40 protein-coding genes, 10 tRNA genes and 6 rRNA genes (1 of these 56 only partly in view) are annotated in these 57,671 nt (G+C 44.6%); 1 reads left to right on the top strand and 55 read right to left on the bottom strand.

Annotation, left to right across the window (positions count from 1 at the left end):
* From MKX97_RS00565 to MKX97_RS00375, 39 genes are all read right to left on the bottom strand, one after another.
* Positions 1–117, bottom strand: partial view of a glycosyl hydrolase family 8 gene (locus tag MKX97_RS00565; protein WP_342536662.1) — the 5' portion only. The gene continues 957 nt to the left of window position 1, outside the view; 117 of the gene's 1,074 nt are visible here — the first part of the coding sequence; the start codon lies at positions 115–117; the stop codon falls past the left edge of the window.
* 24 nt (positions 118–141) lie between these two features.
* Positions 142–1,050 (bottom strand): sensor domain-containing diguanylate cyclase, encoded by a 909-nt coding sequence (locus MKX97_RS00560; RefSeq protein WP_342536661.1) that lies wholly within the window; start codon positions 1,048–1,050, stop codon positions 142–144.
* Between the two features lie 242 nt (positions 1,051–1,292).
* On the bottom strand, positions 1,293–6,800 hold the full coding sequence (locus MKX97_RS00555) for a collagen binding domain-containing protein (RefSeq protein WP_342536660.1): 5,508 nt from the start codon (positions 6,798–6,800) through the stop codon (positions 1,293–1,295).
* A 118-nt stretch (positions 6,801–6,918) separates the two neighbouring features.
* Positions 6,919–7,533 carry a class D sortase gene (locus MKX97_RS00550; RefSeq protein WP_342536658.1) on the bottom strand — a complete coding sequence of 205 codons (615 nt, stop codon included), beginning with the start codon at positions 7,531–7,533 and terminating at the stop codon, positions 6,919–6,921.
* 196 nt (positions 7,534–7,729) lie between these two features.
* The gene (locus MKX97_RS00545; RefSeq protein ID WP_342536657.1) at positions 7,730–8,392 is read right to left on the bottom strand and encodes a hypothetical protein; all 663 of its coding nucleotides are present in this window, start codon (positions 8,390–8,392) and stop codon (positions 7,730–7,732) included.
* Between the two features lie 174 nt (positions 8,393–8,566).
* Positions 8,567–8,968: a hypothetical protein gene (locus MKX97_RS00540; RefSeq protein ID WP_078817677.1), complete on the bottom strand. Its 402-nt coding sequence runs from the start codon at positions 8,966–8,968 to the stop codon at positions 8,567–8,569.
* Between the two features lie 74 nt (positions 8,969–9,042).
* A complete protein-coding gene (locus MKX97_RS00535; protein WP_078817678.1) occupies positions 9,043–10,422 on the bottom strand; it encodes a HAMP domain-containing sensor histidine kinase in 1,380 nt (459 codons plus the stop codon).
* On the bottom strand, positions 10,419–11,090 hold the full coding sequence (locus MKX97_RS00530) for a response regulator transcription factor (RefSeq protein ID WP_078817679.1): 672 nt from the start codon (positions 11,088–11,090) through the stop codon (positions 10,419–10,421). Before MKX97_RS00530 ends, MKX97_RS00535 begins: the two co-directional genes overlap by 4 nt.
* A complete protein-coding gene (locus MKX97_RS00525) occupies positions 11,087–11,893 on the bottom strand; it encodes a YihY/virulence factor BrkB family protein (protein WP_342536656.1) in 807 nt (268 codons plus the stop codon). Before MKX97_RS00525 ends, MKX97_RS00530 begins: the two co-directional genes overlap by 4 nt.
* A gap of 403 nt (positions 11,894–12,296) precedes the next feature.
* Positions 12,297–12,412, bottom strand: a 5S ribosomal RNA gene (rrf, locus tag MKX97_RS00520).
* Between the two features lie 71 nt (positions 12,413–12,483).
* A 23S ribosomal RNA gene (locus tag MKX97_RS00515) occupies positions 12,484–15,409 on the bottom strand.
* Between the two features lie 252 nt (positions 15,410–15,661).
* Positions 15,662–17,213: ribosomal RNA gene (locus tag MKX97_RS00510) — 16S ribosomal RNA — on the bottom strand.
* Between the two features lie 146 nt (positions 17,214–17,359).
* Positions 17,360–17,435, bottom strand: a tRNA-Ala gene (locus MKX97_RS00505).
* Positions 17,436–17,444: 9 nt separating this feature from the next.
* Positions 17,445–17,521: transfer RNA gene (locus MKX97_RS00500), tRNA-Pro, on the bottom strand.
* Positions 17,522–17,540: 19 nt separating this feature from the next.
* Positions 17,541–17,617: transfer RNA gene (locus MKX97_RS00495), tRNA-Arg, on the bottom strand.
* Positions 17,618–17,628: 11 nt separating this feature from the next.
* Positions 17,629–17,717 (bottom strand) — tRNA-Leu (locus MKX97_RS00490).
* An 11-nt stretch (positions 17,718–17,728) separates the two neighbouring features.
* Positions 17,729–17,800, bottom strand: a tRNA-Gly gene (locus MKX97_RS00485).
* A 7-nt stretch (positions 17,801–17,807) separates the two neighbouring features.
* Positions 17,808–17,889, bottom strand: a tRNA-Leu gene (locus tag MKX97_RS00480).
* 21 nt (positions 17,890–17,910) lie between these two features.
* Positions 17,911–17,986 (bottom strand) — tRNA-Lys (locus MKX97_RS00475).
* Between the two features lie 10 nt (positions 17,987–17,996).
* A tRNA-Thr gene (locus MKX97_RS00470) sits at positions 17,997–18,072 on the bottom strand.
* Between the two features lie 16 nt (positions 18,073–18,088).
* Positions 18,089–18,164 (bottom strand) — tRNA-Val (locus MKX97_RS00465).
* A gap of 103 nt (positions 18,165–18,267) precedes the next feature.
* A 5S ribosomal RNA gene (rrf, locus tag MKX97_RS00460) occupies positions 18,268–18,383 on the bottom strand.
* A gap of 130 nt (positions 18,384–18,513) precedes the next feature.
* Positions 18,514–21,439, bottom strand: a 23S ribosomal RNA gene (locus MKX97_RS00455).
* Between the two features lie 252 nt (positions 21,440–21,691).
* A 16S ribosomal RNA gene (locus MKX97_RS00450) occupies positions 21,692–23,243 on the bottom strand.
* The 16S, 23S and 5S rRNA genes sit together here with 9 tRNA genes alongside, the layout of an rRNA operon.
* A gap of 377 nt (positions 23,244–23,620) precedes the next feature.
* Positions 23,621–25,111: a lysine--tRNA ligase gene (gene lysS / locus MKX97_RS00445; RefSeq protein ID WP_342536655.1), complete on the bottom strand. Its 1,491-nt coding sequence runs from the start codon at positions 25,109–25,111 to the stop codon at positions 23,621–23,623.
* A 192-nt stretch (positions 25,112–25,303) separates the two neighbouring features.
* Positions 25,304–25,798: a 2-amino-4-hydroxy-6-hydroxymethyldihydropteridine diphosphokinase gene (gene folK / locus MKX97_RS00440; protein WP_009499454.1), complete on the bottom strand. Its 495-nt coding sequence runs from the start codon at positions 25,796–25,798 to the stop codon at positions 25,304–25,306.
* Between the two features lie 17 nt (positions 25,799–25,815).
* A complete protein-coding gene (folB, locus tag MKX97_RS00435; RefSeq protein WP_342536654.1) occupies positions 25,816–26,184 on the bottom strand; it encodes a dihydroneopterin aldolase in 369 nt (122 codons plus the stop codon).
* A gap of 21 nt (positions 26,185–26,205) precedes the next feature.
* Positions 26,206–27,057, bottom strand: coding sequence for a dihydropteroate synthase (gene folP, locus MKX97_RS00430; protein ID WP_078818821.1), 852 nt, complete (start codon positions 27,055–27,057; stop codon positions 26,206–26,208).
* Complete coding sequence (pabC, locus tag MKX97_RS00425; protein WP_078818849.1) at positions 27,057–27,911, bottom strand: aminodeoxychorismate lyase; 855 nt, start codon at positions 27,909–27,911, stop codon at positions 27,057–27,059. The genes folP and pabC overlap by 1 nt, the downstream gene beginning before the upstream one ends.
* Positions 27,908–29,338, bottom strand: coding sequence for an anthranilate synthase component I family protein (locus tag MKX97_RS00420; protein WP_342536653.1), 1,431 nt, complete (start codon positions 29,336–29,338; stop codon positions 27,908–27,910). Before MKX97_RS00420 ends, pabC begins: the two co-directional genes overlap by 4 nt.
* Before the next feature lie 30 nt (positions 29,339–29,368).
* On the bottom strand, positions 29,369–30,016 hold the full coding sequence (locus MKX97_RS00415) for a TlpA disulfide reductase family protein (RefSeq protein WP_009499449.1): 648 nt from the start codon (positions 30,014–30,016) through the stop codon (positions 29,369–29,371).
* A gap of 149 nt (positions 30,017–30,165) precedes the next feature.
* Positions 30,166–31,092 carry a cysteine synthase A gene (cysK, locus tag MKX97_RS00410; RefSeq protein WP_040760066.1) on the bottom strand — a complete coding sequence of 309 codons (927 nt, stop codon included), beginning with the start codon at positions 31,090–31,092 and terminating at the stop codon, positions 30,166–30,168.
* Between the two features lie 128 nt (positions 31,093–31,220).
* Positions 31,221–32,147 carry a peptidyl-prolyl cis-trans isomerase gene (locus MKX97_RS00405; protein WP_340757801.1) on the bottom strand — a complete coding sequence of 309 codons (927 nt, stop codon included), beginning with the start codon at positions 32,145–32,147 and terminating at the stop codon, positions 31,221–31,223.
* A complete protein-coding gene (hslO, locus tag MKX97_RS00400; RefSeq protein ID WP_009499446.1) occupies positions 32,125–33,015 on the bottom strand; it encodes an Hsp33 family molecular chaperone HslO in 891 nt (296 codons plus the stop codon). The genes MKX97_RS00405 and hslO overlap by 23 nt, the downstream gene beginning before the upstream one ends.
* Positions 33,016–33,029: 14 nt before the next feature.
* Positions 33,030–33,794: a type III pantothenate kinase gene (locus tag MKX97_RS00395; RefSeq protein WP_078818825.1), complete on the bottom strand. Its 765-nt coding sequence runs from the start codon at positions 33,792–33,794 to the stop codon at positions 33,030–33,032.
* Positions 33,795–34,020: 226 nt separating this feature from the next.
* On the bottom strand, positions 34,021–36,057 hold the full coding sequence (gene ftsH / locus MKX97_RS00390; RefSeq protein WP_040760064.1) for an ATP-dependent zinc metalloprotease FtsH: 2,037 nt from the start codon (positions 36,055–36,057) through the stop codon (positions 34,021–34,023).
* 142 nt (positions 36,058–36,199) lie between these two features.
* Positions 36,200–36,742, bottom strand: a complete 543-nt coding sequence (gene hpt / locus MKX97_RS00385) for a hypoxanthine phosphoribosyltransferase (RefSeq protein WP_009499443.1) — start codon at positions 36,740–36,742, stop codon at positions 36,200–36,202.
* Positions 36,743–36,760: 18 nt separating this feature from the next.
* On the bottom strand, positions 36,761–38,170 hold the full coding sequence (gene tilS / locus MKX97_RS00380) for a tRNA lysidine(34) synthetase TilS (protein WP_342536651.1): 1,410 nt from the start codon (positions 38,168–38,170) through the stop codon (positions 36,761–36,763).
* A 20-nt stretch (positions 38,171–38,190) separates the two neighbouring features.
* Positions 38,191–40,602, bottom strand: coding sequence for a SpoIIE family protein phosphatase (locus tag MKX97_RS00375; RefSeq protein WP_342536650.1), 2,412 nt, complete (start codon positions 40,600–40,602; stop codon positions 38,191–38,193).
* 213 nt (positions 40,603–40,815) lie between these two features.
* On the opposite strand from MKX97_RS00375, the gene MKX97_RS00370 reads away from it, so the two are divergent.
* Positions 40,816–40,889 (top strand) — tRNA-Met (locus tag MKX97_RS00370).
* Positions 40,890–41,025: 136 nt separating this feature from the next.
* Here the strand turns inward: MKX97_RS00370 and MKX97_RS00365 are convergent.
* From MKX97_RS00365 to glmU, 16 genes are all read right to left on the bottom strand, one after another.
* The gene (locus MKX97_RS00365; RefSeq protein ID WP_009499440.1) at positions 41,026–41,448 is read right to left on the bottom strand and encodes a S1 domain-containing RNA-binding protein; all 423 of its coding nucleotides are present in this window, start codon (positions 41,446–41,448) and stop codon (positions 41,026–41,028) included.
* 125 nt (positions 41,449–41,573) lie between these two features.
* A complete protein-coding gene (locus MKX97_RS00360; protein ID WP_078818829.1) occupies positions 41,574–41,987 on the bottom strand; it encodes a septum formation initiator family protein in 414 nt (137 codons plus the stop codon).
* Between the two features lie 32 nt (positions 41,988–42,019).
* Positions 42,020–42,502: a spore cortex biosynthesis protein YabQ gene (gene yabQ, locus MKX97_RS00355; RefSeq protein ID WP_221837373.1), complete on the bottom strand. Its 483-nt coding sequence runs from the start codon at positions 42,500–42,502 to the stop codon at positions 42,020–42,022.
* Positions 42,499–42,795: a sporulation protein YabP gene (gene yabP / locus MKX97_RS00350; RefSeq protein ID WP_009499437.1), complete on the bottom strand. Its 297-nt coding sequence runs from the start codon at positions 42,793–42,795 to the stop codon at positions 42,499–42,501. Before yabP ends, yabQ begins: the two co-directional genes overlap by 4 nt.
* Before the next feature lie 366 nt (positions 42,796–43,161).
* Positions 43,162–43,452 (bottom strand): RNA-binding S4 domain-containing protein, encoded by a 291-nt coding sequence (locus MKX97_RS00345; RefSeq protein ID WP_078818831.1) that lies wholly within the window; start codon positions 43,450–43,452, stop codon positions 43,162–43,164.
* Complete coding sequence (gene mazG, locus MKX97_RS00340) at positions 43,439–44,908, bottom strand: nucleoside triphosphate pyrophosphohydrolase (protein ID WP_342536648.1); 1,470 nt, start codon at positions 44,906–44,908, stop codon at positions 43,439–43,441. Before mazG ends, MKX97_RS00345 begins: the two co-directional genes overlap by 14 nt.
* A 5-nt stretch (positions 44,909–44,913) precedes the next feature.
* On the bottom strand, positions 44,914–46,506 hold the full coding sequence (locus MKX97_RS00335) for a polysaccharide biosynthesis protein (protein ID WP_342536647.1): 1,593 nt from the start codon (positions 46,504–46,506) through the stop codon (positions 44,914–44,916).
* A gap of 56 nt (positions 46,507–46,562) precedes the next feature.
* Positions 46,563–47,156, bottom strand: coding sequence for a sporulation membrane protein YtaF (ytaF, locus tag MKX97_RS00330; RefSeq protein WP_078818834.1), 594 nt, complete (start codon positions 47,154–47,156; stop codon positions 46,563–46,565).
* Between the two features lie 142 nt (positions 47,157–47,298).
* Positions 47,299–48,501: a malic enzyme-like NAD(P)-binding protein gene (locus MKX97_RS00325; protein WP_009499431.1), complete on the bottom strand. Its 1,203-nt coding sequence runs from the start codon at positions 48,499–48,501 to the stop codon at positions 47,299–47,301.
* Positions 48,502–49,139: 638 nt separating this feature from the next.
* Positions 49,140–49,676, bottom strand: coding sequence for a stage V sporulation protein T (spoVT, locus tag MKX97_RS00320; protein WP_009499430.1), 537 nt, complete (start codon positions 49,674–49,676; stop codon positions 49,140–49,142).
* 83 nt (positions 49,677–49,759) lie between these two features.
* Complete coding sequence (mfd, locus tag MKX97_RS00315) at positions 49,760–53,293, bottom strand: transcription-repair coupling factor (RefSeq protein ID WP_342536645.1); 3,534 nt, start codon at positions 53,291–53,293, stop codon at positions 49,760–49,762.
* A gap of 117 nt (positions 53,294–53,410) precedes the next feature.
* Positions 53,411–53,638 (bottom strand): anti-sigma-F factor Fin, encoded by a 228-nt coding sequence (locus MKX97_RS00310; RefSeq protein ID WP_009499428.1) that lies wholly within the window; start codon positions 53,636–53,638, stop codon positions 53,411–53,413.
* Between the two features lie 53 nt (positions 53,639–53,691).
* Positions 53,692–54,255: an aminoacyl-tRNA hydrolase gene (gene pth / locus MKX97_RS00305; protein ID WP_040760055.1), complete on the bottom strand. Its 564-nt coding sequence runs from the start codon at positions 54,253–54,255 to the stop codon at positions 53,692–53,694.
* Positions 54,256–54,337: 82 nt separating this feature from the next.
* Complete coding sequence (locus tag MKX97_RS00300; protein WP_040760054.1) at positions 54,338–54,967, bottom strand: 50S ribosomal protein L25/general stress protein Ctc; 630 nt, start codon at positions 54,965–54,967, stop codon at positions 54,338–54,340.
* Between the two features lie 81 nt (positions 54,968–55,048).
* The gene (locus tag MKX97_RS00295; protein ID WP_009499423.1) at positions 55,049–56,002 is read right to left on the bottom strand and encodes a ribose-phosphate diphosphokinase; all 954 of its coding nucleotides are present in this window, start codon (positions 56,000–56,002) and stop codon (positions 55,049–55,051) included.
* Positions 56,003–56,029: 27 nt separating this feature from the next.
* Positions 56,030–57,388 (bottom strand): bifunctional UDP-N-acetylglucosamine diphosphorylase/glucosamine-1-phosphate N-acetyltransferase GlmU, encoded by a 1,359-nt coding sequence (gene glmU, locus MKX97_RS00290; protein WP_009499422.1) that lies wholly within the window; start codon positions 57,386–57,388, stop codon positions 56,030–56,032.
* Between the last annotated feature and the right edge of the window lie 283 nt (positions 57,389–57,671).

Genomic DNA, 57,671 nt, shown 5'->3' with positions numbered 1-57,671 from the left:
TTCAGCTGCTAAATTTTCTTTAGGTTTACTACTATCCCTGCTCTCTACTGGAATCCATACACCATAGATCCCCAGGGATGCTACAATTATTACGATGAATAGTGTTCTTTTCTTCATATGCCATATCCTTTTCTTACTCATTTATGAGGTATACAATTTAAATGATGAACCTGATTGTTGTTTCGCCAAAAACATCGCTGAATCTGCGTACTCTAACAGCATGGATATGTCCGAGCTATGAGCCGGATAAACACTTGCGCCGATACTGAGATGAACTTGAATATTTCCCTTTTTTGTTTGAAACGGTTCCTCGCATACTGCTTGAACGGCTTCAATCTGGTCAGTACAGTCATCAAGATAATCTAGCAAGATAATAAACTCATCCCCACTAAAATGAAAAACCCTGTCTTGCATGATGGAAAGTTCCTTAAAACGTTGAGCCAACCCTTTTAACACCTCATCCCCCGTCATATGTCCGTACGTATCGTTGATGTGTTTAAACTGGTCTAGATCTACATAGAGAATAGCAAGTTTGGTTTTTAATTGATCCGCCTTCTGCAAATAAGAAGCAATGGTTAAATAGAAGGACCTCCTGTTCGGTAAATTGGTCAGGTCATGGCGGCATGCAATTTGTCTCCATGTGTCTCTTTCATCTCTCGAGGTTATATCATTAAAAATAATTAAAATACCTGTAACGGTGTCTGAAGCTTCAGTGAACGGAATAACAGTTGCTTGCAACCATAAAAATTCCTCACTTTTTGCCTGCAAGATTAATAAGCCATTCCATTCACCTTCATGGCTGGCTCTGTCCAACAATTCATTCCACGCAGCTTTTGTTGGAAGGTCCGATTCTAATACTTGGAAGTCAGATAGATGGAGCTCTGACGGTTCATATCCAAATATGTTCTGGAAGTTTTCATTTAGTTCTAAAATAGTCCCTTCCGAATCTGCCATAGCTAAGATAAAAGACGAATTCAACCTTTCTTTTATCATATTTATAAAATTTTTATCACTTACTTGAGAATTTTTAATAGGAAAAGGGCTAGGCATTTATTATTCCTCCTTCACGTAGTATCAATGTCATGTATTGGTATAAATAGTATATGAGATTGTTCTTACAGAACTCTTAAACTTATAAGTCCAATAAATCATTCCTTTCGCATAAATATCCTGCATATGGTGTTGATATTTGGTAATTATAAAAATTTGCAAAAAAAAGCAGCAGAAGAATATAGAAATATTCCTCGCTGCTTTCATTCAATATTTAAAATGCGCTATTCTTCAGTAATTCCTTATGCGTGCCTTTTTCTACGCATCATCCAAAATCCAGCAAGTATCAACACAAAGCCAGCAGCTAGTGAAACAATTGGATATGCCTCGCCTGTTTGTGGAAGATTATTTCCTCCCGCCACCTTAGCAACTTCTTTTTTGTCTGAAATGTTAGCAGAACCAATGTCAGACGGCTTTTTCGTATTGTCCGGCTTGTTCAAATTACCTGAGTTGCCTGGCGTGCTAGGCTTACTTGCGTTATTTGAATCATCTGGTTTGCCCGGTGTTCCTGGTTCACCCGGGTTGCTCGGATCTTCTGGATTACCTGGGGTGCCTGGTTGGCTCGGATTACTTGGATCTTCTGGTTTACCCGGCGTTCCTGGTTCATTCGGGTTACTCGGATCTTCTGGTTTACCCGGGGTACCTGGATTATCAGGTTCTTCTGGATCTGTTCCATCTACTGGTGATTTTTTTAGTTCAAGAACGGTTTCACATGTATTATCGACTATCACTACGCCAGCTTTCTTACCGTCTACGTAGGCATCATAACTGCCGTTTGGCAATTGACTTTTTACGAAAGTGATCTTACCATTTGCGTCCGTCTTGCCTGTGGTAATTTCCGTATCGCCAGACTTCAGAACAACTTCCTTGCCTGCCGCCACAGTCTTACCATTTTCCTTTACAGTTAGCTTGAAATCTTCACATACTTGCTTGGTCGGCAACGTGATAGTGTCTTGACAAGTATTTGTCACAACTACTTTACCAACCTTCTCACCGTCTACGTATACGACGTATTCACCGTTTGGTAATTGGTTTTTCGGAGTTGTTATGCTGCCGTTTGTGTCTGTTTTACCCATTACGATTTCCTTGTCGCCCGACTTCAGCGTTACTTCTTTGCCTGCACCTGCCTTATTACCGTTTTCATACACAGTAATCATGAAGTCTGTGCAAGTTGCTGGCGGTGGAGTACCACCTCCGCCTCCAGATTGCCGTGGTGCAACGACTGCGTCACAGCGATCTGTTACTGTGAATGAGTTGATAAAGTTTGCGCCCTCGTACACATTATACGTACCTGGCTGAATCGCTTTTTTAGGGAGTTCAACTTTACCATCTGTATCTGTTGTGAAAACTGTATTCCCGCTTGCGTCTTCAATTGCTTTGCCGCTTGCATCTTTCACCGTAATATCCACACCAGAACGTCCGTTACCGTTGCGGTCCTGTACAGTTAGTGTAAAGTCTGTACACGTAGGAGCGCCTTTCACTTCTGTCTCACACTTCACTAAATAACTTACATCAATTTCACCAATCAATAACTCGCCTTCAAATACATTGTATTTGCCTGCCGGTAAATCTTTCGATGGGATTGTAATTTTACCATTTCCATCTGTTGTTGCTGTTTTGATAGACTTCCCAGATTTGTCTTTCACCGTTACTGAGACGTTAGGACGTACTTGCTCGTTCTCGTCTTTCACAGTAAGTGTGAAGTCTGTACATACTGGAGCAGGTTGAACTTCTGATTCACAATCAATATTGACCGCAAATTCATCGAACGGGTCAGCTGAAGTACCTTCGTACACGTCATACTCGCCTGCCGGTAGTTTTTCTGTTGTTGTGATTTTACCGTCGGCATCTGTCATTAGACCGGATTCAATTACATTACCATCTTTATCTTTAATTGTAATTTCAACACCTGCTTCGCGAGGTTTTCCATCAACATCATTCACTGCTAATGTAAATGTCTCGCAAGTTGGAGCTTCAGTTACAGTAGCCGCACAAGGATTATTCTTATACGTAATCGATAAATCACCAAGATATTGTTTACCCTCATATACTTTATAATCGCCTGTTTTCGTAACGGATGAAGATAAAGTAAACTTACCATTTTCATCTGTTGTTGCTGTAATCTTTACTGTATCATCGTCTTTGTGCACCAATGTTACAGTCACATCCGGACGTGCAATATTATTTGTATCTTCTATTGTGATTGTGAATTCAGAGCATGACGGTGTTGGCACAACTTCACCTTTACAGTCGCCATCATACATTACAGTTACGTCACCAAATGTAACTTCCGTCCCTCTATCATCTATTGTGACTGTATATTTTCCTGCCTTAACATCAGCAGGAAGTAACGTAATTTCCCCGTTACCATTTGTCGTCGCAGTGTGTGTAATACCTGTTACATTGTTTGTTAATATAACTTTTGTATTTACTACTGGATTTCTATCAACGTCTTTAATTGTTAATGTATATTCAGCACAAGCATTGCTCATATCAACATTTTCAATGTTTTCAACAACAAATAGTTCGTTTCCATTTACGTTAGAGTCTGTGGATATGCCCATTATAATTTCTTTTCCTGCTACTGGAAGAGGAATATATTTATTTGGAGTACCGCTTTCTTTTAACAGATACTTACCATAACGAACTTCATCAAATGTAAGTCGTCCACCATTTTCTGTTGTAGCCTCTTGCAGCTTGATCGTTCCACTTTTATTCCACAGTTCGAATGTGATACCATCTAAATTCTTTGATTCACCTGTTAATGGATTCAAACCGATTTTATGAAGCTCTAGTTTTCCTTTAGTAGATATAATCGTACCACTTGAATCATTGAAATTAAATACTTTATCTTTTACCCCTGAGTCACTTTCTACTCCTGCTGTTCCTCCAGTATAGTTAATGGAGGCTTCGTTTGAGAATGTATCTCCTTCTCCACCTAAGAAGAATGTTTTGTATTCGATTTGATAACCTTTTTGATCTAGGTTTCCTAAATCCAGAGTGAAACTGTTATTTTCACTATTAATCGTCGGTGTGACGGAGTTCCAGCTTCCATAGCTAAGATTGCCGTCTTTATCCATTTTAATTTCACGCATTTTGAATTTGTCTGGTAAAATTAGTTGGTTAGCTGACATTTTATCAGTCAGTATAATGTCTCCTAATGCTGAGTGTGACTTGTTGACATCTACTGTCCATGTAATTGTTTCGTCAGCTGGATTTGTAACAGCTTTTTTATCAATTAACTCATTGGCATGTTTTACTGTTGTAGAAGCCGGCAATGTAAAAGAACCACTGTTTGGTGTTGTAAAGGTTGCTGTGTTTCCATAGCTATTGCCGTTTTCATGCCCAATAATGTCATCTGAATCTTTTGTCTGGTATGTGATGATATACGCTTCCGTAGTTGGTTCAGTAAACTTAATCGTAAATCCATCTTTTTCAGGGTTTTCTGATATCGTGTGTCCAGATTCTAATTCAGCGCCCGGCGTACCTTGTTCATCGTTCATACCTAAATTTAATTGATGTACTTTAATTGTTCCGATAACAAGTTCATGTCCCTCACCAATTACATCAACAAGTTCAGCACCATTAATGTCCTGCTTGTTAATGTTAACCGCCAAATTCCATTCAAACACTTGTTTCTCGTGATCAAATTTACCATTTTTGTATCCGTTGTTACCTGTTGGTGTGTTCCCAGTTTTATATTCTGCTGATTTAGTAATGGAATACTCTTTTCCATCAACAGCACCTGTCCAACTCCCTTTTGCAGTATTCTTATACTCTGGATAAGCTGTACCGTTTGGTAAAATATCATATTTTGTTTTGTAAGTAATAGTAAAACTATTTGTGACGTTACCAAATTCAAGGATGAATCCAGCATCTCCATTATCACCTTTTAGTGATGTTTCCGTAGGATTTACTCCATTGGATATAGTAAATGGATCCTGTGGGTTCACCAATTTCTGACGAGTCCCACCTTCTGTATATGATGTGAAATTATCTTCAATCACAAAATTATTCATGGCTTTCTCAGCATTTACTGTAATCGTCCATGTAATTTCTTTATTGACTTGGTCAATTGATCCTCGCGTTTTGCTAAAGATACTTTCTCCGGCCCAGAAACTATCACCATCTTTATTATCTTCATACAAAGCTTCATTACTTATAGTTTCACCTTCGGTAACATATTCAGAGTCTAGTTCTGTTTCATATTCAATTAAATATGCTTCGCCATTTGGTGATTTTAATTCAATTGTGAATGATTTACCATCATTCGCGATATTTGGATCTGGCTGTGACAAAATCGGATTGCCTTTTGTACCATTTCCTGATTCATCAAGAGTTACTTCATACACCACAATTGAACTTTCTTTAATCTTGTGCGATCCTGTTATTGTATCTGTTAATGTTTGTGAAGCCATTTTACTACCGAAATAGTTGTATTTTATTTCCCACTTTGCATTATATTTATCTTTAGTTGTTGCTGTTTTATCAAGTTTTGTTCCATATGTGTGAGTAGCAGATGCCTTAGCGGAATCTGTGTTTGACCCATTTGTTAAGGTTGCGTCGTTTGTAAAGGTTTCTGTCTCTTTCGTCGGCTCGCGTGTCACTTTCGTTTTGTACGTTAATTTGTACGCATACCGGCCGTCCTCTAGACTGACTGGAAAACTAGTAGCCGTTGTGGTTTTTGTTGCTGTATCCGCTTTTCCACTTAAACCAACAACATACTGATCTACTGTAATATCACCGTCCAGTTCAAGCCCGTGATCTGCACCTCCCAGTGTATCACTGAGGGTTGCATTGCTTAAGTTTTCTCCTTTACGATTCGTCCAAACTTCCCAATTAATAACACGTTCACCGTTTTCAATACTTGCCGTACCTGTTTTAGACATAGATTGGCCAGTAGTATTTGGTTGGAATGTGAACGGGATTACAACAGAAGCTCCACCTACAATCGGGATTACCAATTCTTGATCTAAACTTCCGTCGGTTCCATCCGCACTGAAATGTGCAACAAAATGTAATTTTCCTGTAAATGCATTTGCCTCATCCAGCTGTTCTGTTGTTGTAACAGTTACAGTGCTTCCAGAAGTGGTATAGTCTGCTGAAAAGCCTGTATCAGGGTCTGTTAAAGTTCCACTCAAGCTAGCGCTATCAAAGTTTAACAATGCCTGTGGAAGTTCGAATTTAAATGATGAACCAACCGCATAATCTTTATCTGCTGTAATCGCAAATGAATAGTTTAAGTCAATTTTGTCACCTATTTTCGGTGTTACATTACCTGCTGTAGCAGCGTCTGTTATTGTATGACCATTAACGATCAAATTAGTAAAACCAAGCGTTGCATTAAGGGTATCTACCACATAATCGGGATCAACAGGCAATTCATTTTCATCATCCGCCACTTCTTCTTTCTCGTCATCGTCAATTGTTTCTTCGCCTGGTTCTCCAACATTATCCGGCTTATTCACGTCTTTATCCCCGACGCCTTCTGCTTCCCCAATGCTATCATCATCGTTGTCGGGAGCAATTGGTATCACAGGTTCCTCGTTATCTTCTGGAGTTTCAAATGGTTTCTCAGCAGGCTGCGTAACTTCGGGTTGCTCATTGCTGTCTGCTGGCACATTCACTTCAGAAGGGTCATTGGGCGGCATTCCCTCTTCTGCATTTACTACTCCTGCGCCAAGCGGACCTAATATCGTTTGCCCCAAGATCAACAGGGTGAGCATGAATATATTCAATTGTTTCTTCACTATGCAATCCCCTCTCCTTTCTTTACCTTTTCCCACATTTAATGACTGACTATAAGAAATGAACGCCTCCTCATTCATAATTTTATTTATATAAAAGTATATAAATAGCCTGTACAACTCACTTTTGCGTGATGTCTTGCAACTCCGCCTGTACAATCAATCGATCGGTCGGATGCCAACTTCCAAGTGGTGTACAGGTTACCAGTGTAAGATGCGGATTTTCTTGGTCTTCAAGCACGGATACTTCCGTTTTATGTACGATAAATGTATCCGTTACACGATAATGCAGCGTCCTATTCAAGGTGTTCACTTGGATTTCATCATCCATCGACAATTCATCTAGACGATTAAATTGCTTCCCATCCGCTACGGCTCGATGACCTGCCAAGCCGACATTGTGTTTAAAGAAATCTTTTTGCGGTTCAATCATCCCTACACCTTTACTAAGCTCTGTTTCTGAGGCACCTTCAAAGATAAGCATTTCAAGATCTATCTTTCCAATCGTTATAATGCCTCGTGCTCCTTTTAAGTCAAGACTTTGATCTTCATTAATGGAGGATAGCGCACTTTCCTGGTCGTCAAAGTTCTCCCTATCCTCTATTGCCCCCAGTTGGTCAAACGCAGTAAGGAGCTGTTGCTGTTGCCTATCGTACGCAACCTTTTGCAAGAAGGGATAGCCGACAATCAACAATCCAGAAACTACAAGTATCCAGCCCAATGATTTACGTACCATTCCACCCTCTCCTTGATACTCAACTTCTACCAATCTAGTATAGTAATTGACTCTTACAAAACTCTTAAACAAAAAAAGCATGCAAAAAAGACCATTCTCTACCCAAGAATAGTCTTTAGTGCCTACTTATTTTTTTCATCCTCAATCAGGGTCGCATTCTTTAAAGTAGCATAAACTCATTTTTTCTACTTCATTCCTAATTACTCTCAGCTGCCTGGCTAAAAAATTCTTCCTTTGCGCGTTCACCATACGCTTGCTCACTCTCACCATCCTGCTTTGGATAGTTCTTCGTCACAATAGGCATCAATTTCTCCCACAGCACATCCATCACATAAAAGTCCCGATCGAATTGGTAATCTAGTTGGTATAGCGTCAAACCGAGCGCTTCCGCATAGTTCTTCTTCTCCTTACTGCGAACAATGGCTACATTTTTTTTAATGAATTCCGTCACTTCCTCCTCTGCTACACGAATTCCATATTCCTCTTTCGCAACACGAAGCGCATCCACGTATCGACCTGTCTCTTTCTCTGCCATCGCCCGCATGAACTCTGTTGAATGTTCCTGCTTCGTTAAATTATTTTCCACACGTATACGGAATTCCGCCTTCGTCACAGAAAGCAGCTCTTCTATCTCATCTTCAATATGCCCCAAATGAATCCGTTCCAACTCCTCTGTAATTTCCGGCATCTCCTTCAGCACGTCTTCAACTGCCACGTTCATCTGCGCATAATCCTGCACTGTAAGTTCCGGCTTGGGCTCATTCTGCTCCGAACTAGCCGACTGCTTGATCAGCACACTTGCGGCGATCACTAACCCAAAGCAAATCATCGTCAGTGTAAAGCGATTATTTCCTGTCATTGTCATGGCCCCTTTATGCTATAAGTCCATCCAGTATGCCATAACCCAACTGTTTTTTTTGTTGAAAACACTGACTATCGAGAAAAAACGTTCTTTACGTTTCGACAGACACTCCCCCCAAAACACAAAAAGCCCAAGAACACGGAATAACCGCTTTCTTGGACTCTCGACTAATTAACGAACTGCTTTTGTTTTCTCTACCATAAAAGTCACAATGACAAATAGCGCAAAGCTGACGAGCAGAACTGTTCCACCGACAATATAGAAGATCAGCGAAAATGTCTCATTAATATTAAACGGCTGCATGAATTGTAACCACATACCGGCTGTCAATCCAATCGCCCCGACGATTCCTGTCCAACCTTGGACTGTCAGAAGCTTCTTTGCACGCACTCGGTAAATTTTGTAGAATACGCCCCATGAAAATACGGACAGCCAACCCACTAACAAAATATGCGCATGAATTGGACGAAATGCATACGAACCAGCACCCGCCATATGAGAACCAAGCACCGTACCAATTAAACCAAAAATTGCAGCAACGCGTATCAAACGTAAACTCCATTTATCTTGCATTTTATATTTCCTCCCATCGTCTTTCTATTATCTTTATACTACCTGAGCAAGATGAACGGAAGATGAACAACTGATTACAGTTTTGGCAAATGCACAATAAATGTCGTACCAGCCTCAAGTTCACTAATCACTTCTATCCTGCCGTCATGAAGGCGCACTACTTGTTCTACAATTGAGAGACCTAGACCAGTTCCCTCAACTTCCCGCGTTCGGGAGTGATCTGCCCGATAAAAGCGATCAAATACGCGTGCTTTCGTATCCTCCGACATACCGACTCCTGAATCCTCAATAGAAAAATATACTTCATTCTCTCGTTCTGTCAGCTGAATATCAATTGTTCCTCCGTCAGGTGTGTATTTCAACGCATTCGACAATAAATTCTCCCATACTTTCTCTAGGAAAGCTGGATCCCCTTCATATGTCACTTCATCAATCTCCAGCATAAGCGACATCTCTTTCTCCTGCAAAAGCCATTGTGATTTGCGTACCGTCTCCTTCACTTGCTGATCGACACGGAACACTCTCTTCTGTAATGGGGAAACTAGCTGATCAAGTGAAGTCAATAGAAGCAACTGTTTCGTCAGCGTCGATAAGCGCTCTGTCTCCGATTGGATAATGTTTGCATAATGCTTGCGTTCATTCGCAGGTAAATTTTCATCTGACAGCAAGTCTGCATAGCCTTTAATATTTAATAAAGGGGACTGAAAATCATGCGACACATCACTAATGAAAGCCTTTCGTATCTGATCGTTCTCACTCAATCGATTGATCATTTGTTGAAAGCTTTTCGCCAATTGACCAATCTCATCTTTTCGGTCAATTGCCATATCGCCGCTGAATTGCTCTTCTCCAACCCGTTTTGTTGCTCTTGTCAGCACGACAATTGGCTCAATCAGCTTTCTCGCAACAACGAGCATAGCCAGTAAACTGATAATGGCCATAACAATTACCATGCCGCCTAATAAGTAATGAATTTCGGTGAATAGCATTTTAATATCAGGACGCAAAAATAGCGCATATGTATCGCCTTCACGGCTAAAGGGCACTCCGACTGTATTCGCAGATTCATTCGAAAAATACCCCGTCACAAATGTTTCTGCCTTTAAATCCCGCATACCATGGTACACTTGTCCGTTCCTTACCTGTTCAATTGCCTCTATCTCCAAATTATTTACCCGGAACGCTTCACCGTACAAGGTAGGGGTGTTGTCAGGCGAAATAATCATTAGCTTGTAACCTGCTGCGGCAAGCATGTCAAAATAAGCCGTCAAATCAAGTCCGTTTTCCTCTTCAATAAACGATGCGATCTGCTCGGCAACAGCAACGTTCTTCGTATCATTCTGTTCTTTCAAATAGCGATGATAATACGTATTAACCGCTAAAAACGCGACCAACGCACTCGTCAGCATAATTCCGACCGTCATCACAAGAAATTTTCCATAGAGCGACTTCATTCTGAAACCTCTAGCTTATACCCTACACCACGCACAGTCACAATTTTCACTTGTTCTGTCAGCTTTCCAAGCTTGTCTCGCAAGCGCTTAATATGAACGCTTAACGTCTGTTCATCACCCTCATAATCAAATCCCCATACACGCTCCACCAATACTTCGCGTGTAAATACTTGATTGCGCCGGGATGCCAGCACCGACAGTAACTCAAACTCCTTCAGAGGCAATAATAAAGACTTCTTTCCAAGCACTACTTCATAACTTTGACGATTGATCAGCAAAGGACCGATTTGAATCATTCGATCAACCGCTTTATCATAGCGCCGCAAAATTGCATGAATACGAAACAACAATTCCTTTGGCTCGAATGGTTTTACAAGATAATCATCGGAACCTGCCAAAAAACCACGCTCCTTATCCTCCAACTCACCTTTCGCCGTCAGGAGCAATACTGGGATTTCCGTATCCTCTCTCAGCCTCTTCGTCAACGTATAGCCATCCATCCCCGGCATCATGACATCCACTACCGCCAAGTCGGGCCACTCCTCTGTAACCAACTCTAAGGCTTGTTGTCCATTCATCGCCTTCACCACGATATACCCCGCCTGTCTCAAATGAATGCTTACCAGCTCTAGGATATGTATATCATCATCGACCACTAAAATCTTCATCTGAAACGCCCTCTCCTTTTCCATTCAGCATTCAACAATCCCGATAGTAAAATAATAATCGCCGTCAAATAAAACCATAACACAAGCATAATGATACCTGCCAATTGACCATACAATCTAGAATAATCCACCCTGGATACATAATCACCAAACAGCAAAGAAACCAACTGCCACCCGAAAGCTGAAAAAACAGCACCTGGCAGCGCCTCTTTCCATTTCATTTTACCCGTCGGAACAAGTTGATAAAATAACAAGAAAAATAGCAGCAAAAAAATTGTTCCGAGTCCCCACTTAATATTCGGCCAAATATATAGCCAGCCCTGCCAATCTTCTAACACGTCATAATACGCAATCACCGTATGTAGCAACTTCTCCAGTAACGGCAAAAATAAGGACAACGGCACGACCAACATAAAAAGAACCGTCACACCTATATTCCGTATTAAACTAATCCAGAAGGACTTCCGTTGCCTTTTTTCGTTCGTTAGATCCAATGACCGGGCAAATGACTGAACCGCAATAGATGATGTCCATAGTGCAGCCAGCACACTTAATAGAAGTAGCTTCCCATGGCTTTTATAAATCATCGACTGGACACTTTGCTCGATTAGTTGAAATGACTCCTCAGGAACAAAGGGTCGTAGCAACGCCAATATACTTGCCTCTTGAACCGGCAAAAATTGGACTAGAGATAACACGACCAGTAAAAAAGGCAAAACGGATAACAGCAAGTAATATGCATTCTGTGCAGCTTGATCAAAAAAGCGTTCTTTAAAAAAGCGCTGTACGATAGTAATGATCATAACACTCTCCCCTTACTACCAATATACCCTAATGAAGCCCTCTCAATTAATATAAATTAAATATTATTGGTCTCATTTCGATGGGCTCTATTGGTTATCTTATGAGACAGTCATTTGATTATTCATTATGCGAATTAATGAAAACACAGAAAAGCCGTTTGCTATGAGGAACATAGTGAATGGCTTTGTATACGTAGCAACGTCCGGCCGTCTTAGGGGAAGACTCGACTACCTCACCGGGCATCACTGCGTTGAGACTCTTGAAGGGGTGATGAGCGCAACTGACACATCTTCTTCCTAATTTTTACTGTATCCATTAACAGCCTTTTTACTAATTTATTTTAATTATATAAAAACACAAAAAAGCCACTCACTATGATGACCATAGTGAATGGCTTCGCATGCCTAGCAACGTCCTACTCTCACAGGGGGAAGCCCCCGACTACCATCGGCGCTGAAGAGCTTAACTTCCGTGTTCGGTATGGGAACGGGTGTGACCTCTTCGCCATCGTTACTAGACAGATGAGTAAAGCTTGTTCACTCAAAACTGAATAAAAGACATTGTGTACATCAAGTAGTACTTCTTAAAATAGGTTAAGTCCTCGATCGATTAGTATCTGTCAGCTGCACACGTCGCCGTGCTTCCACCCCAGACCTATCCACCTCATCATCTTTGAGGGATCTTACTTACTTGCGTAATGGGAAATCTCATCTTGAAGGGGGCTTCATGCTTAGATGCTTTCAGCATTTATCCCGTCCATACATAGCTACCCAGCGATGCCTTTGGCAAGACAACTGGTACACCAGCGGTATGTCCATCCCGGTCCTCTCGTACTAAGGACAGCTCTTCTCAAATTTCCTGCGCCCGCGACGGATAGGGACCGAACTGTCTCACGACGTTCTGAACCCAGCTCGCGTGCCGCTTTAATGGGCGAACAGCCCAACCCTTGGGACCGACTACAGCCCCAGGATGCGACGAGCCGACATCGAGGTGCCAAACCTCCCCGTCGATGTGGACTCTTGGGGGAGATAAGCCTGTTATCCCCGGGGTAGCTTTTATCCGTTGAGCGATGGCCCTTCCATGCGGAACCACCGGATCACTAAGCCCGTCTTTCGACCCTGCTCGACTTGTAGGTCTCGCAGTCAAGCTCCCTTATGCCTTTGCACTCTACGAATGATGTCCAACCATTCTGAGGGAACCTTTGGGCGCCTCCGTTACTCTTTAGGAGGCGACCGCCCCAGTCAAACTGCCCACCTGACACTGTCTCCTGCCCGGATCACGGGCATGGGTTAGAAGTCCAATACAGCCAGGGTAGTATCCCACCAACGCCTCCTCCGAAGCTGGCGCTCCGGAATCCAAGGCTCCTACCTATCCTGTACAGGCTGCACCGGAATTCAATATCAGGCTACAGTAAAGCTCCACGGGGTCTTTCCGTCCTGTCGCGGGTAATGCGCATCTTCACGCATATTATAATTTCACCGAGTCTCTCGTTGAGACAGTGCCCAGATCGTTACGCCTTTCGTGCGGGTCGGAACTTACCCGACAAGGAATTTCGCTACCTTAGGACCGTTATAGTTACGGCCGCCGTTTACTGGGGCTTCAATTCAGAGCTTCGCTTGCGCTAACCCCTCCTCTTAACCTTCCAGCACCGGGCAGGCGTCAGCCCCTATACGTCACCTTACGGTTTTGCAGAGACCTGTGTTTTTGCTAAACAGTCGCCTGGGCCTATTCACTGCGGCTCTCTCGGGCTATTCACCCTACCAGAGCACCCCTTCTCCCGAAGTTACGGGGTCATTTTGCCGAGTTCCTTAACGAGAGTTCTCTCGATCACCTTAGGATTCTCTCCTCGCCTACCTGTGTCGGTTTGCGGTACAGGCACCTCCCGCCTCGCTAGAGGCTTTTCTTGGCAGTGTGAAATCAGGGACTCCGGAGACAATTCTCCTTGCCATCACAGCCTAGTGTTATATGAGAACGGGATTTGCCTCGTTCTCCACCTCACTGCTTAGACACGCAACCAACTGCGTGCTCACCCTATCCTACTGCGTCCCCCCATTACTCAAACGGCGGGGAGGTGGTACAGGAATATCAACCTGTTGTCCATCGTCTACGCCTATCGGCCTCGACTTAGGTCCTGACTAACCCTGAGCGGACGAGCCTTCCTCAGGAAACCTTAGGCATTCGGTGGAAGGGATTCTCACCCTTCTTTCGCTACTCATACCGGCATTCTCACTTCCAAGCGCTCCACCAGTCCTTCCGGTCTAGCTTCAACGCCCTTGGAACGCTCTCCTACCATTGACTTGCGTCAATCCACAGTTTCGGTGATCCGTTTAGCCCCGGTACATTTTCGGCGCAGCGCCACTCGACCAGTGAGCTATTACGCACTCTTTAAATGATGGCTGCTTCTAAGCCAACATCCTGGTTGTCTGGGCAGCGCCACATCCTTTTCCACTTAACGGATACTTGGGGACCTTAACTGGTGGTCTGGGCTGTTTCCCTCTCGACGATGGATCTTATCACCCACCGTCTGACTCCCAAACATAAATCATCGGCATTCGGAGTTTGTCTGAATTCGGTAACCCGGGATGGGCCCCTCGTCCAAACAGTGCTCTACCTCCGAGATTCTTTCGTTTGAGGCTAGCCCTAAAGCTATTTCGGAGAGAACCAGCTATCTCCAGGTTCGATTGGAATTTCACCGCTACCCACACCTCATCCCCGCATTTTTCAACATACGTGGGTTCGGGCCTCCAGTCAGTGTTACCTGACCTTCACCCTGGACATGGGTAGATCACCTGGTTTCGGGTCTACGACCCCATACTCATGCGCCCTATTCAGACTCGCTTTCGCTGCGGCTCCGCTTTCTCAGCTTAACCTTGCATGGAATCGTAACTCGCCGGTTCATTCTACAAAAGGCACGCCATCACCCATTAACGGGCTCTGACAATTTGTAGGCACACGGTTTCAGGTTCTATTTCACTCCCCTTCCGGGGTGCTTTTCACCTTTCCCTCACGGTACTGGTTCACTATCGGTCACTAGGGAGTATTTAGCCTTGGGAGATGGTCCTCCCGGATTCCGACGGAATTTCACGTGTTCCGCCGTACTCAGGATCCACTCTGGAGGGAATGCACTTTCGACTACGGGGCTGTTACCCACTGCGGCGGATCTTTCCAGATCGCTTCGTCTAATGCATTCCTTTGTAACTCCGTATAGAGTGTCCTACAACCCCAGGAAGCAAGCTTCCTGGTTTGGGCTCTTCCCGTTTCGCTCGCCGCTACTAAGGGAATCGATTTTCTTTCTCTTCCTCCGGGTACTTAGATGTTTCAGTTCTCCGGGTGTGCCACGATCACGCTATGTATTCACGTGAACGTACTGTCCCATTACGGACAGTGGGTTTCCCCATTCGGAAATCTTCGGATCAAAGCTTACTTACAGCTCCCCGAAGCATATCGGTGTTAGTGCCGTCCTTCATCGGCTCCTAGTGCCAAGGCATCCGCCGTGCGCCCTTTCTAACTTAACCTATAAAAGGTCCAACGTCTCTCTAGCGATAGAAAGAACGAAGGTTAAAAAGTTTACATGAATCAAACAAAATGTTCGATTCGGTTGATTACTTGATTACTTTCAATGTCGTTTTATCCAGTTTTCAATGAACAAGTCTAAAGAAAAAAGCTTTGAACACTCAAAAAATGAGCCTTCAAAACTGAACGCAAAACGTTAACGTGACGGATCGAAGATCCATCTTCCGAATGCCAAGATGGCATACTATCCTTAGAAAGGAGGTGATCCAGCCGCACCTTCCGATACGGCTACCTTGTTACGACTTCACCCCAATCATCTGTCCCACCTTCGGCGGCTGGCTCCCGTAAGGGTTACCCCACCGACTTCGGGTGTTACAAACTCTCGTGGTGTGACGGGCGGTGTGTACAAGACCCGGGAACGTATTCACCGTGGCATGCTGATCCACGATTACTAGCGATTCCGGCTTCATGCAGGCGAGTTGCAGCCTGCAATCCGAACTGGGAACGGTTTTGTGGGATTGGCTCCCCCTCGCGGGTTTGCAGCCCTCTGTACCGTCCATTGTAGCACGTGTGTAGCCCAGGTCATAAGGGGCATGATGATTTGACGTCATCCCCACCTTCCTCCGGTTTGTCACCGGCAGTCACCTTAGAGTGCCCAACTGAATGATGGCAACTAAGATTAAGGGTTGCGCTCGTTGCGGGACTTAACCCAACATCTCACGACACGAGCTGACGACAACCATGCACCACCTGTCACCGCTGTCCCCGAAGGGAAAAGCATGTCTCCATGCCGGGCAGCGGGATGTCAAGACCTGGTAAGGTTCTTCGCGTTGCTTCGAATTAAACCACATGCTCCACCGCTTGTGCGGGTCCCCGTCAATTCCTTTGAGTTTCAGCCTTGCGGCCGTACTCCCCAGGCGGAGTGCTTAATGCGTTAGCTGCAGCACTAAGGGGCGGAAACCCCCTAACACTTAGCACTCATCGTTTACGGCGTGGACTACCAGGGTATCTAATCCTGTTTGCTCCCCACGCTTTCGCGCCTCAGCGTCAGTTACAGACCAGAAAGCCGCCTTCGCCACTGGTGTTCCTCCACATCTCTACGCATTTCACCGCTACACGTGGAATTCCGCTTTCCTCTTCTGTACTCAAGTCCTCCAGTTTCCAATGACCCTCCACGGTTGAGCCGTGGGCTTTCACATCAGACTTAAAGGACCGCCTGCGCGCGCTTTACGCCCAATAATTCCGGACAACGCTTGCCACCTACGTATTACCGCGGCTGCTGGCACGTAGTTAGCCGTGGCTTTCTGGTAAGGTACCGTCAAGGTACAGGCAGTTACTCCTGTACGTGTTCTTCCCTTACAACAGAGCTTTACGATCCGAAAACCTTCTTCACTCACGCGGCGTTGCTCCATCAGACTTTCGTCCATTGTGGAAGATTCCCTACTGCTGCCTCCCGTAGGAGTCTGGGCCGTGTCTCAGTCCCAGTGTGGCCGATCACCCTCTCAGGTCGGCTACGCATCGTGGTCTTGGTAGGCCGTTACCCCACCAACTAACTAATGCGCCGCGGGCCCATCTCACAGTGACAGCCGAAACCGTCTTTCAACATCTCTTCATGCGAAGAAATGGATTATTCGGTATTAGCCCCGGTTTCCCGGAGTTATCCCCATCTGTAAGGTAGGTTGCCCACGTGTTACTCACCCGTCCGCCGCTAATCTTTAGGAGCAAGCTCCCAAAGATTCGCTCGACTTGCATGTATTAGGCACGCCGCCAGCGTTCGTCCTGAGCCAGGATCAAACTCTCCATAAAAGAGAAATTCGAGTTAGCTCGATTTCTTGCTGGCATCATTTAAGATACTCATTTTGTTTATGTCACCGGCAGAGCCGATGCACAAACGTATAATTCGTTAACGTTTTGCTGTTCAGTTTTCAAGGTTCATATAATGAAAATGTAATTGGTGGAGCCTAGCGGGATCGAACCGCTGACCTCCTGCGTGCAAGGCAGGCGCTCTCCCAGCTGAGCTAAGGCCCCGAGAATAAGTGGTCGGGAAGACAGGATTCGAACCTGCGACCCCTTGGTCCCAAACCAAGTGCTCTACCAAGCTGAGCTACTTCCCGAATATAAAATATATAATAATGGCGCGCCCGGCAGGAGTCGAACCCACAACCTTCTGATCCGTAGTCAGACGCTCTATCCAATTGAGCTACGGGCGCATATTTATAAATGGTGCCGAGAACCGGAATCGAACCGGTACGGTAGTCACCTACCGCAGGATTTTAAGTCCTGTGCGTCTGCCAGTTCCGCCACCCCGGCAAGAGTGAAAAAGCGGAAGACGGGATTCGAACCCGCGACCCCGACCTTGGCAAGGTCGTATTCTACCACTGAACTACTTCCGCAAAAAAGTGCGGGTGAAGGGAGTCGAACCCCCACGCCCGAAGGCACTAGATCCTAAGTCTAGCGTGTCTGCCAGTTCCACCACACCCGCGTTATATTACTGCGATAAAAATGGTGAGCCATACAGGATTCGAACCTGTGACCCTCTGATTAAAAGTCAGATGCTCTACCAACTGAGCTAATGGCTCGTACATGAAGTGGTGCCGGCGAAAGGACTTGAACCCTCAACCTACTGATTACAAGTCAGTTGCTCTACCAGTTGAGCTACACCGGCAAAAGTGTAGAAAATATGGTGGAGGATGACGGGCTCGAACCGCCGACCCCCTGCTTGTAAGGCAGGTGCTCTCCCAGCTGAGCTAATCCTCCTGGGTAAAATTACTATAAACATCACATTGCTGTGACTGTTAATACTCTTCAATGATCTCTTTCATTATGTATGGAACACTAAATTATAGATCAAAAAAGTGTTGCCTGGCGACGTCTTACTCTCACAGGGGGAAGCCCCCAACTACCATCAGCGCTGAAGAGCTTAACTTCCGTGTTCGGTATGGGAACGGGTGTGACCTCTTCGCTATCGTCACCAGACTTGTCCTTTTCCAAAGACATTTACTATTATAACACTTCTTTGCAGTAATGCAAGTGTTTTTTTAGTGAATTTTTGTTCACTCAAAACTGAATAAAAGACATTGTGTACATCAAGTAGTACTTCTTAAAATAGGTTAAGTCCTCGATCGATTAGTATCTGTCAGCTGCACACGTCGCCGTGCTTCCACCCCAGACCTATCCACCTCATCATCTTTGAGGGATCTTACTTACTTGCGTAATGGGAAATCTCATCTTGAAGGGGGCTTCATGCTTAGATGCTTTCAGCATTTATCCCGTCCATACATAGCTACCCAGCGATGCCTTTGGCAAGACAACTGGTACACCAGCGGTATGTCCATCCCGGTCCTCTCGTACTAAGGACAGCTCTTCTCAAATTTCCTGCGCCCGCGACGGATAGGGACCGAACTGTCTCACGACGTTCTGAACCCAGCTCGCGTGCCGCTTTAATGGGCGAACAGCCCAACCCTTGGGACCGACTACAGCCCCAGGATGCGACGAGCCGACATCGAGGTGCCAAACCTCCCCGTCGATGTGGACTCTTGGGGGAGATAAGCCTGTTATCCCCGGGGTAGCTTTTATCCGTTGAGCGATGGCCCTTCCATGCGGAACCACCGGATCACTAAGCCCGTCTTTCGACCCTGCTCGACTTGTAGGTCTCGCAGTCAAGCTCCCTTATGCCTTTGCACTCTACGAATGATGTCCAACCATTCTGAGGGAACCTTTGGGCGCCTCCGTTACTCTTTAGGAGGCGACCGCCCCAGTCAAACTGCCCACCTGACACTGTCTCCTGCCCGGATCACGGGCATGGGTTAGAAGTCCAATACAGCCAGGGTAGTATCCCACCAACGCCTCCTCCGAAGCTGGCGCTCCGGAATCCAAGGCTCCTACCTATCCTGTACAGGCTGCACCGGAATTCAATATCAGGCTACAGTAAAGCTCCACGGGGTCTTTCCGTCCTGTCGCGGGTAATGCGCATCTTCACGCATATTATAATTTCACCGAGTCTCTCGTTGAGACAGTGCCCAGATCGTTACGCCTTTCGTGCGGGTCGGAACTTACCCGACAAGGAATTTCGCTACCTTAGGACCGTTATAGTTACGGCCGCCGTTTACTGGGGCTTCAATTCAGAGCTTCGCTTGCGCTAACCCCTCCTCTTAACCTTCCAGCACCGGGCAGGCGTCAGCCCCTATACGTCACCTTACGGTTTTGCAGAGACCTGTGTTTTTGCTAAACAGTCGCCTGGGCCTATTCACTGCGGCTCTCTCGGGCTATTCACCCTACCAGAGCACCCCTTCTCCCGAAGTTACGGGGTCATTTTGCCGAGTTCCTTAACGAGAGTTCTCTCGATCACCTTAGGATTCTCTCCTCGCCTACCTGTGTCGGTTTGCGGTACAGGCACCTCCCGCCTCGCTAGAGGCTTTTCTTGGCAGTGTGAAATCAGGGACTCCGGAGACAATTCTCCTTGCCATCACAGCCTAGTGTTATATGAGAACGGGATTTGCCTCGTTCTCCACCTCACTGCTTAGACACGCAACCAACTGCGTGCTCACCCTATCCTACTGCGTCCCCCCATTACTCAAACGGCGGGGAGGTGGTACAGGAATATCAACCTGTTGTCCATCGTCTACGCCTATCGGCCTCGACTTAGGTCCTGACTAACCCTGAGCGGACGAGCCTTCCTCAGGAAACCTTAGGCATTCGGTGGAAGGGATTCTCACCCTTCTTTCGCTACTCATACCGGCATTCTCACTTCCAAGCGCTCCACCAGTCCTTCCGGTCTAGCTTCAACGCCCTTGGAACGCTCTCCTACCATTGACTTGCGTCAATCCACAGTTTCGGTGATCCGTTTAGCCCCGGTACATTTTCGGCGCAGCGCCACTCGACCAGTGAGCTATTACGCACTCTTTAAATGATGGCTGCTTCTAAGCCAACATCCTGGTTGTCTGGGCAGCGCCACATCCTTTTCCACTTAACGGATACTTGGGGACCTTAACTGGTGGTCTGGGCTGTTTCCCTCTCGACGATGGATCTTATCACCCACCGTCTGACTCCCAAACATAAATCATCGGCATTCGGAGTTTGTCTGAATTCGGTAACCCGGGATGGGCCCCTCGTCCAAACAGTGCTCTACCTCCGAGATTCTTTCGTTTGAGGCTAGCCCTAAAGCTATTTCGGAGAGAACCAGCTATCTCCAGGTTCGATTGGAATTTCACCGCTACCCACACCTCATCCCCGCATTTTTCAACATACGTGGGTTCGGGCCTCCAGTCAGTGTTACCTGACCTTCACCCTGGACATGGGTAGATCACCTGGTTTCGGGTCTACGACCCCATACTCATGCGCCCTATTCAGACTCGCTTTCGCTGCGGCTCCGCTTTCTCAGCTTAACCTTGCATGGAATCGTAACTCGCCGGTTCATTCTACAAAAGGCACGCCATCACCCATTAACGGGCTCTGACAATTTGTAGGCACACGGTTTCAGGTTCTATTTCACTCCCCTTCCGGGGTGCTTTTCACCTTTCCCTCACGGTACTGGTTCACTATCGGTCACTAGGGAGTATTTAGCCTTGGGAGATGGTCCTCCCGGATTCCGACGGAATTTCACGTGTTCCGCCGTACTCAGGATCCACTCTGGAGGGAATGCACTTTCGACTACGGGGCTGTTACCCACTGCGGCGGATCTTTCCAGATCGCTTCGTCTAATGCATTCCTTTGTAACTCCGTATAGAGTGTCCTACAACCCCAGGAAGCAAGCTTCCTGGTTTGGGCTCTTCCCGTTTCGCTCGCCGCTACTAAGGGAATCGATTTTCTTTCTCTTCCTCCGGGTACTTAGATGTTTCAGTTCTCCGGGTGTGCCACGATCACGCTATGTATTCACGTGAACGTACTGTCCCATTACGGACAGTGGGTTTCCCCATTCGGAAATCTTCGGATCAAAGCTTACTTACAGCTCCCCGAAGCATATCGGTGTTAGTGCCGTCCTTCATCGGCTCCTAGTGCCAAGGCATCCGCCGTGCGCCCTTTCTAACTTAACCTATAAAAGGTCCAACGTCTCTCTAGCGATAGAAAGAACGAAGGTTAAAAAGTTTACATGAATCAAACAAAATGTTCGATTCGGTTGATTACTTGATTACTTTCAATGTCGTTTTATCCAGTTTTCAATGAACAAGTCTAAAGAAAAAAGCTTTGAACACTCAAAAAATGAGCCTTCAAAACTGAACGCAAAACGTTAACGTGACGGATCGAAGATCCATCTTCCGAATGCCAAGATGGCATACTATCCTTAGAAAGGAGGTGATCCAGCCGCACCTTCCGATACGGCTACCTTGTTACGACTTCACCCCAATCATCTGTCCCACCTTCGGCGGCTGGCTCCCGTAAGGGTTACCCCACCGACTTCGGGTGTTACAAACTCTCGTGGTGTGACGGGCGGTGTGTACAAGACCCGGGAACGTATTCACCGTGGCATGCTGATCCACGATTACTAGCGATTCCGGCTTCATGCAGGCGAGTTGCAGCCTGCAATCCGAACTGGGAACGGTTTTGTGGGATTGGCTCCCCCTCGCGGGTTTGCAGCCCTCTGTACCGTCCATTGTAGCACGTGTGTAGCCCAGGTCATAAGGGGCATGATGATTTGACGTCATCCCCACCTTCCTCCGGTTTGTCACCGGCAGTCACCTTAGAGTGCCCAACTGAATGATGGCAACTAAGATTAAGGGTTGCGCTCGTTGCGGGACTTAACCCAACATCTCACGACACGAGCTGACGACAACCATGCACCACCTGTCACCGCTGTCCCCGAAGGGAAAAGCATGTCTCCATGCCGGGCAGCGGGATGTCAAGACCTGGTAAGGTTCTTCGCGTTGCTTCGAATTAAACCACATGCTCCACCGCTTGTGCGGGTCCCCGTCAATTCCTTTGAGTTTCAGCCTTGCGGCCGTACTCCCCAGGCGGAGTGCTTAATGCGTTAGCTGCAGCACTAAGGGGCGGAAACCCCCTAACACTTAGCACTCATCGTTTACGGCGTGGACTACCAGGGTATCTAATCCTGTTTGCTCCCCACGCTTTCGCGCCTCAGCGTCAGTTACAGACCAGAAAGCCGCCTTCGCCACTGGTGTTCCTCCACATCTCTACGCATTTCACCGCTACACGTGGAATTCCGCTTTCCTCTTCTGTACTCAAGTCCTCCAGTTTCCAATGACCCTCCACGGTTGAGCCGTGGGCTTTCACATCAGACTTAAAGGACCGCCTGCGCGCGCTTTACGCCCAATAATTCCGGACAACGCTTGCCACCTACGTATTACCGCGGCTGCTGGCACGTAGTTAGCCGTGGCTTTCTGGTAAGGTACCGTCAAGGTACAGGCAGTTACTCCTGTACGTGTTCTTCCCTTACAACAGAGCTTTACGATCCGAAAACCTTCTTCACTCACGCGGCGTTGCTCCATCAGACTTTCGTCCATTGTGGAAGATTCCCTACTGCTGCCTCCCGTAGGAGTCTGGGCCGTGTCTCAGTCCCAGTGTGGCCGATCACCCTCTCAGGTCGGCTACGCATCGTGGTCTTGGTAGGCCGTTACCCCACCAACTAACTAATGCGCCGCGGGCCCATCTCACAGTGACAGCCGAAACCGTCTTTCAACATCTCTTCATGCGAAGAAATGGATTATTCGGTATTAGCCCCGGTTTCCCGGAGTTATCCCCATCTGTAAGGTAGGTTGCCCACGTGTTACTCACCCGTCCGCCGCTAATCTTTAGGAGCAAGCTCCCAAAGATTCGCTCGACTTGCATGTATTAGGCACGCCGCCAGCGTTCGTCCTGAGCCAGGATCAAACTCTCCATAAAAGAGAAATTCGAGTTAGCTCGATTTCTTGCTGGCATCATTTAAGATACTCATTTTGTTTATGTCACCGGCAGAGCCGATGCACAAACGTATAATTCGTTAACGTTTTGCTGTTCAGTTTTCAAGGTTCATATGGTTGCTCTTTCGTAAGAGGCAACTTTCTTATAATACCAAATCGCTGTTTTGTTGTCAACACTTTTTCTTAAAAAGTTTTAAAGTGTTTTTTCGCTAACTTGCTAACCTCGCAAGCAACGTTATCTAATATACCACCTGCTTTTCGAAAGTGCAACTGTTTTTTAAAATTCTTTTTGATTTTCTTTTAAGACTGTATATGACTTAAAAGAAAAAAGCCCTGACTATGAAAGCCAGGGCTTTTGTATCAATCTTTAGAACGCATCTGAGGAAATAGGAGAACATCGCGGATTGATTGAGCATTCGTCAATAGCATAACAAGACGATCAATACCTATACCTAATCCACCAGTCGGCGGCAATCCATATTCAAGTGCTTCTATAAAGTCTTCATCCATTTCATGCGCCTCGTCGTTCCCTTGCTCTTTCTCTACTAACTGAGCTTCAAAGCGAGCACGTTGATCAATAGGATCATTCAACTCCGTAAAGGCATTGGCATGCTCACGACGGACGATGAATAATTCGAAACGATCCGTATAACGTGGGTCCTCGGGGTTTTTCTTGGCAAGCGGTGAAACTTCTACAGGATGGCCGTAAATGAATGTTGGTTGTACAAGTTGTTCTTCAACCTTTTGCTCAAAGAATTCATTCAGCACATGACCTGCTTCCATAGAAGAAGTCACTTGAACATTATGTTCCTTTGCTAATTCATGAGCCTGTTCTTTAGTAAGCTGCTGCCAAAAGTCTACGCCTGTATATTCTTTTACAGCATCCGCCATATGAAGTCGTTTCCAGCGCGGTGCTAAATCAATTTGGTCTTCACCGTATTGAATCGTTGTCGTGCCGAGTACTTCTTGTGCAATGTGAGCCACTAGATTTTCAGTGAGTTCCATAATATCATTGTAATCCGCATACGCTTCATATAACTCGATCATCGTAAATTCCGGGTTATGGCGCGTGGACATCCCTTCATTACGGAATACGCGTCCGATCTCATATACTTTCTCTAAGCCACCTACAATGAGGCGTTTCAAATGAAGTTCGATCGCAATCCGCATATATAACGTCATATCTAATGTATTGTGATGTGTAACAAACGGACGAGCCGCTGCTCCCCCTGCGATAGAGTGCAGCATTGGTGTTTCGACTTCGAGGAAGCCCTGTTTATCTAAATAATGGCGCATTGATTGAATGATTCGGCTACGCATAATGAATGTTTCTTTACTGCCTTCTGTTGAGATCAAATCAAGGTAACGCTGACGGTAGCGTTGTTCAATATCCTGCAAACCGTGGAATTTCTCGGGTAGCGGACGCAATGACTTCGTAAGGAACGTAAACTTTGTCGCTTTAATGGAAAGCTCTCCTACTTTTGTTTTGAAGATAACCCCTTGAACGCCCACAATATCCCCTAAGTCTGCCAGTGTAAATAGTTTATATGCGTCTTCACCAATAGCATCTTGACGTACGTAGATCTGAATCTGACCGCCAAGATCTTGAATATGCGCAAAACCCGCCTTGCCCTTCCCTCGTTTTGTCATGATTCGACCTGCAATCGTCACCTCATGCTCAGTTTCTTCTAATTCTTCTTTTGATAACTCTTCATAAGCTGATCGAATCTCATTTGTCAGATGGGTGCGTTCAAAACGTTGACCGAATGGATCCAAACCACCTTCGCGTATATCATTCATCTTCTGGCGTCTCACCAAAAGCTGATCATTCATTTCATATAAATGGGACATTCCCTTTCACTCCTTCATACTTTGACCTACCTTCTACTCAGTATAGGCCGTCTGAAACTATTGTACACAAATTACCTGCCTAACAAAAGTCCAAATGGTCGCGCGGTACTCATCCCATAGAAAAAACTGCCCTACTAATAGAGCAGTTTCTTTTTTTAGACAGCGCTAGAATCAGTATCCGCCGTTATATTATCAGCCTTGCTGTAAGAACTCCTCGACATTCTGGACTTTCTTCCAAAGGGTCATTCCATCATCCTGCATCGCTGGCTCATTACGGTAAAGTGTCCCTGTTACCGGATTCTTTACTTCTGAATCAATTTCAATGAGAGGAACGAGTACAAACGCACGCTCCTGCATACGTAAATGTGGGATAATCAAATTCTCTGATTGGATAGTGTCGTGATTATAGAGCAAAATATCAAGGTCTACCGTCCGGGGACCCCAACGGATTTTCCTCATTCTTCCGAGCTTGTTTTCAATGGATTGGCAAGCACTCAGCAACTCCGATGCTTCCAATGAAGTCTCCAGACCAACTGCAATATTCAAAAATTTTGCTTGTTCAGTCAATCCAAGTGGCTCTGTTTCATAGACAGAAGACACCTTTTCAACGGTAATAGCGGGATGTTCATTCAGCAGTTGAACTGCATGCGTTAGATGTTCCAACCGGTTACCGATGTTGGAACCCATCGATAAATAGGCGAAATTCAAGAAATGCGCCCCCTTTTGATTTCTACTGCAACGGATGCGTAATGTCCGTGAATCGGAGGATCCGGCTTCACCAATACAACTCGTACGCCGATCACCTTTTCAGCAAAATCCGTCATTATAGTTCCGGCTATTGTTTCAGCAACCGTTTCAATCAGCCGTACCGCTTCGCCTTCGACAATGCGCTTACACATCTCATACACTTCTGCATAATTCACCGTCTTCGACAGATCATCCGTCTGACCGGCTTCCGCCAAGTCAGTCGCCAATGAAACTGTCAGCCGAAAACGCTGGCCAAGCTTGTTTTCTTCAGGCAATGCCCCATGATAACCGTAAAACTCCATATCATTCAAATGAATATAATCCATGAAATCCCCCCACTTTATCGCTTATCCAGTAAATGCCGTCTTTTTCGTCAGCACATCCATCATCTTGACCATCCGTGCAATTTCCTTCACGTCATGAACACGCATAATATGGCATCCATGCTCGATACCATAACATACGGTCGCACCGGTTCCCTCCATCCGTTCTCCCACTGGCACGTCCAGCACATTTCCAATCATGCGCTTTCGAGACGTACCGAGCAATACAGGATAACCAAGGTCCGCAATGGCCGGCAACCCTTGCATAGCTAAAATATTCTGTTCTGTATTTTTCGCGAAACCAATCCCAGGATCAAGCCAAATCAACTCTTCGCTAACACCCGCCCGTCTCGCAATCTCGATACTCTCCTGTAAATCTTGTACTACCGCTTCCATGAATGGCAGCTGATAGTCTGTATTATCTCGGTTATGCATCAGGATAATCGGCACTTTATAGCGCGCCGCCACTTCCACGATTGCGGGTTCACGCTTTGCACCCCACACATCATTGATGATACTTGCACCTGCTTGAACCGCCGCTTCCGCCACAGCTGCTTTATATGTATCTACAGAGATGACACATCCCAATTCCTTCGTCAGTAATTCGACAATCGGCACGACACGTTCCAATTCTTCTTCCAATGATACAGGCGCATGTCCAGGCCGTGTCGATTCGCCGCCGACATCAATAATTTTCGCCCCGTCTGCCAGCATTTGTCGAGCATGTTCAAGCGCTCGATCCAATTGGCCAAACTTTCCGCCATCTGAAAAAGAATCGGGCGTGACATTCAAAATACCCATGATAATCGTTTCTTCTGTAAAATCAATCGTCGTCTTACCAAACTGATAAGATGCACGAGCTTTCGCTAACTCCATTACTGGTCACTCACTTTCATACGGTTGACGGCTCGTTGATAGCCGCTATGTAATTGTCGATAGATAGAACCTTTACTTCCTAAAAACTCGGTTGTCCCAACATTGCGAATGGGTACCAGTTCCTGAATGGCGTTTGTAATGAAGACCTCTTCCGCCGCCTCTAGCTCAGTCGGCGAAAACAATCCCTCTCTAACCGATACCCCAAGTTCGTCAACTAACCGTAATACGAATGCTCGCGTAGTCCCTGGTAAAATACCTGTTTTCAATGAAGGAGTGTACAGGATACCTTGCTTCACCCAAAAGATGTTAGACGTTATACCTTCCGCCACGAACCCTTCCGAATTAACGAAAAAGCCTTCTACCTCTCGCAAAGAAGGTAATTCCAGCCGCCCTAATACATTGTTCGCGTACTGATGCGATTTATGACGAACCGCACTTTCCGGTTCATTCCGCTTTGTCTGTAACCACACACCTTCTTTTTCCGTATGGACAGGAGGCAAAACCAACGTCTTTTGGAGAATGAATACATTTGGTCGCTCATAGCTAGTAGGTGCTAATCCGATATCATGGACTCCCGCTGACACATTCAACCGAAAATATCCATCCTCGCTTCCATTCTCTACAAACAACGAATGAATGGCCTGTCGAAGTTCTTCATCCGTGTACTGCATTTTGATCCTGTATTCAGATAGCGCTGACCTTAATCTATCCATATGTGCATCGAAGAGAAATACTTTCCCCTCATATGTACGAAAGGTCTCAAAAAATCCAAGTCCATAGAGAAAGCCGTGGTCATAAGGTGAAATTCGCAAATCATCAGCACTCTGTTGTTCCCCATTCGCCCAGCAGATCAATGAGAACGCCAACTTTCTTCTCTTACCGCTTGTTCTGCCATTTCTTTTGCCTGCCATAACGCCTTCGCTTTATTGAGCGACTCTTGATATTCGGCGGCAGGAATTGATTCCGGTACAAGTCCGGCCCCCGCCTGGATATGAACGATGCCATCTTGGATAAATGCGGTTCGGATCGTAATATTCAGCTCTATATCTCCATTGAAACTTATCCAGCCCATTGAACCTGTATAAAGTCCTCTTCGCGTCGGTTCTAATTCTTCGATGATCTCCATTGTTCGCAGCTTCGGATCTCCCGTTATCGAACCACCCGGGAAAACACCGCGAATGATTGCCGCGGCATCTTGCGTCGCAGCAGTCCCTCGAACATTCGATACGAGATGCATTACGTGGGAATACTTTTCTACAACCATGAATTCATCTACTTCAACCGTTCCCGGCTTACAAATTCTCTCAAAATCTTTGCATTCAAGATCTACCAACATTTTATGCTCGCCTTTTTCTTTTGTGTCAGAGACCAATTCCTGCTGTAAGGCCGCGTCTTCCCTCTCTGTAGCACCGCGCTTTCGGGTCCCTCCGATTGGACGTGTGCTCAATTCATTTCCTCGTTTCTTCAACAACAGCTCGGGTGATCCGGACACGACCTCAAATTCAGGTGACATCATGTAAGCCATATAAGGTGAAGGATTGAAGGAACGTAGCGCTTCATACATAGATAAAGACGGAACATCCAGTGGTTTTGATTGACGGACGGAGAGATTTACTTGCACGACATCGCCTTGTGCAATGAACTTCTGAACATCCCTTACCATTCCTTCAAACCGCTCGCCCGTTACGGAAACTTCCAAATTATCTTGAGTTACTTCCACGTCCACTGCTTGCCCTTGTGAAAAACGTCGACCAGCAAGTCCATGTTTAACGGCATCCACCCACTCATTTTCCATGACCGTCAATGAAGTTTGAACATTAGGCAGCGACATAAAATAAACTGTTTCATGCACTACGTCTAAAACTGCCCATCGGTCAAAGACATAAAAGAAAACGTCAGGCGTTGCCAAATCATTCTCCGCTAGACTAGGCAGTGTTTCATAGCTTCTGACATAATCATAGCTGATCATACCAATCGCCCCGCCCTGGAATGCGGGTAAGTTGTCATCTCGTCTCAGCTCATACCGTGACAGGAACTCATTCAGCAAGGTTAGAGGATCTTCGCCTGCAAGAATTTCTCTCGTACCATCCCGCCAATCTAATTGTAAACCCTCTTCATTCGCCTGTACGGTCACGAGCGGATTCAATCCCGCGATGCACATTTCACCGTCTCTACTACTTTCCAATAAAATATGGCGATCTGTTTGTTCTGCAAGCTGTTTATAGGCGTAGAAGAACTCGTCTCTCGTCATTGAGGCTGTCTGATAAGCTACTGTTTCCATGATGGTTCCTCCTGAATCTGTCGTCCAATTTTAATTGCTTTCATCTATGAGTTTCTTTAGAAATTTATCGTCTATAGCAGATACCACTATGTCCGTTATGACACCTTCCGTGTTAAGGATATACGTCGTTGGATAGGCTTTCACTCGGTACGTTTTCATAACTTCACCTTCTAAGTCCAATAAAACCGGGAATGTCAACCCATACTCCTTGACAAATGCTTTGGCACTATCTTCTTTATCTTTCTCCGTTTTTGTCATGTTCACTGCAAGTATCTCCATATTCGCAGAGCCCTTGTACTCGTCATAATATGTTTCCATATACGGCATTTCGGATCGGCATGGCGGACACCACGACGCCCAAAAATTCAGCATGATCTTCTTTCCACGATAATCGGATAATTTGACCGTTTCACCAGTGAGTGTGGTTAATTCAAAATCAGGCGCGAGATCACCGCGGCCTAGCCCAGTCTCTTCGGAAGCTGTATCTTCTGAGGTAGTTTCCTCTTTCCAGTCCTCCGGTATCCGTTTGACCTCATCATTCGGCAGATCCTCTATCATCGCACTAGAATAACCATCCATCTCACCGGCCTCTTTTTTAAACTCTCGGTTGGTTAGTATAATAATCGTTACCATACTAATAATGATCGCGAGTGAAATCAACATACTCCATTTCTTCACAGTTGGCCTCCTATATGGTTCACTTTCTATGTAATACTCCAATAATGTTTCATTTTAATTATACAGAGTATTGTAGCCCGGTAAAAGCTTAGAGATTTCATTGCAATCATAATTAATAAAAAAGAGAGCGCGAATGGGCGCTCTCTAGCTTATTCTTCATCAAATTGGTAAAGCGGAGTACTTAAGTATCGCTCCCCATTGGAAGGGAGAATTGCTACAACTTTTTTGCCCTTGCCAAGTTTTTTTGCAACCTGTAAAGCGGCTGAAATCGCAGCCCCTGATGATACTCCGCCCAGAATTCCTTCTTCGCGAGCTGCACGGCGTGCAATTGCGTATGCATCGTCATTGGAGACTTGAATGATTTCATCGTAAATGTCTGTATCCAATACCTTTGGAACGAAACCTGCGCCAATCCCTTGAATCTTATGCGGTCCTGGTTTTCCCCCAGACAATACCGCTGAGTCTTCTGGTTCCACAGCGACGATTTTGATTTCCGGGAATCGTTCTTTCAGTACCTCGCCGGCTCCTGTAATCGTACCGCCCGTACCGATTCCCGAGATAAATGCATCCACACGATCTAACGCATCTGCAATCTCAGGGCCCGTCGTCAAACGGTGGACTTCTGGATTCGCTTCATTATTAAATTGCTGAGGTAAGAACCAGCCGTTTTCTTTAGAAAGTTCTTCTGCCTTCGCAATTGCACCTTTCATTCCTTCAGCACCTGGCGTCAACACCAATTCCGCTCCGTATGCACGCAGTAAGTTGCGTCGTTCTAAGCTCATCGTATCCGGCATAACCAATACCGCTTTGTATCCTTTGGCTGCTGCAACCATCGCCAATCCGATACCTGTGTTACCGCTTGTTGGTTCAATAATCGTACTGCCATCTTTTAAGTTGCCGTTTTTTTCCGCTGCTTCAATCATCGCGAGTGCAATTCGATCTTTAACACTTGAACCCGGATTGAAGAATTCCAGTTTCAAATACACTTCCGCATCCTCTGCACCTGTCAGACGATTTAATTTAACAAGAGGGGTTTTGCCGATTAAATCAATTATTGAATTTCCGACTCTACTCATATTTGATCCGCTCCTAATCCCTAGTAGGTTTATATGTTTTGTTGAGTTAATCATACTACCTTACTTTTCACTTGTCAAACAAATTATTCAGAGAATTGTAGTTTGTCATCCTATCAATTTACCGATAATTAATTTTTACCATAAAACCATTCAGCATCGAATTCTTTCCAGAAAGCTTCCGGCGTGACGGACTCAGGTAGTTGTTCTAAGGCTAGTTGTCGCTTGATATGGTCCTTTACTTCTGAATATGTAAAATCACGTTTCTTAATGGTTTCTAACACAGTGACGATTGCATAAGTGCCATCCTTGAGTTCAATCGGCTTGCTTACCTCATCTTTTTTCAACTTTTCCGCCGCTTCAATAATAGTTACATCCACGTCCTCGGTTTGCTCATTTACATAACCAAGGTCTCCTCCCAAGTTTCCGGAAGACAAATCAATCGATCGCTCCTTTGCCAAAGCAGAAAATGTCGATCCGTCTTTTAGCTCACCAGCCACTTGATCCGCTTCTTTCTTTGTTGATGAGATGATTACCGATATGCGGTAAGCCGGCAACACATGAAAAAATGTTTCATTTTTCTCAAAGTACTTTTTGATAGCGCTTTCCTTAATTACAATATCCTTTGTCAGGACTTTCTCTAAAATCAGTTCCCTTTTAATCTGCTTTCTCGTTTGCTCAGTATCTAGACCCGAATGTTGCTGACCGTCAATTGAGGTAATTAATGCCAGTTCGAGATCTACTTCTTTATCTTCCACTTTAATATCATACTCATCCGCTGCGGCTTCCATGACGCGGTAATTCACTAGGTCTTCTAGCACCTCTCGCCCGACCTGTCGTTCCATAGCAGCCATCCACTCTGCACGGGTGATCGGCTCACCCGCTACAGAAGCAACTTCCTCTGTATCTACAGCGGGTGAACGATCTGTAAACAGCCAGTGGAAAAGCCAGAATACATTCATCGTGAAAAGAATTCCCAACAAAGCGATCAGCGGCTTCGTCTTAAGTCGCCTTTTCGTTGGAGTCGGCTCGGTTTCATTCGTTCGATTGAATCTCATCTATATATCCTTTTAACTCTTGCTCTGAGTATTGGTAAGTTTCCAAACAGAAGTGGCACTGTGCTTCTGCCCCGTGATCTTCATCAATCATCGCTTGAACCTCGTCAAGTCCAAGTCCCCGAATCGCTTCGCCAAAACGTTCCTTCGAACACTCACAGTCAAACTTCACATCCATCTTATCAAGGAACTCCACGTTTTCTTGTCCTAATACTTCAGCTAGGATTCCTTCAGGCGTCAGCCCTTGATCAATCAGAGAAGAAATAGGTGTCATGTTCGATATCTTCTCTTCCAAGAGAGAGATCGTCTCATCCGTAGCTCCCGGCATGACTTGAATAATAAAGCCTCCAGCTGCTTTTACCGTGTTATCGGGATTCACTAATACACCAAGAGCGACAGCAGAAGGCACTTGTTCAGAAACAACCAAATACTGCGTGAAGTCTTCTGCTATTTCCCCGGAAATAATCGGTACTTGACCGGTGAAATAATCTTTCATCCCAAGATCTTTGACAACAGATAGCGTTCCTTCCGTTCCAACAACGCCTCGCACATCCAATTTCCCTTTTTCGTTCAACGGCACGTGAGTTTGCGGATGTGTAGCATATCCACGAACTTCTCCCTTTGCGTTGGCATCCACGACGATTGGACCTAGAGGACCATCTCCTTGGATTTTCACTGTTAATTTGTTATCACCTTTCAACATTGCCCCCATCATAACAGCTGCAGAAATCGTACGTCCGAGAGCAGCTGTTGCAGTTGGCCACATCTGGTGACGACGTTGCACTTCTCCCACCGTATCTGTTGAACGCACTGCGTAAGCTCGAATAACTCCGTCGAAGGCAAGCGCTTTTACTAAGTAATCAGTTGACATATTATTCACTCCTATTACAGATTTCTTTCATATATTAAATGTAAACCTTTTAATGTTAAGAAATTATCTACAACATCAATAACCTTTGTTTCCGATGAAATCAACTCGGCCAGTCCCCCGGTTGCGATAACTGTAGGTTCTACCGCGCTGTCTTCTTTCATTCGATTGACGATTCCTTCCACTTGTCCAACGTAACCGAAGACAATCCCCGATTGCATAGCAGCTACTGTATTTTTACCGACAACTTGTTCAGGCCGAGTCAGTTCAACTCTCGGTAATTTAGACGCACGATCAAATAACGCCTCCATTGAAATCTTGATCCCCGGAGCGATGGCACCTCCCATGTATTCGCCATGCTCATTGACATAGCAATACGTTGTCGCAGTCCCGAAATCTACAATGATGAGTGGGCTGCCGTAATCGCGAATAGCTGCCACCGCATTGACGATTCGGTCTGCTCCTACTTCACGTGGGTTTTCATATTTAATATTCAAGCCTGTTTTCACGCCGGGACCGACGACCATCGGTTTTTGATTGAAGTATTTCTTGCACATTTGTTCCAATGGAAACATGACAGGTGGTACCACTGAGGAAATAATAATACCTGTGATGTCTTTAAATGATAAGCCTACGTGTTGGAACATTGCTTTGACCTGCATGGCATATTCGTCTTCCGTCTTGTGACGGTACGTCTCCATCCGCCAATGGTACTTTAGTTCATCGCCTTCATATACACCTAGTACAATATTTGTATTGCCCGTATCTAATACTAACAGCATAGTCGCTTTCCTCTCTTGCTCTGACTTTTCCCACACATCATACCATAAATATTCGACTTTTATACAACGTTGGATTCCCTGGCGGACGGACGCCTTCCGCGAAACTATATTGAGCCAATTGAAGGACGAATGGCCGGACTGGTATATCTCTGTATTCCTCTAAAACACAGCCCGCCTATCCATAAGAAAACAGCCGACTGCTAATCACAGTCGGCTGTTGTTTCGCTTAATCTCTGCGTTCTTCATCAATGGAAGGAAGCGTTTTGTCTGCTGTTCCACCTTCACTTGGCAAGTCACCTGTAGACGGATCTTGTGGAGCACCCGTTACATCAGGATTTGCGTTTGGCGTTGTGTCTTCCGGCAATTTGTTTTCTTTCACAGTGTCATCAGACTTTTCTGCACCATTTTTGCCATTGCCATTTTCATACGGTCGGTCTGGCAAAACGCCGTGGTCTTTCAAGTGATTGATTTGTTCCGCATCAAGCGTTTCGACTTCTAATAAAGTCGTTGCGATTAAATCAAGTAGATCCCTTTTCTCAGTTAAAATTTGTTTCGTGCGGCTATATTGCTCTTTGATGATCCGTTGCATTTCCTGATCAATTTCATAGGCAATCGACTCAGAATAATTCTGCTCGGAATTAAAGTCACGACCTAGGAAAACTTGACCGCCTTGAGTCTGGCCGAACTGCATTGGCCCGAGTTTATCACTCATACCGTATTCAGTTACCATTGATCGCGCGATGCCAGTAGCTCGCTGGAAGTCATTATGAGCGCCGGTTGATACTTCACCAAGCACTACTTCTTCCGCTACACGGCCGCCTAATAGACCGGCGATTTTATCAAGGAGTTCAGGCTTCGTCATGAAATAGCGATCTTCTTTTGGAAGCATAACGGCATAACCGCCTGCTTGACCACGAGGTACAATCGTTACTTTATGGACAATTTCTGCATCATCAAGCATCAAACCAACAACTACGTGGCCCGCTTCATGGAACGCCACAATATTTCGTTCTTTTTCCGAAATGACACGGCTTGTTTTGGCAGGACCTGCAATAACACGGTCCGTCGCCTCATCAATATCAGACATGTCGATCTTGGTTTTCTTTCTTCTCGCTGCCACAAGAGCTGCTTCATTCAATAAGTTCTCAAGGTCCGCACCTGAAAATCCTGGTGTACGTTGAGCAAGAGCTTTCATATCGACCGAATCATCAAGCGGCTTGTTGCGTGCGTGCACTTTCAACACAGCTTCTCTTCCTTTTACATCTGGACGACCAACCGTGATTTGACGGTCAAAACGTCCCGGACGAAGAAGTGCCGGATCCAATATATCCGGACGGTTCGTAGCGGCAACGATGATAATACCTTCGTTTCCTTCAAAGCCATCCATTTCAACTAGCAATTGGTTCAACGTTTGTTCACGCTCATCGTGTCCGCCGCCTAAACCGGCTCCACGCTGACGACCAACCGCGTCAATCTCGTCTATAAAGATAATACATGGCGCATTTTTCTTGGCATTCTCGAACAAATCACGTACTCGAGACGCACCAACACCTACAAACATCTCCACGAAATCAGAACCTGAAATCGAGAAGAACGGCACACCTGCTTCACCTGCTACTGCACGCGCAAGTAGAGTTTTACCTGTACCTGGAGGCCCAACAAGCAAAATCCCTTTTGGAATTCGTGCACCCAGCTCCACAAACTTCCGAGCATCTTTCAAGAAATCTACGACTTCTTCGAGCTCAGCTTTTTCTTCATCTGCACCTGCTACGTCATTGAAACGTACTTTCTTCCGATCATCGGTCTGCAGTTTCGCTTTACTCTTTCCGAAGTTCATCACTCGGCCGCCACCGCCGCCTTGTGACTGATTCAATAGGAAGAAGAAAAGGATGATAATTATGATGAATGGTACAAGCCCTGTAAAGAAGGATACCCATGCACTTGTTTCTGGCGGCTGTAAGATATCGATTTCAGTCTTTGTCGTCTTTACGATCTCGCCAATATCATCCATATCATTCATCGGAATGTTAGTTACGAATGTTTCACCTTTTTCGTAACCTTCCATTTCCCCTTTTACTTCATACACGAGCTGTAAAGGCTGAAAAGTAGCATTTTCGACTTTTCCTTGCTCTAATGCCGTGATAAATTCGTCATACCGAATCGGTTTCATCTTCGGATTTGGATTGTTTAGCGAACTGAATATCCCCATAATCGCGAGGAAAATCAATCCATACAAAAGAAAGTATCGAAGTATTCGATTCATCCCAAGCCTCCTCATCTCATTCAACAGAAAACTAAACAGAAAACTATTGTAAATTTTAACATAGATTAACATGACTCCACAATGAAAATGCCTCATGGAAAAAGGCTTTCAGACTGGATGCCATACGTTCAGTCAGAAAGCGTTAAAAAGAGTAGATTTCTTTTTTCAACACACCGATATAAGGTAAATTCCGATATTTTTCAGCATAATCCAACCCGTAACCGACAACGAATGCGTCAGGAACATCAAACCCTACGTAATCTGCCTTTAGATCTACTTTACGGCCTGTCGGTTTATCCAACAAAGTTACAATTTTGATGGAGTTGGCTTTTCTATATTTAAAAAGTTCCACTAGATAATTCAATGTTTTTCCGCTGTCGATGATATCTTCTATAATCAAAACGTCGCGGCCTTCCACACTAGTGTTCAAATCTTTGACAATCTTTACCTCACCTGATGAGACTGTCGCATTCCCATAACTAGATACATCCATAAAATCCAATTCAATGTACGTATCAATCCGTTTAATTAAGTCGCTCATAAATGGTAACGCACCCTTTAACACACCAATTGCTAGAGGAAACTTCTCTCGGTATTCTTCTGTTAAAGTTGCTCCAAGTTCTAGGACTTTCTCTTGAAGTTCTTCTTCTGAAATTAAAACTTGCTCGATATCTTGTGCGATCATCGGCTCGTCCCTCCTATTTTATCTACTTTCGCCTTCTCGCGTAATCCATATGTATGACTCGCCTTCCGGTTGATTGCGTGAGAATATCTCACCATATCGAACACCCGGCACCGCACATACGATACCGCTTGCCGTTGTAATAACCGGCTGCTGCTGTCTTTGCGTCATTCCAACTTTTTCATCAATTAATAGCCGCGATACGCGTTTTTCTTGGGACATGCCTTTTAGAAGCAAACGATCGCCAGGTTCCCGAAGACGGACAGTCAACGGCAGTTCAAACTCAGGTAATTGAAAATAACGCACGTCATCTGAAGATAGGAAGTGTTCGGTTGCACACATGTCGGCATGCTGCCAGTAAATCTGAACATTTCCCCACGAATTCCAAGTTCCTTTTTCCAGTACTTTTGAACGAAGAGACGCAGTATTCATATACTTTTTTGTAACTAGCAGTTTATCATATTCTCTAACAAATCGGTAGCCATACGCTAAGTCAAGCGCTATATTTCCAGCCGGGTCCTTAATATGCTGTAACAGTTCTTCCACTAATGTGGAACGCCGCTCAGTTTTATCGATTTCCGGGCTGGGAAGACACCTTAATAGTAGTTGAATCGCACGCTTTTGTAAAGCTTGGGGAATAGCGAGAAAGGCTTGGCGGTTAAAAGAGGGAAGCTGTTCATCTGTATATGTAACAATCGCTTGCCAATGATTATCCGCAAGTTCATTCAATAACGCTTCATCTTCCTGTCGTTGGACAGTTAGCTGAACAGCACCCGACGAAATAGAAGGATTTTCTTCAGTCAAAAATGGCACGACATGATGCCGGATCCGATTGCGCAAATAATCATTCCGCTGATTACTCGGATCCTCTCTAAACGGTAAGCCAAAATTGGCGGCATACTCGTACAATTCTCTCTTTTGCAAGGGAAGGAAAGGACGAACAACATTCCCTTGATGAAATGGACGCTGTATCGGCATGCCGTTCAATGAATGACCTTTTGTTAATTGCATAAGCACAGTTTCCAATTGATCTTCTGCGTGATGTCCTGTTGCCAGAACATCAAATTCATGATGCTCCATAATTGCAGCTAAACATTTATAGCGCTCTTCTCTGCACAACAGCTGTACATTTCCGCCGTTATTTTCCAGTATAGAAGGGATTGGTACTTGCTCAGAGAAGAATGGCAAATGAAATCCTTCGCATAGATCTTTTACCACAAATGCATCTTCTGCAGACTCATCGCCGCGCAGCATATGATCCACATGTGCTGCGCCTACTTCAATTCCAAGCGTTTTTCTATGGGTGGCCAGGAAATGCAGCAGGGCGATGGAATCGACACCTCCTGAACAAGCTACCAATACACGAGAGCCGGGAGGAATCAACGTTTGTCGGTTTATGAAGTTCAACACTTTTTGTCGTAATGTTTTCATGATTCATCTCCCTCCTCCCCCTATCCTACCATTCTTTTTCGAGAAATAATTCGTGATTTATTATTTACTTTAGACCACTTCGGTACGACGTGGTCAATTTTCATCACGAGTATCGTCCGATCATCTTCCACCGACTCAAACGAACGCTCCATTTCCGCCATGACTTGATCTGCAATTGTATGGCAATCCAACTCTTTATACCGTTCAATCGTCCTTTCCATCACTTCCTCCTGAGGTTCTAATGGTAACTCCCCGTTAAATATCCCATCCGTCATCATCACCAAAATATCGCCCGATTTCAATTGTTCATTTTTCGCCTCTATTGAGAAAGACGGCAAGAACCCAAAAGGTACTGTTTTGCTGTCCAAACGTATAAATTCATCTCCCCTCTTAATATAGGTGCTCATTGAACCCGCTTTCCACGACCATAGCCTACCATCCTGTAAATCTATAAGTGCTAAGTCCAATGTAGCGTACATATCATCTAAGCCGTTCAGGGCCATCATATAATGTAAAGTGTGAATGGCTGTCTCAGGATCCATTTTCTGTCCCAAACATTCACGCATGAGACGAATTACTTTTCTGCTCTCATGATACGCGTTGACATCTTGTCCCATCCCGTCAGATAACAATACAGCAGACAATCCATCGTGAATCTTGAAGACTTCATACGCATCTCCCGCTTGGAATGTCCCGCCACCCGCTGTCGTCACAATATCGTAATCCAATGAAAAGCGAACCGCCGAACTGAAGGTTAATTGCACATGAGGGAACGGAAACGGCTGATAAGCAGATTTCGAAATATGGATTGGTTCGTCATACATCTCTTCCAGGACAGGCAAGATCAAGTATTCCCCTACGGTGGTCTCGGTTTCAAAATCAGCCTTTTTCTCCGGAATCGAGATGACTACCTTACAAGCTCCCCTTTCTTCTGACAAAATATCGATTTGGAAAAACTCCACTCCTTGTACTTGTAATCGATTCGCCAACTCCTCCTCTGCCAGTTTATAAGTCGTCAAGTCCTCCTTTACATCTCGCATTACTTTTTCTATATGGGTGCTCATATCCCGTAATTGCAATGCCAGCATTTTTCTTCCATGCTGCAACTGTCCCATTAACAAACGATTCGTCCCATGCTCCTCCAATTCATTGATTAGCCCTTTAAAACGCAAACATTTAAATTTCATCTTCTCTTCTACACGTAATCGCGCTGCTTTCTTCGTTGCGGAATAGGTAGACTCCCACTCGTTTACTAAGGATGAAATTCCATCTTCCTCACTTTCCCAACATTTTTTATAGCGAAAACAAGATTGACAAATAGACGGAACTTGGATCGTGGCAGCAACCTCCTCTTCTGATGAAAATCGATTATTGACGAGCGTCGACATGAAGTGGGCAAATTGCTGGAACTCCTCCAACTGCCCATCTAATTTATCCGCCAGCCATTGCTGACGTTTTTCCGAGATCCCCTCCTGCTTTGGTAAGAACACTTGCCGAACTTGGTTCATCTTCCGTGATGGAATAAAGAAAAATAGAACCGCCGCCACTCCGATCGTCACAAAATGCACTGTATCCAGCGGTAATGTTGCATCGTATAGCAGGAAAAAAAGCGAGACAAATAAACTCCCGGTTACAATCCCTAATTTACCGAACCGCTTTAAACCGCCTGCTAATAAACCCGTCATTCCATATAATGCCATCATTCCTGTAAAGGCTAAATCAGAAACACCTATTATTAACGCGATAATCATACCGACTGTCGTAGCAAACGGAACGCCGCCTACCATAGCGGCCACATAAATTGCCAAGAATAAAAACACACCTGCCACTGAGACGTAGCCGATCTGCAAACCACCCATTCCTGTCGTTGCAAGCGCTCCCACTATACACATTGCACTTACTTGCTCAGGGTTCCATGGTCCATATAATAATCGGTCTATAGAAGGAAAAGCCAATAGCATAAAAACTGTCATAAAAAGAGCGAGCATTGCTTCCAATCCAATCGATAGTTGCACAGCTACCGGTGGATTCCCGCTATACATTACAAGTTGCCAGATGATCTGCGGGATGATCATGCAGCTAGCCACAGCGAGGGGAATTGATTTTTTGACAAATGGCGATTTAATGGCCAAATGAAACAGTAACAATTGCGTCAGGTGGATTACAGCTTGTCCCATCCCCAAAAATGCACTGCCTGCCATCCCTCCAATGAACACGTAGATCATATGCTGCCGATAGCGCATGCTGGCCAATGCCCAAATTGGTAAGAAGAACGGTACCGCCATGTCGAATACTACTGCCTGCGACAGAAAGAACGAGCCGATCAAGAAAAGAATTGCTGTCATAAAATAAACTTTTCGGTTGATCAGCTCTTGCCATGCGACTCTGAACTGCTGGCCAAACGGTCTCTCCATATTGTCAATCATCTTCATTTCCCATACCCCCTATGTTCTCTTACTTGCAACTATACATGGGAGACCCAAGAGATTTTGTCTGTTTGTGACAGAGTATCTAAAAAAGATTTCGACGTAATCCGTATCTTTTTTTCTTTTTTCCAAAGAAATGTTGACACTTCTCGTTTGACCTTGTATGATAAGAGACGTTGTGCTCGAATTACACAATTCCAGCAGTCAACTATTCGTCTTGGCGGCGTAGCTCAGCTGGCTAGAGCGTACGGTTCATACCCGTAAGGTCGTGGGTTCGACCCCCTCCGCCGCTATACATTAAAAACCCCTTGCATTTATTGCAAGGGGGTTTTTTCGTTAAAATTAAAAGCGTATGCTTAACAAAAGTCTGTTAAGCATACGCAATAGGGCAGAACATAAATTTGATTCAAGATTGAAACAGACAGCAAGTTATCCTCTTCTTGCGCCACGGCCACCGCGTTTAGACTCTGTAGCTCTCTTCAAGGTAGATAGACGTTCTTCACTATCCTTCATGAATTTTGCCATCTTCTGTTCAAAATTCTCTGGTCGTTCAAAACTTGGCTTACTGCCTTGTCGAGGTCGCTGAGGACGCTGAGGACGTTGCGGACGTTCCGACTCAGGTTTTGCCTTACGGATGGAAAGGCCGATTTTACCGTCTGCTCCCACATTCATCACTTTAACTTCTACCATATCACCGACTTTTAAATGGTCATTTATATCTTTGACATAATTGTCAGCTACTTCACTAATATGGACTAATCCTGTGGATCCGTTCGGCAATTCAACAAATGCCCCAAAATTTGTGATCCCGGTTACCTTACCCTCTAACTTGCTGCCTACTTCAATTGACATAAAAAAAATGCTCCTCCTTAAGTTTTAAGCGGCCTTTAAAAGTGCCTATCAACCATATTGGCATTTCCTGCAATTTGCAGGCTCCTACTTATATTATAGCCAACAAAAAAAGAGTGTCAATACGACTACTCTTTTCTCGTCTCTTTTTCTGACGATTTCTTCTTGTCAGGAATGGAAAATATAATTTCATTGGACTCCGAAAGGAAGTACTCTTTACGTGCGAGTTTGGCGATATATTCTTCGTCATCCAACTTTGCCAGCTGCTTATTCAATTGTTCTTGTTCTGTTTTCAAATCCTTTAGTGTCGCGATTGCTTCTGTCTTTTCTTGTTCTTTTGCGGCCAGCAACTTCTTTTGACCGGAATACATGTTGAATAAACTGCCAAATACAATACACATTAGAACAGCGAAGACGATTAGGCGATTTCGCAAACGCTTTTTTTGTGCTTGCTTCCAATTTTCTTTTTTCTGCATGGAGCGCACATATTCAGTTTCGATTGATGTGACTTTCCTAGCTGTTGGCTTCTGTGGTTTATTCATGGCGCACACACCTTTCTTCCCCGTATACACTATTATTCTCTATTATATAGTACTCTACCTTTTTTTTGAAGGAATTTCCCGGCGGTCTTAATTAATCGGACGATGGGTGACGTAATAAATGTCAGGATTGAAACGAAAATCCGGATAATTCGTTGAACGATTAATAACAGGAACCTGATCAAATACCAAATAGGCCGGATAATGACAAGTAATAGCAATCTACCGATAAATCGAAATGGGTAATGGAAGATGGCTGCATAGAGCAGCATACCGCTGATTTGTGCGACTGGATCATACATCCGCCAAGCCCCATCCCTTACTAACACCAATATCCAAAAAGCACCTACCCCTATAAATATCCAGACCGCCAATTCAAACCAAAATGCACGTCTTCGAATAAATGAGCGTTTATCGCACGCGGCAATAATGCTTCCGAATAAATCCATGATGACTCCAGCGGCAATACCTGTCCCGATCATCGCTAGTAAACTGAAGAACTGGACGGATAGGCTCATCCGAATAATTTATGGAGAAAATTGCGTGATCCTGTTTCTTCTTCGTCGTATTGCAATGTTGTGACAGAGCCTTCTAGAGTTAGCAACCCCTTGTCCACATCTAAATGTACAATACGCAATTCCTCCCCGCGAATTTGCAGTACCCCTTGCGATGTTCGAACGAGAAATTCCTCCTGATCGAATCGATCAATCGTTTTTACAGAGGTAAGGTCCATTCTCTTACGATTTCGCATGGTTACTACATGGTCTCCTGATGGAATTGTATACGTAGAACTGTCTGTTTGAATTTGCATATGCGTCCCCCTTTTCTAGTGCGTTCCCCATATCTTATGCGGCGGCCTAATAAAACATGACAGGAACTTTTCTTGAGAATGGCTAATCTGCATGCAATGTGCAGATTGTGATCTGTCGATTTCCGTTCCAGAAGGGAGACGCGCCAAAATTCCGTTGGACCGAACCAAAATGCGACCGAAATGCACCAAAACCTTTCTGGAACGAACATTAATCAAACTACAACGAGCCAAAATAAACGTAAAACAAGCCAAACCAGCCGCTAACCGCACATTTCCTAAATACTTTAACTTCCGATGATGAACAACCAGCCTGCTCATACAAAAAGGCAGCCTGCCGCGGCTGCCTTTTCGATCCTTCTTATCTATTCAGTCTTCATCATCCACAAATTCAGGTTCCACTTTTTCAAGGCGCTCTTCGCTGAGAATGGTATACATTGTAGCTGCGTCATCTTTTTTAGTTGAGTCTTTTAATTCATTTACAGTTGCGGTGACGATCTTTTGGCCGAAACGGATAGCCAGTTCATCACCCGGTTTTACATCGGAGGAGGCTTTTGCCACTTTTCCGTTAATGGTTATTCTTCCTTGATCCGCTACTTGTTTCGCCAATGTACGGCGTTTGATAAGGCGGGATACTTTCAAAAATTTATCGAGTCTCATTAGATTCTTCCTTTCGTTTAGCTTCCTGCCAGAATTCCTCAAGTTGGTCTAGAGAGTAGGCGGAGAAGTCTCCATTCCCCTGCTGGACACAATGTTCGACATGAAGGAAGCGAGATTTGAACTTTTCATTGGCATGCCACATCGCTTCTTCTGGGGAGATTTTCAAGAATCTGGCTACGTTGACAATTGTAAATAGCACATCACCAAGTTCATCCAGTTGGCGGTCTTTTTCTCCGTTACGTACTTCCTCCTGAAACTCTTGCCACTCTTCTTGAAACTTTTTAAAGGCGCCTTCTATATTCGGCCAATCAAATCCTACCTTAGCGGCAGACTTCTGATAGTTAAAGGATGTCAGCAACGAAGAAGCATAGCGTGCCTGGTCTTCCAATAGAGAGGTCCGCTGCGGCTTTTCTTGCTCTTTGATTGCTTGCCAATTCGTCAGCACTTCCGCTGTTGTGTCGGCCTCTGCTTGTCCAAATACGTGAGGATGGCGACGAATCATTTTCGCTCCAATTGACTCCAAGACGTCTTCTATAGAGAAATACCCGTTGTCTTCCCCAATTTGCGCATGCAAGAAGACTTGCAGTAAGACATCGCCGAGCTCCTCGATGATTGCCTCGTCGTCTTCATCGTCAATCGCTTGAATCAATTCATACGACTCCTCAATCAAATAACGTTTCAATGTCTCGTGAGTTTGTTCCCGATCCCACGGACAACCGTCTGGTGCACGCAGAGCGGCAATGATTTCACGTAATGAACTCCACTCTTTCAACCGCTGATCGCGTTCAAGTATTGGCGGCACATAGATCGTTGTAAGATTATTCAAGGTCATCACCCGATCTAGCTCGAACAGCGGCAACGTAGTCAACTTTTCATCAGCCGATCCGGCAGCCGTCACGATTGTCACCAAATGCTCATCGGGATACTTCTCCATCAATGATAGCTTAACATCCGAAGCGACGAACGCATCGTACACTTGCCCTACCAATACATGCTGGTCCATCCGTATATCATCCCGCTTCAAATCTGTCCCGTCGAGCAGTTGGAATCCTTCAATTGGATCAATACGCAAGGCAGTAAAAATCGGATCCAAGAAACTGCTGCCGCCAGCTATATACAATTCAATTTCACCGGCCTGCTCTTTCTCAATTAATAATTGAACGGTTCTTTCCGCCACGAGCGGATGTCCAGGCACCGCATATGTAACCAGCTGTTCCCTGCTCATTTCAAGCAAGTTTTCGACAATCGTCTGATAAACATCTTCAAACGCATCCTTCGCTTCATAGATTGCATCGAAGCTTTCCATTTGCAAGCCTTCCGAACGCAGCTGGCTCACAACAGGATGTTCTTCCGTCCTGATTACCAGACGTTCGGCCTGTTTCAATAATCGATAGGTACCAAGCGACAGTTGATCCAAATCGCCTGCACCTAATCCGATGACTGTTATCTTTCTCACATGCTTCACCTTCTATTTTTAGTTAGCCATAGTTGAACAATTGCCAACCGCTTTCCAAACGGCAGTAAGTACCATTCTCTTTCATTCATTATACGTGATTTCAAGACGACGAACAGAAATATGATCGCCCCGATACAGACAGCCGTCATTGCTGTCAGAGTCGCACCCCATCGTGATGGAAGTCCATCAAACAACCAAAGATCGCATACGAGCACCCAAGGAATAAGAATCACTGCCATCGCACCTGCCGCATTCAAAAGTACAATGTAAAAGCGACTTGATGCCAACGGAAATTTCCAAAACCGCTTGAAGTATATTATCAATAACACTGCGACGAACGCGAACGCGAAAGCACCTGAAACTGCCGCCCCTTCAATGCCATACTGTCGAACCAATGGTGGTGTCGTAGCCAACTTAATCAGCACACCGAGTACCAACAACAAAAGTGGTCCTCGTACTTTGCCACTTCCCTGTAAAATAGCCGTCAACGGCAAAATTATCGACAACCACAATATCTGAATAGAGAAAATGATGAGCGCTACGGAGCCTGTCCTTGTTTCAAACAGCATTTCATTGACAAAAGGCAAGACCAGCACCAGTCCAATCGTTGCAGCCCAGCCAAATAAAATGGATGTACGAAACGTTAAACTAATGAACGGCAACGCTCCACGTCCCTGTTGTTTGGATGCATGATGTGCAATCAATGGAACAAGCGCAAGCGCAAGCGTTGACGCCAATAGGATACCCATCTGTGCGAGCGGTTGCCCTCGATCATAGATGCCCTTCATTGTCATTGCTGTCTCACTCGTGAAGCCTGCTTGCATTAATGCATTGTAGACCGTAAAAGAGTCCACCAATTGAAACACCAGTAATATTAATGAACTGGCACTTACGCTAACGCTGATCTTCGTCAAATCCTTAACCACTTTCCACGGTTGCACAGCGACTAAAGGGGCTCGTTTTCTCTGCACAAAGAACCAAGTGAGAATGAAAACCCCTGCCACTTCTCCAGCTATCGCTGCCCACATCGTAATTTCCCCAATTTTGTAAAGCGAAGTTCCCGCTCTCACCGCCAGCCAAGTACCTGCTAACACGATAACAACTCGAAATAACTGCTCAGATACATTGGAAATCGCGACAGGTATCATTTGTCCTTCCGATTGAAAGACACCTTTCAGCACGGCCAAAAATGGCAACACCAATACAATATAGGATCCTGTCTGCAATACGGGCGCCAAAGCTGAATCGCCCATCAGATCCGCAAAAAAAGAAGAACCTGTACGCAGCAATAGAAATATCATTGCCGACAATATGAGTATATAAGCGAGCGAGACACGCAGAATTCCACGCGACTCACCTGGCCCTTTACTTTCTGCAAGCATTTTTGAAACAGCTACTGCAAATCCCGAGGACGTCCAAACAATAAATATCCCGATAAACGGGTACACTTGCTGATAAATATAAAACCCTTTATCTCCAACTAGATTTTGAAAAGGCACTCGATAAACTGCGCTCAATACTTTGACGATGATGGCGGCAATCGTCAAAATCGAGGCACCTTTCATAAACGACTTCATATTCCACTTTGTCAACGCCATACACGCGCCTCTTTCATTCATTAATGACTTCTAGTATACCATTTTCGCTTGCAATACTAGAATAAGCGCGTAATTGCAATCATTAAAATGATGGCGCCGCTCATGAACGTTCCAAATTGCCCTACTGTCATTCTACCAATGCGAAACTTTGCCAATCTAGCACCTAATACGACACCAACCCATAACGTCAAATAACTTCCAACTGCCGCCGATAGTGCGATGGCAATCGGGGATAACTCCAGCAGACCGGCTCCGATTCCATTGGTCAAGGCGTTTGCCGACAGGGCAACACCTAACAGCAGGGCCTCCCCTATGCTAATATGCGAAGACCCGTCAAAGTCCATTTTCTCCGGCTCCCCCAAAACGCTTGTTTGCCGTTTTTTCTGTTGCCGAAGAGCGATCACCATGATTCGTATCCCAATAATGCTTAAAACTGTAAATGCTACGAGATCAGGAAATTTTCCTGGCAACAATTCCGCCAGCCACGTACCCGACACCATACCGATCAAACTAAACAGTAAACAGATAACAGCAATTAACAAGTTAGAAATAGCAGGGATACGAACTCGCTGCACCCCATAAGAAAGCCCAACTCCGAAATTGTCAATGCTTGATGAAATTGCAAAACCTGCGATAAGTAGCCAAGTCATACCGTTCCTCCCAGCCTATAGGTTTTATCATACTATACGTATAGAAGGATAGCGGCGTGTGTGCGCGGGTCAAAAGTTATACGTACATATTAAAGACCAGTCTTTCTCTTAAATGGAGAAAGACTGGTCGGTATAGTAAGTTTTATCGGGTTGGTAGTACGATTTCTTTAGCAACCGAGACATTTGTGCTCATTGCCGCCTTGCCTACTGCATGTGCCACAATTGGAGCGACTCGGTCATCAAATGGGTCTGGAATAATATAATCTTCGCGTAAATCCTCTTCTTTTATTAAATCTGCAATCGCATAAGTTGCCGCAAGCTTCATCTCTTCATTGATCTCCGTCGCTCTCACATCTAATGCTCCACGGAAGATGCCCGGGAAAGCTAAGACGTTATTGACTTGGTTTGGATAGTCTGAGCGCCCTGTCGCAATAATTCTAACTCCATATTCTTTAGCTAATTCAGGCTTTATCTCAGGTATTGGGTTTGCTAAACCAAAGACTATCGGCTCAGGGTTCATACAGTCAATCAATTCCTTCGTAAGCAAGTTTGCGACAGAAACTCCTACAAAAACATCCGCACCTTTCATGGCATCTTCCAATGTACCCTCTAGCTTTTCACGATTTGTAATACGGGACATTTCATGCTTTACACTGTTCATGGAGAATTCTCGACCTTCGTAAATAATCCCTTTCGAATCACACATGATAATATTTTCAAAGCCCATACTTAGCAGAAGTTTTGTAATGGCTACGCCTGCTGCACCTGCACCATTTAATACAATTTTAACCTCATTACGTTCCTTACCGACCAATTTTAACGCATTGATTAATCCAGCTCCTACTACAATTGCAGTACCGTGCTGATCATCATGGAAAATTGGAATATTGCATTCTTCGCGTAATCTTTGTTCAATTTCAAAACAGCGGGGAGCAGAGATATCTTCTAAATTGATTGCACCAAATGTTGGGCTCAGCGCTTTTACGATATTGACAATTTCATCTGTATCTTTTGTATCCAGACAAATCGGAAATGAATCAATTCCAGCAAACTGCTTTAGCAATAATGCCTTACCTTCCATGACAGGCAATGCAGCTTCTGGACCGATATCTCCCAGGCCAAGTACAGCAGTTCCATCTGTGATAACCGCCACTAAATTACCTTTAATTGTATATTCATACGCAAGTGAAGGATCTTTAGCTATTTCTACACATGGTTCAGCTACTCCCGGAGAATACGCCAAGCTTAAATCCTCTTTATTTTCCAAAGGCACTTTTGAAATTGTCTCCATTTTTCCATTGTGAATTTTATGCATGTGTAAAGAAGATTTGTATCGCCTATTCATAAAATATCTCTCTCCCTATCCTGTTAAATTGGTGTTGATCTGTGTTGGTAGTGATTATAAGCGTAAACGTAAAGCAAATACAAGGGGGAATATTCTATCAACTCGGAAAGCTTGAAATTGGTAAGCGTTTACAATGCCTTTGTCAAGGGTTTTCTAACGGCTTAAATTTTTTTAAAAAAAGTTTTGACTTTTGCTCTATTTCGTAGTATGTGAAAACCTTCACTTTTGATTTAGCTTATGTGAAATTTTTCACGTATAGGCATGTGAAAAGATTCACTTATACATAAATTCACATGTGAATTTTATCACATGAGTAGTATGTGATAAATTTCACTATTATATAGAAGGAAAAATTTAAAGGAAAATGAAATTCACAATCAATTACGCCTCGGCGTAATTGCGTCCAGATTTTGAATTGTGCTTGCACAATTAACTCCTCTCAAAATCTGAGACATCCGCCGGAGGCTTTATCTTTGTTTAGCGAGCGTTTGAACACCCACTGAACAGGAAATAAAACCACATCCATCTCATCACCTATAGAGGTGAGAGTCTTCTGCTGAATAAAGATAAAAAAACTCACAAGCAACCGGAAAGATGCTGTGAGTTTTCATTAAAGATTTGATACTTTTTGTATTCAATTAACTTTCCATTTGTTTAGCTAAAAAGTTTGCTGCAGTTTCAGCAGCTTTTTGTTCGGCCTCGCCGACAAAATGAACTTTTGACAATAAATATACCGCCCCAATAGCATCACCGTTTGCGATAATGGGTGCAATACAGTATGATTTCACTTGTTCAATTTGGCCTGGTACCCACTCCACTGACTTTTCATGCTTTTCAGTAATGACCGTCCTGTCGTTTAGTATTTCTTCACAAACAGGCGACAGTTGACGATTCATATAATCCTTTTTAGATAGACCTGCGACCGCCAGCATTTCATCCCGGTCACTAATCAAAGCAGGCGTGCCAAGTGTCTCATAAAGTGTTTCTGCATATTCCACTGCAAACTCGCCAAGTTCTGAAATAGGTGAATATTTTTTTAAAATAACTTCTCCTTCTCGATCGGTGAATATCTCTAGAGGGTCTCCTTCACGAATTCGGAGTGTCCTCCTAATTTCTTTGGGGATGACCACTCTTCCTAAGTCATCAATTCTGCGGACAATACCCGTTGCCTTCATGTATAATGCCTCACTTTCTCGAAATGAAATGTATTTCTAGAAGTAGTATGCATCATATATGGTCATTTTATGCAATCTAGGATTTACACGGCATCAGTAGTACGGACTTCCTTTGCCGTCTCTTGCATGGTTTGCACCATTTCTTCAATCATGTCGAATTCAGTAAACTTTTTGGACTTCTTTTCATTTACCGTCACAATAATTTGTCCATTTTCAAGTGTCAAACCGACAGCATGACCAAATTTTAATGAATGTTCCATGAGCTTAGCACCATCCGCACGTGACGTACCTTCCTCAGACAGCCTGATTTCTACAACGTCTTGCACTTTCTTAATAGATTCCACACCTGCAATACGTCCCCACGCCTTCATACGACCGACCCGTAACAACAAATCAGCTTCCAACGGCATATCACCGAAACGGTCAATCATCTCATCAACCAATTCCAAGTAATCCTCATTACTTTCAATCGCCTTCACTCGTTTGTACATTTGAATCTTTTGATAGCCATCCTGTATATAAGTTTCAGGCAAGTAAGCATTGATTGGCAGTGAAATTTCGACGTCCTGCTTCTCTTCTTTTACGATTCCTGTCTGTCGTTCCTCAATCGCTTCCTGCAGTAATTGTGAATAAAGGTCGAAGCCGACGGAATCAATGAAACCGTGCTGTTGTGAACCTAATAAATTCCCTGCTCCCCGGATCGATAGGTCACGCATCGCGATTTTGAAGCCCGAGCCGAGTTCCGTAAATTCTTTGATTGCTTGAAGGCGGTTTTCCGCCACTTCCGTCAACACTTTATCGCGCTGGTACAACATATAACTATAAGCTACACGATTTGAACGCCCGACACGTCCACGCAATTGGTAGAGCTGCGACAGCCCCATCCGATCGGCATCATGCACGATTAGGGTGTTGACATTAGGTATATCAATACCCGTTTCAATAATGGTCGTCGTGACGAGTACATCATATTCTCCTTCCAGGAAGCTCATGATAACTGCTTCCAGAGCAACTTCTCCCATTCGCCCATGAGCAGATGCTATACGCGCCTCTGGCACCAACTGACGAATTTCCTCCACTTTCCGATCCATCTCTTCAACCCGGTTATACAAGTAAAACACTTGCCCTCCACGACCCATCTCTCGTTCAATCGCTTCCCGCACTAATCCAGCGTTATGTTCCATGACATATGTTTGAACCGGGAAACGGTTGGAAGGCGGGGTTTCGATGACGGAGAGATCACGAACACCAACCATCGACATATGCAATGTTCGCGGTATCGGTGTAGCCGTCAATGTCAATACGTCTACATTCGTTTTCAGTTGCTTAAGCTTTTCCTTATGCGTCACACCGAAGCGCTGCTCTTCATCGACAACGAGCAATCCTAGATCTTGATATACAACGTCCTTCGAGAGTAAACGATGTGTTCCAACCACAATATCGACTGTGCCGGCTTTCAAGCCTTTAATGGTTTCATCTTGCTGTTTTTTCGTGCGGAAACGGTTAAGCACTGACACAGTTACCGGATAATCGGCGAACCGCTCCTTCATCGTTTCGAAATGCTGTTGAGCCAAAATTGTCGTCGGCACTAAAAATGCCACCTGCTTACCGTTTGTGACTGCTTTAAATGCAGCTCGAATGGCGACTTCCGTTTTTCCATAACCAACATCCCCGCATAGCAGCCGATCCATCGGTCGTTCTCTTTCCATGTCTTTTTTGATTTCTTCAATAGATTGCAGTTGGTCTTGCGTTTCTTCGTAAGGAAAAGCATTTTCAAAGGAACGTTGCAGATCATCATCCTCACTGAAGGCAAAACCTTTTTCTGCTTCCCGTTTGGCGTAAAGTTTGATCAAATCGTCTGCAATATCCTGAATTGCTGCTGTAACTTTACGCTTGGTCTTCGTCCATTCTGCGCCGCCAAGCTTATGCAATTTTGGCTCCTTTTCACCTGAAGCCACATATTTTTGGATTAAATCAATTTGGTCGGCAGGTACGAACAGTTTATCATCGCTTCGATAACGAATATCCAAATAATCTTTTTGCAGGCCACCTACTTCTAGTGTCACGACACCGTAGTACTTGCCGATCCCATGATGGACATGAACAATATAATCGCCTGGTTTAATTTCCGAATAGCTTTTAATTCGTTCAGCATTGGTTATTTTAGGCGGGCGCGCTTTCCGTTTTGGCTTCCCTGTAAACATTTCTGCATCCGTAATGACCGCTAGTTTTTGAAATGGCAATTCAAATCCGACGGACAAGTCTCCCTCAATGATTGACAGAGTGCCTTCTTTTGTAGGTTGGCCATTCACCGCAGCTTCTATGTCATATTCTTGTAAAATACCTTGGATCGCATTCATCCGCTCAGTTGAAGCTGCTAGAAGGAATACATTATAGTTTCCTTGTTTCCAACGTTCGATTTCATTTTTCAATAGCGGCATTTGTCCATGGAATTGCTGCATTGGTTTGCACGAGATGGCAATGGACTTTTTAATTGTGAACCCTGGCACCACACGTGTGAATAAAGATAAATAGAGACGCAATTGCTGGATTTTGCCAAGCACGTAATCGTACTTCCAAGATAGCTTTGTATCATGCAGCATTTTACCGTCTTCTAGCATCGCCAACTGAAATTCTTGTTCTTCTGCTTCCAATGTCGCAACGCTCTCTTGTATACGTCCCAATTCATCAAACACGATGAGACCATTCGATGGGAAGTAATCAGTCAGCATAGAATTGGCTTCAGATGAAAAGGAGACATATTTCTTCATCGTATCCGGCACAATGCCATCCTTCATCAGACCGACGTCTTCCATAATCGTCGTCAGTAATTGTTGTTGCAGATCTTCACTTTTAATTTTTGTTAAGCTGTCGCCAAGTGCTTGTTCTACTTTACGTGACACTTGCAGTAGCTCTTCAGGAGTCCAAATAAATTCTGTCGCGGGTAACAACGTAATCTTTTCTAACTTTCCCGTAGAGCGTTGGTCTTCTGCCGAAAATGTACGAATCGAATCTATCGTAGTATCAAATAGCTCAATTCGAACGGGATCTTGTGTAGTCAACGGATAAATATCCAATATGCCGCCACGCAACGCAAATTCACCTGGCGCACTCACCAAGTCGTTACGGATATATCCCATAGAAACGAGCTTTTCCAGCCACGCTTCTATGTCAATCTCTTCGTCTGTCTGCGCAGTGACATAGTGGTTCAACCAGCGTTTCTTTGTAGGTAAAAGCTTTCTAAGGCCCGCGACCGGCGTAATATAGATGCCGCTTCCTATTCGTGCCATATGATCTAATGTCTCAATCCGTCCTGCCCGTAATTCGTAACTGGCAAATGAAAAGTCGGCAGCTACAAGTTCTTCCGCTGTGTATAAATGCACATGCTCATCACCGATCATTTTGACCAAGTCATCATAAGTTCGCTGCGCTTGCAGCATATTCGGCGATACGATCAGAACCGGCCGCTCAAGTGACTGCTGGATTACTTTAAAGAAGACGGCCTTAGAACCGCCGGAAAGGCCAGTTATCAACTGCTGGCCTTGGCCAGCCTGCAAGTCATCCAGCAGACCCTGAATCTCTTTTTCTTCTAAAAACAGCTGATCTATTACTCCCAATTAACTAACCCTCTCTATATATCAATTATAACTTCACTCTCAAGTCTAGTTTTCATGTTCGTAGCAGCATGCATTATGCACAAAAAGCTTTGGCTGTAAGCGCCAAAGCATCTGTTACTATTGTAACCATTTCTTAAAGGTGTAATAATCCGGGAACGTCTTTAACGATTGCTCGCAATGTTCACAAATACATCGTACATGTAGCCCGCCATCATGATCGACAGACAGGAACGACTTCTTCTCACCTTCGTCTAATGTCTCAATTTGACTGAGTGTTTCCTTTGCCGCTTCGAATGGAATAGAACCGATTTCCGTATTACAGTGATTGCAAGAATAGCGGATCACGCACTCTTCACCTTCCTTTTTCAAAGTATAGGCAAAGAATTGCAACGTTATGCTTAAGAACCGTTAAATTTATTCATCACTTCAATAAATGGCGTCTTTTGCCATTCCTCACAAGCATCGGCACTTTTTTGGACTGCCTCTTCGATTAAAGGCTGCTCGTCCGCACTGAAAGGAGCCAACACATAATCGGAAACCTTCATTCCGCCTGAAGGACGGTCGACGCCGATACGGATTCGATTAAACTCAGTTGTTCCTAAATGAGCAATCAATGATTTCATTCCGTTATGACCGCCAGCACTTCCTTTTTGACGAAGACGTATTTTTCCTACCGGCAGATCCAAATCATCGTATAGGACGACTATCTCTTCGTCATTTACTTCGAAAAAGTCAGCCAATGGGCGTACACATTCGCCCGACAAGTTCATATACGTCATCGGTTTCAGCAAGATCACTTTACCTTGGACGGTATGTACAGTTGTGTATTGTCCATTGAACTTTTTCTGAAACGCAGGTGCTTGCAAGCGCTTTGCCAACTCATCAATTACTTGGAATCCAATATTATGACGTGTTTTTTCATACGTTTTTCCCGGATTTCCGAGTCCGATTATTAATTTCATTTGCTTCTCTTCCTTTTCTAAACGTTCTCTATATGCATAGAAAAGGAGCGCACGGTACAAACTCGTGCGCCCATTTCGTTATTTATTCGTCTTTTTCATCGCCAATTACTTTGGGTTCCGCACCTTCACCAGAATCAGTTGCTTCGTCCAGTGCTTCCATTTCTGCTTCTGTACGAGGAGCTGATACGAGTACAAGTGTATCTTCATCCTCATTTAAGATCTCATATGCTGCTTTCGCGCGGACATCGCTAACGAGTAGCGTATCCCCAATTTCCAGCTCTGAAACATCAACATCGATGGATTCTGGAATGTCAGAAGGCTTAACACGGATCGTTACTTCACGGATCGGCTGTTGTAATGTACCGCCTTGTTTTTCACCGGGCGATTCGCCAACCAGATTAATAACTACTTCAACTTCAAGTTCCTCTGTCATATTGATCGATAAAAAGTCAGCGTGTGTAATATTGCCTTTTAACACATCAGATTGATAATCATTTAACACGACATTTACATCTTTGCCGTCTACGTTCAACTTGATTACACCATTTTTCCCTGTCTCGCGAAGCGTATCAATCAAATCACGCTCCTTTACCGCGATTGGCGTGCTTTCTGTTTCGTAACCATAGACTACGGAAGGAATCCACCCGTCATTTCGTAATTGTCTTAGTGTCGTTTTGTCAGGTTCTCTTAAGTTCGACTGCATTGTGTTCATTTGTATAGTCACCTTTCCTTTAAAAAAGTTTTTTCTACCTCTTGAAACATTCAATATCAGACGACATCAGGTAACTTGTCATCAATCAAACAAAGTGCTTACGGACTTCTTCTCAAACACGCGAATAATTGCAGATGCCAATAGCGGTGCAATTGATAGCTGTTTGATTTTTGGAGATTGCTTAGACTCCGGCAATTCGATGGAATTTGTAATAACCAATTCCTTAATCTTGGAGTTGTTTATCCGTTCAATTGCAGGACCGGATAAAACTGGATGTGAACAACAAGCATACACTTCTTTCGCTCCACTTTCAATTAAGGCGCTCGCTGCAATCGTAATTGTTCCAGCCGTATCGATGATATCGTCAATAAGAATAGCTGTTTTGCCCTCAACATTCCCAACAATATTCATCACTTCCGCTACATTCGGACGCGGACGACGTTTATCAATGATCGCGATTGGTGCTTTCATTCGATCCGCCATTTTACGTGCTCTTGTAACACCACCATGGTCAGGTGATACGATGACAAGGTCGTCTAATTCTTGGCTTTGGAAGTATTCAGTCAAGATTGGCTCAGCGATTAAGTGGTCAATCGGAATATCAAAGAAGCCTTGAATCTGAGGTGCATGCAAATCTACAGCGATGACACGGTCAGCACCCGCTTTTTCCAATAAATTCGCTACTAGCTTAGCTGTGATTGGCTCACGTGAGCTAGCCTTACGGTCCTGCCGTGCATAGCCATAATAAGGCATCACTACATTAATCGTACGCGCAGAAGCACGCATCAAGGCATCTAACATAATGAGAAGTTCCATTAAGTTATCGTTGACTGGGTTGGAAGTAGATTGGATGACAAACACTTCACAACCTCGAATGCTTTCGTCGATATTGATTTGGATTTCTCCATCACTAAAACGTTTGACTGAGCATTTACCTAGAGGTAGTCCGACTTGCTCCGCTACTTCTTGTGCTAGTGGTTCATTCGCAGTTAACGAAAAGATTTTCAGTTTGTCGTTCGGATAATGATTTGCCATGATGGCCCTCCTGTTAGTTGGGTAAGATTAGTTTTTTACATATCCTTCTTTATTTTCTTGGCGAACACGCGCAATTGCAAGTGAATTTTCTGGAACACTTTTTGTAATAGTGGATCCAGCAGCTACAATAGCATTTTTTCCTACAGTGACAGGAGCTACTAAATTAGCGTTACAACCAATAAAAGCGTCATCCTGTATCTCTGTCTTATGCTTATTTTTACCGTCATAATTAACAGTAATCGTGCCGCAACCCACATTTACATTCTTGCCAATTTCGGCGTCCCCAATATAGCTGAGATGGGATACCTTACTGTCGTCGCCAAGCTGGGATTTCTTCACTTCTACAAAGTTGCCGATCTTCACATGGTTGCCCAATTGAGTTTCCGGACGTAAATGTGCAAACGGACCAACTGCTGTCTGCGAGCCCACTTGGCTATCACGAACGACAGATGAATGAATTGTTGTTTGATCGCCTACTGTACTATTTTGTAAATGACTATTAGGGCCGATCACACAGTTTGAACCAATTTTCGTTGACCCTTCGATCACTACACCTGGCTGGATGACAGTGTCTCGGCCAATTTCTGCGTCAGCACTGATCACAGTCTGCTCCGGATTGATGATCGTTACACCGTTGCGCATATGTTTCTCTGCAATGAGGCGACGCATTTCTTTTTCAGCTTGCGCTAATGCAACACGATCGTTGACGCCCAATGTTTCATGGAAATTTGGCGTCGTGTAAGCCGAAATGCGCTGTCCTTCTGATTTCAAAATACCTAATACGTCAGGAAGATAATACTCACCCTGTGCATTGTCGTTATTTACTTTTTTTAGTGTTTCAAACAATGCCCGATTATCAAAACAATAAGTTCCTGTATTAATTTCCTTCACGTTACGCTCTTCATCATCGGTATCCTTATGTTCGACGTTTCGCAATACGTCGCCGTTCTCTGCGCGGATGATTCGTCCATAGCCGGTCGGGTCATCTGCGATTGCAGTAAGTATTGTAGCTTTTGCTTCTGTTTGATGATGATGGGCAAGTAACGCTTTCATTGTCTCGCTGCCGATTAACGGTGTGTCTCCGCAAACGACAAGAGTGGTGCCGTCAAGATCGCCAAGAACCGATCCGGCTTGTTGCACAGCATGTGCGGTACCAAGTTGCTCTGCCTGTAACGCATATTCACTTTTGTTTCCTAATGCTTGTTCTACCGTTTCCGCGCCATGACCAACAATGGTGACGATCCGGTCTGAATCTAGATCTCGAATATGGTCAATCACATGCTCTACCATTGGTTTACCGCAGACTGGGTGAAGCACTTTATATAAATCGGACTTCATTCGAGTCCCTTGTCCTGCAGCCAGGACGATAGCATATGTCTTTGTCATCTGCCAGCCCCCATCCTTAATTCATTATTGACTATATCGGAAATGATCGCTTTTTTCAAGCATATCCCCTTGACAATTACATTACTTTCTTTTATCATTAATAATCTTTTGGCAAATTTTATATTCATAGAAAACCACTATGAATTTTTAAGATTGTTATAATAGTAAACGTACTTTATCGACCATCTTTTTACTAACAGGAGTGATTTGGGTATACCCTCGTCTTTTCTTATTGAAACCAAAAGGCCATCTACTCAAATAGATGGCCTTTTGCTTAAAATAG

Origin of the sequence: Sporosarcina sp. FSL K6-3508 (genome assembly GCF_038615825.1) — a bacterium.
Classification (GTDB): Bacteria; Bacillota; Bacilli; order Bacillales_A; family Planococcaceae; genus Sporosarcina; species Sporosarcina newyorkensis.
Note: the sequence above shows the minus strand (reverse complement) of the source record. Positions and strands in the feature narration are given on the sequence as shown.

Coding starts and splice junctions, on each gene's coding strand:
- folK (WP_009499454.1), bottom strand. CDS start 25,798: ATGGGTTCCAACATCGGTAACCGGTTGGAACATCTAACGCATGCAGTT.
- MKX97_RS00560 (WP_342536661.1), bottom strand. CDS start 1,050: ATGCCTAGCCCTTTTCCTATTAAAAATTCTCAAGTAAGTGATAAAAAT.
- MKX97_RS00420 (WP_342536653.1), bottom strand. CDS start 29,338: ATGGAAACAGTAGCTTATCAGACAGCCTCAATGACGAGAGACGAGTTC.
- spoVT (WP_009499430.1), bottom strand. CDS start 49,676: ATGAAGGCAACGGGTATTGTCCGCAGAATTGATGACTTAGGAAGAGTG.
- MKX97_RS00335 (WP_342536647.1), bottom strand. CDS start 46,506: ATGGCGTTGACAAAGTGGAATATGAAGTCGTTTATGAAAGGTGCCTCG.
- yabP (WP_009499437.1), bottom strand. CDS start 42,795: ATGCAAATTCAAACAGACAGTTCTACGTATACAATTCCATCAGGAGAC.
- cysK (WP_040760066.1), bottom strand. CDS start 31,092: ATGAGTAGAGTCGGAAATTCAATAATTGATTTAATCGGCAAAACCCCT.
- lysS (WP_342536655.1), bottom strand. CDS start 25,111: ATGTCCCATTTATATGAAATGAATGATCAGCTTTTGGTGAGACGCCAG.
- yabQ (WP_221837373.1), bottom strand. CDS start 42,502: ATGAGCCTATCCGTCCAGTTCTTCAGTTTACTAGCGATGATCGGGACA.
- MKX97_RS00395 (WP_078818825.1), bottom strand. CDS start 33,794: ATGCTGTTAGTATTAGATACGGGCAATACAAATATTGTACTAGGTGTA.
- MKX97_RS00535 (WP_078817678.1), bottom strand. CDS start 10,422: ATGAAGTCGCTCTATGGAAAATTTCTTGTGATGACGGTCGGAATTATG.
- tilS (WP_342536651.1), bottom strand. CDS start 38,170: ATGAAAACATTACGACAAAAAGTGTTGAACTTCATAAACCGACAAACG.
- hpt (WP_009499443.1), bottom strand. CDS start 36,742: ATGATCGCACAAGATATCGAGCAAGTTTTAATTTCAGAAGAAGAACTT.
- MKX97_RS00530 (WP_078817679.1), bottom strand. CDS start 11,090: ATGAAGATTTTAGTGGTCGATGATGATATACATATCCTAGAGCTGGTA.
- pth (WP_040760055.1), bottom strand. CDS start 54,255: ATGAAATTAATAATCGGACTCGGAAATCCGGGAAAAACGTATGAAAAA.
- MKX97_RS00405 (WP_340757801.1), bottom strand. CDS start 32,147: ATGAGATTCAATCGAACGAATGAAACCGAGCCGACTCCAACGAAAAGG.
- MKX97_RS00295 (WP_009499423.1), bottom strand. CDS start 56,002: ATGGCAAATCATTATCCGAACGACAAACTGAAAATCTTTTCGTTAACT.
- MKX97_RS00365 (WP_009499440.1), bottom strand. CDS start 41,448: ATGTCAATTGAAGTAGGCAGCAAGTTAGAGGGTAAGGTAACCGGGATC.
- MKX97_RS00545 (WP_342536657.1), bottom strand. CDS start 8,392: ATGACAGGAAATAATCGCTTTACACTGACGATGATTTGCTTTGGGTTA.
- hslO (WP_009499446.1), bottom strand. CDS start 33,015: ATGTCAACTGATTACTTAGTAAAAGCGCTTGCCTTCGACGGAGTTATT.
- MKX97_RS00300 (WP_040760054.1), bottom strand. CDS start 54,967: ATGAACACAATGCAGTCGAACTTAAGAGAACCTGACAAAACGACACTA.
- folB (WP_342536654.1), bottom strand. CDS start 26,184: ATGGATTATATTCATTTGAATGATATGGAGTTTTACGGTTATCATGGG.
- ftsH (WP_040760064.1), bottom strand. CDS start 36,057: ATGAATCGAATACTTCGATACTTTCTTTTGTATGGATTGATTTTCCTC.
- MKX97_RS00345 (WP_078818831.1), bottom strand. CDS start 43,452: ATGAGACTCGATAAATTTTTGAAAGTATCCCGCCTTATCAAACGCCGT.
- MKX97_RS00375 (WP_342536650.1), bottom strand. CDS start 40,602: ATGAAGATGATTGACAATATGGAGAGACCGTTTGGCCAGCAGTTCAGA.
- MKX97_RS00550 (WP_342536658.1), bottom strand. CDS start 7,533: ATGGTACGTAAATCATTGGGCTGGATACTTGTAGTTTCTGGATTGTTG.
- MKX97_RS00325 (WP_009499431.1), bottom strand. CDS start 48,501: ATGAATAGGCGATACAAATCTTCTTTACACATGCATAAAATTCACAAT.
- ytaF (WP_078818834.1), bottom strand. CDS start 47,156: ATGACTTGGCTACTTATCGCAGGTTTTGCAATTTCATCAAGCATTGAC.
- MKX97_RS00360 (WP_078818829.1), bottom strand. CDS start 41,987: ATGAATAAACCACAGAAGCCAACAGCTAGGAAAGTCACATCAATCGAA.
- glmU (WP_009499422.1), bottom strand. CDS start 57,388: ATGACAAAGACATATGCTATCGTCCTGGCTGCAGGACAAGGGACTCGA.
- folP (WP_078818821.1), bottom strand. CDS start 27,057: ATGGAGTTAGCGAAAGCTCGTGCATCTTATCAGTTTGGTAAGACGACG.
- MKX97_RS00525 (WP_342536656.1), bottom strand. CDS start 11,893: ATGATCATTACTATCGTACAGCGCTTTTTTAAAGAACGCTTTTTTGAT.
- MKX97_RS00540 (WP_078817677.1), bottom strand. CDS start 8,968: ATGCAAGATAAATGGAGTTTACGTTTGATACGCGTTGCTGCAATTTTT.